Origin of the sequence: Leucobacter edaphi (assembly GCF_016522535.1) — a bacterium.
Lineage (GTDB): Bacteria > Actinomycetota > Actinomycetes > Actinomycetales > Microbacteriaceae > Leucobacter > Leucobacter edaphi.
Map to the genome: position 1 here is coordinate 230,687 of NZ_JAEHOI010000001.1, position 54,426 is coordinate 285,112.

65 protein-coding genes and 1 riboswitch (2 of these 66 only partly in view) are annotated in these 54,426 nt (G+C 67.9%); of the genes, 56 read left to right on the top strand and 9 right to left on the bottom strand.

Annotation, left to right across the window (positions count from 1 at the left end):
• From JD292_RS01035 to rplQ, 30 genes are all read left to right on the top strand, one after another.
• Nucleotides 1-84: the 3' end of an MraY family glycosyltransferase gene (locus tag JD292_RS01035; RefSeq protein WP_200130874.1), read on the top strand. Its footprint begins 1,020 nt before the window's first position; only the last 84 of its 1,104 coding nucleotides appear in the window; its start codon lies beyond the left edge, outside the window; the stop codon is at nt 82-84.
• 369 nt (nt 85-453) lie between these two features.
• Nucleotides 454-762 (top strand): 30S ribosomal protein S10, encoded by a 309-nt coding sequence (gene rpsJ, locus JD292_RS01040; protein ID WP_010156393.1) that lies wholly within the window; start codon nt 454-456, stop codon nt 760-762.
• A 14-nt stretch (nt 763-776) separates the two neighbouring features.
• Nucleotides 777-1,430 (top strand): 50S ribosomal protein L3, encoded by a 654-nt coding sequence (gene rplC / locus JD292_RS01045; protein ID WP_200130875.1) that lies wholly within the window; start codon nt 777-779, stop codon nt 1,428-1,430.
• Between the two features lie 3 nt (nt 1,431-1,433).
• On the top strand, nt 1,434-2,087 hold the full coding sequence (gene rplD / locus JD292_RS01050) for a 50S ribosomal protein L4 (protein ID WP_200130876.1): 654 nt from the start codon (nt 1,434-1,436) through the stop codon (nt 2,085-2,087).
• Nucleotides 2,084-2,383 carry a 50S ribosomal protein L23 gene (gene rplW / locus JD292_RS01055; RefSeq protein ID WP_200130877.1) on the top strand — a complete coding sequence of 100 codons (300 nt, stop codon included), beginning with the start codon at nt 2,084-2,086 and terminating at the stop codon, nt 2,381-2,383. Before rplD ends, rplW begins: the two co-directional genes overlap by 4 nt.
• A 22-nt stretch (nt 2,384-2,405) precedes the next feature.
• Nucleotides 2,406-3,242 carry a 50S ribosomal protein L2 gene (gene rplB / locus JD292_RS01060; RefSeq protein ID WP_200130878.1) on the top strand — a complete coding sequence of 279 codons (837 nt, stop codon included), beginning with the start codon at nt 2,406-2,408 and terminating at the stop codon, nt 3,240-3,242.
• Nucleotides 3,243-3,266: 24 nt separating this feature from the next.
• Nucleotides 3,267-3,548 carry a 30S ribosomal protein S19 gene (gene rpsS / locus JD292_RS01065; RefSeq protein WP_200130879.1) on the top strand — a complete coding sequence of 94 codons (282 nt, stop codon included), beginning with the start codon at nt 3,267-3,269 and terminating at the stop codon, nt 3,546-3,548.
• A gap of 26 nt (nt 3,549-3,574) precedes the next feature.
• On the top strand, nt 3,575-3,955 hold the full coding sequence (rplV, locus tag JD292_RS01070) for a 50S ribosomal protein L22 (protein ID WP_200130880.1): 381 nt from the start codon (nt 3,575-3,577) through the stop codon (nt 3,953-3,955).
• Nucleotides 3,956-3,957: 2 nt separating this feature from the next.
• The gene (gene rpsC, locus JD292_RS01075) at nt 3,958-4,716 is read left to right on the top strand and encodes a 30S ribosomal protein S3 (RefSeq protein ID WP_200130881.1); all 759 of its coding nucleotides are present in this window, start codon (nt 3,958-3,960) and stop codon (nt 4,714-4,716) included.
• Nucleotides 4,717-4,718: 2 nt separating this feature from the next.
• Nucleotides 4,719-5,138: a 50S ribosomal protein L16 gene (gene rplP, locus JD292_RS01080; protein ID WP_200115681.1), complete on the top strand. Its 420-nt coding sequence runs from the start codon at nt 4,719-4,721 to the stop codon at nt 5,136-5,138.
• Nucleotides 5,138-5,446 (top strand): 50S ribosomal protein L29, encoded by a 309-nt coding sequence (gene rpmC, locus JD292_RS01085; protein WP_200130882.1) that lies wholly within the window; start codon nt 5,138-5,140, stop codon nt 5,444-5,446. The genes rplP and rpmC overlap by 1 nt, the downstream gene beginning before the upstream one ends.
• 2 nt (nt 5,447-5,448) lie before the next feature.
• Nucleotides 5,449-5,721, top strand: a complete 273-nt coding sequence (gene rpsQ, locus JD292_RS01090; protein WP_200130883.1) for a 30S ribosomal protein S17 — start codon at nt 5,449-5,451, stop codon at nt 5,719-5,721.
• Nucleotides 5,722-5,752: 31 nt separating this feature from the next.
• The gene (gene rplN / locus JD292_RS01095; RefSeq protein WP_053382360.1) at nt 5,753-6,121 is read left to right on the top strand and encodes a 50S ribosomal protein L14; all 369 of its coding nucleotides are present in this window, start codon (nt 5,753-5,755) and stop codon (nt 6,119-6,121) included.
• Between the two features lie 4 nt (nt 6,122-6,125).
• Nucleotides 6,126-6,488, top strand: a complete 363-nt coding sequence (rplX, locus tag JD292_RS01100; RefSeq protein WP_200130884.1) for a 50S ribosomal protein L24 — start codon at nt 6,126-6,128, stop codon at nt 6,486-6,488.
• Nucleotides 6,488-7,063, top strand: a complete 576-nt coding sequence (gene rplE / locus JD292_RS01105; protein WP_200130885.1) for a 50S ribosomal protein L5 — start codon at nt 6,488-6,490, stop codon at nt 7,061-7,063. Before rplX ends, rplE begins: the two co-directional genes overlap by 1 nt.
• Nucleotides 7,064-7,188: 125 nt before the next feature.
• Nucleotides 7,189-7,587 (top strand): 30S ribosomal protein S8, encoded by a 399-nt coding sequence (gene rpsH / locus JD292_RS01110; RefSeq protein WP_200130886.1) that lies wholly within the window; start codon nt 7,189-7,191, stop codon nt 7,585-7,587.
• Between the two features lie 6 nt (nt 7,588-7,593).
• Entirely contained in the window at nt 7,594-8,130 is a 537-nt protein-coding gene (rplF, locus tag JD292_RS01115) for a 50S ribosomal protein L6 (protein WP_200130887.1), read from the top strand.
• A gap of 3 nt (nt 8,131-8,133) precedes the next feature.
• On the top strand, nt 8,134-8,508 hold the full coding sequence (gene rplR / locus JD292_RS01120; RefSeq protein ID WP_200130888.1) for a 50S ribosomal protein L18: 375 nt from the start codon (nt 8,134-8,136) through the stop codon (nt 8,506-8,508).
• Complete coding sequence (gene rpsE, locus JD292_RS12080; protein ID WP_200130889.1) at nt 8,505-9,212, top strand: 30S ribosomal protein S5; 708 nt, start codon at nt 8,505-8,507, stop codon at nt 9,210-9,212. The genes rplR and rpsE overlap by 4 nt, the downstream gene beginning before the upstream one ends.
• Complete coding sequence (rpmD, locus tag JD292_RS01130) at nt 9,212-9,400, top strand: 50S ribosomal protein L30 (RefSeq protein ID WP_119073211.1); 189 nt, start codon at nt 9,212-9,214, stop codon at nt 9,398-9,400. The genes rpsE and rpmD overlap by 1 nt, the downstream gene beginning before the upstream one ends.
• Nucleotides 9,397-9,858 carry a 50S ribosomal protein L15 gene (gene rplO, locus JD292_RS01135; protein WP_200130890.1) on the top strand — a complete coding sequence of 154 codons (462 nt, stop codon included), beginning with the start codon at nt 9,397-9,399 and terminating at the stop codon, nt 9,856-9,858. Before rpmD ends, rplO begins: the two co-directional genes overlap by 4 nt.
• 210 nt (nt 9,859-10,068) lie before the next feature.
• Nucleotides 10,069-11,391, top strand: coding sequence for a preprotein translocase subunit SecY (gene secY, locus JD292_RS01140; protein ID WP_200130891.1), 1,323 nt, complete (start codon nt 10,069-10,071; stop codon nt 11,389-11,391).
• On the top strand, nt 11,388-11,993 hold the full coding sequence (locus JD292_RS01145) for an adenylate kinase (RefSeq protein WP_200130892.1): 606 nt from the start codon (nt 11,388-11,390) through the stop codon (nt 11,991-11,993). The genes secY and JD292_RS01145 overlap by 4 nt, the downstream gene beginning before the upstream one ends.
• 2 nt (nt 11,994-11,995) lie before the next feature.
• Nucleotides 11,996-12,838, top strand: coding sequence for a type I methionyl aminopeptidase (map, locus tag JD292_RS01150; RefSeq protein ID WP_200130893.1), 843 nt, complete (start codon nt 11,996-11,998; stop codon nt 12,836-12,838).
• 176 nt (nt 12,839-13,014) lie between these two features.
• Entirely contained in the window at nt 13,015-13,236 is a 222-nt protein-coding gene (gene infA, locus JD292_RS01155; RefSeq protein ID WP_017793388.1) for a translation initiation factor IF-1, read from the top strand.
• A 72-nt stretch (nt 13,237-13,308) separates the two neighbouring features.
• Entirely contained in the window at nt 13,309-13,422 is a 114-nt protein-coding gene (gene rpmJ, locus JD292_RS01160; RefSeq protein ID WP_009199219.1) for a 50S ribosomal protein L36, read from the top strand.
• A gap of 157 nt (nt 13,423-13,579) precedes the next feature.
• The gene (gene rpsM / locus JD292_RS01165) at nt 13,580-13,948 is read left to right on the top strand and encodes a 30S ribosomal protein S13 (RefSeq protein WP_200130894.1); all 369 of its coding nucleotides are present in this window, start codon (nt 13,580-13,582) and stop codon (nt 13,946-13,948) included.
• A 48-nt stretch (nt 13,949-13,996) separates the two neighbouring features.
• A complete protein-coding gene (rpsK, locus tag JD292_RS01170) occupies nt 13,997-14,395 on the top strand; it encodes a 30S ribosomal protein S11 (protein ID WP_200130895.1) in 399 nt (132 codons plus the stop codon).
• 144 nt (nt 14,396-14,539) lie between these two features.
• Nucleotides 14,540-15,526: a DNA-directed RNA polymerase subunit alpha gene (locus JD292_RS01175; RefSeq protein ID WP_200130896.1), complete on the top strand. Its 987-nt coding sequence runs from the start codon at nt 14,540-14,542 to the stop codon at nt 15,524-15,526.
• A gap of 43 nt (nt 15,527-15,569) precedes the next feature.
• Nucleotides 15,570-16,070 carry a 50S ribosomal protein L17 gene (gene rplQ, locus JD292_RS01180; protein WP_200130897.1) on the top strand — a complete coding sequence of 167 codons (501 nt, stop codon included), beginning with the start codon at nt 15,570-15,572 and terminating at the stop codon, nt 16,068-16,070.
• An 83-nt stretch (nt 16,071-16,153) separates the two neighbouring features.
• Here the strand turns inward: rplQ and JD292_RS01185 are convergent, their stop codons facing one another.
• On the bottom strand, nt 16,154-16,654 hold the full coding sequence (locus JD292_RS01185) for an HPP family protein (protein WP_200130898.1): 501 nt from the start codon (nt 16,652-16,654) through the stop codon (nt 16,154-16,156).
• A 97-nt stretch (nt 16,655-16,751) separates the two neighbouring features.
• Between JD292_RS01185 and JD292_RS01190 the strand changes: the two genes are divergently transcribed.
• Nucleotides 16,752-17,330 carry a TetR/AcrR family transcriptional regulator gene (locus JD292_RS01190; RefSeq protein WP_200130899.1) on the top strand — a complete coding sequence of 193 codons (579 nt, stop codon included), beginning with the start codon at nt 16,752-16,754 and terminating at the stop codon, nt 17,328-17,330.
• On the opposite strand, the gene JD292_RS01195 is transcribed toward JD292_RS01190, so the two are convergent.
• Entirely contained in the window at nt 17,327-19,420 is a 2,094-nt protein-coding gene (locus JD292_RS01195) for an acyltransferase family protein (protein WP_200130900.1), read from the bottom strand. The two genes, JD292_RS01190 and JD292_RS01195, sit on opposite strands and share 4 nt — an antisense overlap.
• A gap of 161 nt (nt 19,421-19,581) precedes the next feature.
• Between JD292_RS01195 and truA the strand changes: the two genes are divergently transcribed.
• From truA to JD292_RS01240, 9 genes are all read left to right on the top strand, one after another.
• A complete protein-coding gene (truA, locus tag JD292_RS01200) occupies nt 19,582-20,514 on the top strand; it encodes a tRNA pseudouridine(38-40) synthase TruA (protein ID WP_369411099.1) in 933 nt (310 codons plus the stop codon).
• 158 nt (nt 20,515-20,672) lie between these two features.
• Complete coding sequence (rplM, locus tag JD292_RS01205; RefSeq protein WP_200130902.1) at nt 20,673-21,119, top strand: 50S ribosomal protein L13; 447 nt, start codon at nt 20,673-20,675, stop codon at nt 21,117-21,119.
• Nucleotides 21,120-21,158: 39 nt separating this feature from the next.
• A complete protein-coding gene (gene rpsI / locus JD292_RS01210; RefSeq protein ID WP_200130903.1) occupies nt 21,159-21,638 on the top strand; it encodes a 30S ribosomal protein S9 in 480 nt (159 codons plus the stop codon).
• A 17-nt stretch (nt 21,639-21,655) separates the two neighbouring features.
• On the top strand, nt 21,656-23,005 hold the full coding sequence (glmM, locus tag JD292_RS01215; protein WP_200130904.1) for a phosphoglucosamine mutase: 1,350 nt from the start codon (nt 21,656-21,658) through the stop codon (nt 23,003-23,005).
• 326 nt (nt 23,006-23,331) lie between these two features.
• Nucleotides 23,332-24,900, top strand: a complete 1,569-nt coding sequence (locus tag JD292_RS01220; RefSeq protein ID WP_200130905.1) for a class I SAM-dependent DNA methyltransferase — start codon at nt 23,332-23,334, stop codon at nt 24,898-24,900.
• On the top strand, nt 24,897-26,027 hold the full coding sequence (locus JD292_RS01225) for a restriction endonuclease subunit S (RefSeq protein ID WP_200130906.1): 1,131 nt from the start codon (nt 24,897-24,899) through the stop codon (nt 26,025-26,027). The genes JD292_RS01220 and JD292_RS01225 overlap by 4 nt, the downstream gene beginning before the upstream one ends.
• Entirely contained in the window at nt 26,024-29,152 is a 3,129-nt protein-coding gene (locus tag JD292_RS01230) for a type I restriction endonuclease subunit R (protein WP_200130907.1), read from the top strand. The genes JD292_RS01225 and JD292_RS01230 overlap by 4 nt, the downstream gene beginning before the upstream one ends.
• A 37-nt stretch (nt 29,153-29,189) precedes the next feature.
• Nucleotides 29,190-29,912 carry a hypothetical protein gene (locus JD292_RS01235; RefSeq protein WP_200130908.1) on the top strand — a complete coding sequence of 241 codons (723 nt, stop codon included), beginning with the start codon at nt 29,190-29,192 and terminating at the stop codon, nt 29,910-29,912.
• 48 nt (nt 29,913-29,960) lie between these two features.
• A riboswitch (SAM riboswitch) is annotated at nt 29,961-30,078 on the top strand.
• Between the two features lie 29 nt (nt 30,079-30,107).
• Entirely contained in the window at nt 30,108-30,689 is a 582-nt protein-coding gene (locus JD292_RS01240) for a hypothetical protein (protein ID WP_200130909.1), read from the top strand.
• Between the two features lie 152 nt (nt 30,690-30,841).
• Here JD292_RS01240 and JD292_RS01245 read toward each other — a convergent pair whose 3' ends face one another.
• From JD292_RS01245 to coaA, 3 genes are all read right to left on the bottom strand, one after another.
• Nucleotides 30,842-31,837, bottom strand: a complete 996-nt coding sequence (locus tag JD292_RS01245) for a hypothetical protein (protein WP_200130910.1) — start codon at nt 31,835-31,837, stop codon at nt 30,842-30,844.
• Between the two features lie 58 nt (nt 31,838-31,895).
• Complete coding sequence (locus JD292_RS01250) at nt 31,896-33,080, bottom strand: coiled-coil domain-containing protein (protein WP_200130911.1); 1,185 nt, start codon at nt 33,078-33,080, stop codon at nt 31,896-31,898.
• Between the two features lie 635 nt (nt 33,081-33,715).
• Nucleotides 33,716-34,699: a type I pantothenate kinase gene (gene coaA, locus JD292_RS01255; protein WP_200130912.1), complete on the bottom strand. Its 984-nt coding sequence runs from the start codon at nt 34,697-34,699 to the stop codon at nt 33,716-33,718.
• A 32-nt stretch (nt 34,700-34,731) separates the two neighbouring features.
• Here coaA and glmS point away from each other — a divergent pair, with 32 nt between their 5' ends.
• The 8 genes from glmS (at nt 34,732) to JD292_RS01295 (ending at nt 41,614) form a co-directional block, all read left to right on the top strand.
• Nucleotides 34,732-36,582, top strand: a complete 1,851-nt coding sequence (glmS, locus tag JD292_RS01260) for a glutamine--fructose-6-phosphate transaminase (isomerizing) (RefSeq protein ID WP_200130913.1) — start codon at nt 34,732-34,734, stop codon at nt 36,580-36,582.
• A gap of 28 nt (nt 36,583-36,610) precedes the next feature.
• Nucleotides 36,611-37,030 carry a holo-ACP synthase gene (locus JD292_RS01265; protein WP_200130914.1) on the top strand — a complete coding sequence of 140 codons (420 nt, stop codon included), beginning with the start codon at nt 36,611-36,613 and terminating at the stop codon, nt 37,028-37,030.
• Entirely contained in the window at nt 37,027-38,175 is a 1,149-nt protein-coding gene (gene alr / locus JD292_RS01270; RefSeq protein WP_233613121.1) for an alanine racemase, read from the top strand. Before JD292_RS01265 ends, alr begins: the two co-directional genes overlap by 4 nt.
• A gap of 170 nt (nt 38,176-38,345) precedes the next feature.
• On the top strand, nt 38,346-38,798 hold the full coding sequence (gene tsaE, locus JD292_RS01275) for a tRNA (adenosine(37)-N6)-threonylcarbamoyltransferase complex ATPase subunit type 1 TsaE (protein ID WP_200130943.1): 453 nt from the start codon (nt 38,346-38,348) through the stop codon (nt 38,796-38,798).
• The gene (tsaB, locus tag JD292_RS01280) at nt 38,795-39,523 is read left to right on the top strand and encodes a tRNA (adenosine(37)-N6)-threonylcarbamoyltransferase complex dimerization subunit type 1 TsaB (RefSeq protein WP_200130915.1); all 729 of its coding nucleotides are present in this window, start codon (nt 38,795-38,797) and stop codon (nt 39,521-39,523) included. Before tsaE ends, tsaB begins: the two co-directional genes overlap by 4 nt.
• Entirely contained in the window at nt 39,520-40,032 is a 513-nt protein-coding gene (gene rimI, locus JD292_RS01285; protein ID WP_200130916.1) for a ribosomal protein S18-alanine N-acetyltransferase, read from the top strand. The genes tsaB and rimI overlap by 4 nt, the downstream gene beginning before the upstream one ends.
• Complete coding sequence (tsaD, locus tag JD292_RS01290; protein WP_200130917.1) at nt 40,029-41,120, top strand: tRNA (adenosine(37)-N6)-threonylcarbamoyltransferase complex transferase subunit TsaD; 1,092 nt, start codon at nt 40,029-40,031, stop codon at nt 41,118-41,120. Before rimI ends, tsaD begins: the two co-directional genes overlap by 4 nt.
• Nucleotides 41,121-41,233: 113 nt before the next feature.
• On the top strand, nt 41,234-41,614 hold the full coding sequence (locus tag JD292_RS01295) for a DUF4190 domain-containing protein (protein WP_200130918.1): 381 nt from the start codon (nt 41,234-41,236) through the stop codon (nt 41,612-41,614).
• 74 nt (nt 41,615-41,688) lie between these two features.
• Here JD292_RS01295 and JD292_RS01300 read toward each other — a convergent pair whose 3' ends face one another.
• Nucleotides 41,689-42,903, bottom strand: coding sequence for a THUMP-like domain-containing protein (locus JD292_RS01300; protein WP_200130919.1), 1,215 nt, complete (start codon nt 42,901-42,903; stop codon nt 41,689-41,691).
• 34 nt (nt 42,904-42,937) lie between these two features.
• Nucleotides 42,938-43,579: a DUF4190 domain-containing protein gene (locus JD292_RS01305; protein ID WP_233613122.1), complete on the bottom strand. Its 642-nt coding sequence runs from the start codon at nt 43,577-43,579 to the stop codon at nt 42,938-42,940.
• A 262-nt stretch (nt 43,580-43,841) separates the two neighbouring features.
• Here JD292_RS01305 and groES point away from each other — a divergent pair, with 262 nt between their 5' ends.
• The 7 genes from groES to guaA all read left to right on the top strand — a co-directional run bounded on the left by groES (nt 43,842) and on the right by guaA (nt 51,134).
• Nucleotides 43,842-44,138: a co-chaperone GroES gene (gene groES, locus JD292_RS01310; protein ID WP_200130920.1), complete on the top strand. Its 297-nt coding sequence runs from the start codon at nt 43,842-43,844 to the stop codon at nt 44,136-44,138.
• Between the two features lie 89 nt (nt 44,139-44,227).
• A complete protein-coding gene (gene rarD, locus JD292_RS01315; protein ID WP_200130921.1) occupies nt 44,228-45,151 on the top strand; it encodes an EamA family transporter RarD in 924 nt (307 codons plus the stop codon).
• A 126-nt stretch (nt 45,152-45,277) separates the two neighbouring features.
• Entirely contained in the window at nt 45,278-46,780 is a 1,503-nt protein-coding gene (gene guaB, locus JD292_RS01320) for an IMP dehydrogenase (RefSeq protein ID WP_200130922.1), read from the top strand.
• Between the two features lie 112 nt (nt 46,781-46,892).
• Nucleotides 46,893-48,014 carry a GuaB3 family IMP dehydrogenase-related protein gene (locus JD292_RS01325; RefSeq protein WP_200130923.1) on the top strand — a complete coding sequence of 374 codons (1,122 nt, stop codon included), beginning with the start codon at nt 46,893-46,895 and terminating at the stop codon, nt 48,012-48,014.
• Between the two features lie 9 nt (nt 48,015-48,023).
• Nucleotides 48,024-49,004 (top strand): SURF1 family cytochrome oxidase biogenesis protein, encoded by a 981-nt coding sequence (locus JD292_RS01330; protein ID WP_233613124.1) that lies wholly within the window; start codon nt 48,024-48,026, stop codon nt 49,002-49,004.
• A 10-nt stretch (nt 49,005-49,014) separates the two neighbouring features.
• Nucleotides 49,015-49,497, top strand: a complete 483-nt coding sequence (locus tag JD292_RS01335) for a DUF3817 domain-containing protein (RefSeq protein WP_200130924.1) — start codon at nt 49,015-49,017, stop codon at nt 49,495-49,497.
• Nucleotides 49,498-49,550: 53 nt separating this feature from the next.
• Complete coding sequence (guaA, locus tag JD292_RS01340; RefSeq protein WP_200130925.1) at nt 49,551-51,134, top strand: glutamine-hydrolyzing GMP synthase; 1,584 nt, start codon at nt 49,551-49,553, stop codon at nt 51,132-51,134.
• 139 nt (nt 51,135-51,273) lie between these two features.
• On the opposite strand, the gene JD292_RS01345 is transcribed toward guaA, so the two are convergent.
• Together JD292_RS01345 and JD292_RS01350 are read right to left on the bottom strand one after the other, a co-directional pair.
• Nucleotides 51,274-51,930, bottom strand: coding sequence for a GntR family transcriptional regulator (locus JD292_RS01345; RefSeq protein WP_200130926.1), 657 nt, complete (start codon nt 51,928-51,930; stop codon nt 51,274-51,276).
• Nucleotides 51,927-52,955: a phosphotransferase gene (locus JD292_RS01350; protein WP_200130927.1), complete on the bottom strand. Its 1,029-nt coding sequence runs from the start codon at nt 52,953-52,955 to the stop codon at nt 51,927-51,929. The genes JD292_RS01345 and JD292_RS01350 overlap by 4 nt, the downstream gene beginning before the upstream one ends.
• Nucleotides 52,956-53,057: 102 nt before the next feature.
• Between JD292_RS01350 and JD292_RS01355 the strand changes: the two genes are divergently transcribed.
• Nucleotides 53,058-54,426: the 5' portion of an aspartate aminotransferase family protein gene (locus JD292_RS01355; RefSeq protein WP_233613126.1), read on the top strand. Its footprint extends 35 nt past the window's final position; 1,369 of the gene's 1,404 nt are visible here — the first part of the coding sequence; it begins with the start codon at nt 53,058-53,060; its stop codon lies beyond the right edge, outside the window.

A 54,426-nucleotide genomic window follows, 5' to 3' on the forward strand; every position in this document is an offset into this window, starting at 1 on the left:
GGAACGCTCGCGCTGCTCGCCGGTGGACTCGTGATCCTCGGCGTCTATCTGGCCCTGCCCCGCCTGCTGCCGCGCCGCGCGTAACTCGCCCGCGACACGCGACACGCCCGGGTTGCACCATCCGGGATCGGCGTGCGAGAATAGACAGGTTCAGTACTCCGCGCGTCTGCGTGGATCACTGCCAGGCAGTGCATAACCGCCCCGCACGGGGTTCTGGTTAGGCCGCGGGCAGCGAACGCATCCGCACGAATCGTGGCGGCCAGACGAGAGTCCGGCCGTTTTCGTGTGTGCGGGCCGCGCTCCGTATTCGAGTGCGCGGAATTGACAGGTGAACAGAGACCCAGCACGTTGCGGCTTCGCGGCCGCGTTTGCCAGGGCGCTGATACGCAAGACGTCCAATGCCGCGGGACCACAAGCCCCGCGGTACGACGCAAGTAGAAAGTAGAGAGTCACATGGCGGGACAGAAGATCCGCATCCGACTGAAGTCGTATGACCACGAGGTCATCGACAGCTCCGCGCGCAAGATCGTTGACACGGTCACCCGCGCCGGCGCCACGGTGATCGGCCCCGTGCCGCTCCCCACCGAGAAGAACGTGATCGCCGTTATCCGTTCACCCCACAAGTACAAGGACAGCCGCGAGCACTTCGAGAAGCGCACGCACAAGCGCCTCATCGACATCGTGGATCCCACTCCGAAGGCCGTCGATTCGCTCATGCGTCTCGACCTCCCGGCCGACGTCAACATCGAGATCAAGCTCTAAGGGGGGATCCGGAAATGTCTGCAGCACGCAATGTGAAGGGTCTCCTGGGCACCAAGCTCGGTATGACTCAGGTCTGGGACGCGGACGGCAAGGTCGTCCCCGTTACCGTCATCGAGGTGGCTCCCAACGTGGTCACCCAGATCCGCACCCCCGAGGTCGACGGCTACAGCGCCGTGCAGATCGCCGCGGGTCAGATCGATCCCCGTAAGGTCAACAAGCCGACCGCCGGTCACTTCGAGAAGGCGGGCGTCACGCCTCGCCGTCACCTGACCGAGGTCCGCACCTCCGACGCCGCCGAGTATGCACTCGGCCAGGAGCTCACCGTTGATGGCACCTTCGAAGCCGGTCAGAAGATCGACGTCGTCGGCACCTCCAAGGGCAAGGGCTTCGCCGGCGCCATGAAGCGTCACAACTTCAAGGGCGTCTCGGCATCGCACGGTGCGCACCGCAACCACCGCAAGCCGGGCTCCATCGGCGGCGCCGCGACCCCCGGTCGCGTCTTCAAGGGCCAGCGTATGCCCGGCCGCATGGGTGGGGACCGCGTGACGGTGCAGAACCTTACCGTTCAGGCGATCGACGCCGAGAAGGGTCTCATCCTGGTCAAGGGTGCGGTTCCCGGCGCTCGCGGTCGTCTCGTTTTCGTTCGCAACGCAGTGAAGGGGGCGTAGTTCATGGCTACCGCTACCAAGCTCGACGTGCTCGACGCCAAGGGGAAGAAGGCCGGGTCGGTTGACCTGCCGGAGAACCTCTTCGCCGTCGAGACCAACGTTCCGCTGATCCACCAGGTGGTCACCGCTCAGCTCGCCGCTGCGCGTCAGGGCACCCACAAGACGAAGAACCGTGGCGAGGTCTCCGGTTCGGGCGTCAAGCCGTTCAAGCAGAAGGGCACCGGCCGCGCTCGTCAGGGTTCGGTCCGCGCTCCTGAGCACCGCGGCGGCGGCGTCGTCCACGGTCCCGTGCCGCGCGACTACGCGCAGCGCACGCCCAAGAAGATGATTGCTGCAGCGCTTCGCGGCCTGCTCTCGGATCGCGCCCGCGCGAACCGCGTGCACGTCGTCGAGTCGTTCGGCATCGACGCCAAGCCCAGCACGAAGGCCGCACGCGAGTTCCTCGCGCAGGTTGCTCCGGGCAACCGCGTCCTCGTCGTCGTGACCCGCGAGGATGAGCTCACCGCGCTCAGCGTTCGCAACCTGCAGCACGTTCACGTGCTGTTCCAGGATCAGCTCAACGCCTACGACGTGGTCGTCAGCGACGATCTCGTCTTCACCAAGGCCGCCTTCGACGCCTTCGTCGCCGGCCGTGCCGCTCAGGAGGACACGAAGTGAGCCTGAACAAGTCCGCACACGACGTCATCATCCGCCCCATCGTTTCCGAGAAGAGCTACGGTCTCATCGACGCGAACGGCCAGTACACCTTCGAGGTGCAGCCGAGCGCGAACAAGACCGAGATCAAGCTCGCGATCGAGCAGGTCTTCAACGTTCGGGTCGATAAGGTCCGCACGCTGAACCGCAAGGGCAAGACCCGCCGCACGAAGTTTGGCATGGGCAAGCGCAAGGACACCAAGCGCGCCATTGTCACGCTGAAGTCGGGTTCCATCGACATCTTCACGGCTGCGCTGTAGAAGGGGCGAAAAGGAATACAACATGGCTATTCGCAAGTACAAGCCGACGACCCCGGGTCGTCGCGGCTCGAGCGTTGCTGATTTCGCTGAGATCACGCGCTCCACGCCCGAGAAGTCGCTGCTCCGTCCGCTCCCCAAGACCGGCGGCCGCAACAACCAGGGCCGGATCACCACCCGTCACATCGGTGGTGGCCACAAGCGTCAGTACCGCGTCATCGACTTCCGTCGCAATGACAAGGACGGCGTGAACGCCCGCGTCGCGCACATCGAGTACGACCCGAACCGCACGGCGCGCATCGCGCTCCTGCACTTCGAGGACGGCACGAAGCGCTACATCATCGCCCCGAACAAGCTGAAGCAGGGCGACGTCGTCGAGTCGGGTCCCTCGGCCGATATCAAGCCGGGCAACAACCTGCCCCTCCGCAACATCCCCACCGGTACGGTCATTCACGCCATCGAGCTGAAGCCGGGTGGAGGCGCCAAGCTCGCCCGCTCCGCGGGTGCGTCGGTGCGTCTCGTCGCGAAGGACGGCCCCTACGCTCAGCTGCGTCTCCCCTCGGGTGAGATCCGCAACGTCGACGCGCGCTGCCGCGCGACCGTCGGCGAGGTCGGCAACGCCGAGCAGTCGAACATCAACTGGGGCAAGGCCGGCCGTATGCGCTGGAAGGGCGTCCGCCCGACCGTCCGCGGTGTCGTCATGAACCCGGTCGATCACCCGCACGGTGGTGGCGAAGGCCGCACCTCGGGTGGCCGTCACCCGGTCAGCCCCTGGGGTCAGAAGGAAGGCCGCACGCGGCACCCGAACAAGGAAAGCGACAAGCTCATCGTGCGTCGCCGCCCCACCGGTAAGAAGCGTTAGTCGGCAGGTAGGAGAGAGTAGAAGATGCCTCGTAGTCTCAAGAAGGGCCCCTTCGTCGATAACCACCTGCTGAACAAGGTGGTTGTCCAGAACGAAGCTGGCACCAAGAACGTGATCAAGACCTGGTCGCGCCGCTCGATGATCGTTCCGGCCATGCTCGGCCACACGATCGCGGTGCACGACGGTCGCAAGCACATCCCCGTGTTCGTTACGGAGACCATGGTCGGTCACAAGCTGGGCGAGTTCGCGCCCACTCGCACCTTCCGCGGTCACGTGAAGGACGACAAGAAGGGCCGTCGCCGCTAACGCGGTGACGTGAAGGAGGAAGAGAAATGGTGGAGTCGATCGCACGCGTGCGTCATATCCGCATCACCCCCCAGAAGGCCCGCCGCGTTGTCGACCTGGTTCGCGGGAAGAACGCAGAAGAGGCCCTGGCCATTCTGAAGTTCGCCCCCCAGGCTGCCGCGGAGCCCGTGTTCAAGCTTGTCGCCTCGGCGATGGCGAACGCGCGCGTCAAGGCCGACAAGGAAAACCTGCGTCTCAATGAGGACGAGCTCGTCGTGGCTCGCGCCTTCGTGGACGAGGGCGCAACGCTCAAGCGTTTCCGCCCCCGTGCTCAGGGCCGCGCGTTCCGTATCAACAAGCGGACCAGCCACATCACCGTCGTCCTGCAGACGGCGGACGAGCTCGCCGCTGCGAAGAAGGGAGCCTAGGTATGGGCCAGAAGATTCATCCCTACGGCTTCCGCCTCGGGGTCACGACCGACCACGTCTCGCGCTGGTTCTCGGACTCGACCAAGAAGGGTCAGCGCTACGCTGACTACCTGGCCGAGGACATCAAGATCCGCCAGCACCTGACGAAGCAGCTCGATCGCGCCGGCGTCTCGCGCGTCGAGATCGAGCGCACCCGCGACCGCGTCCGCGTGGACATCCACTCGGCGCGTCCCGGCATCGTGATCGGCCGCCGCGGCGCCGAGGCCGAGCGCATCCGCGCCGACCTCGAGAAGCTCACCGGCAAGCAGATCCAGCTGAACATCCTCGAGGTCAAGAACCCCGAGGCTGACGCTCAGCTCGTCGCACAGGGCATCGCCGAGCAGCTCGCTGCGCGCGTGGCATTCCGCCGCGCGATGCGCAAGGGCCTGCAGGGTGCTCAGCGCGCCGGTGCCAAGGGCATCCGTATCCAGGTCTCCGGCCGCCTCGGCGGCGCCGAGATGAGCCGCTCGGAGTTCTACCGCGAGGGTCGCGTGCCGCTGCACACGCTCCGCGCGAACATCGACTACGGCTTCTACGAGGCGAAGACCACCTTCGGCCGCATCGGCGTGAAGGTCTGGATCTACAAGGGTGACCTCACCAACAAGGAACTCGCACGCGAGCAGGCGGCCCAGAAGCCGTCCCGTGAGCGCGGCGACCGCCGCCGTGCGCCCCGTGGCGCACAGGCCGAGGCTGCACCCGCTGCAGCAGGAGCGGAGAAGTAAGCATGCTGATTCCCCGTCGAGTCAAGTACCGCAAGCAGCACCACCCCAGCCGCAGCGGCCAGTCGAAGGGCGGCAACAAGGTCGCCTTCGGTGAGTTCGGTATCCAGGCCCTCACGCCCGCATACGTGACGAACCGTCAGATCGAGTCCGCTCGTATCGCCATGACGCGTCACATCAAGCGTGGCGGCAAGGTGTGGATCAACATCTACCCGGACCGTCCCCTCACCAAGAAGCCCGCGGAAACCCGCATGGGCTCCGGTAAGGGCTCGCCCGAGTGGTGGGTTGCAAACGTCAAGCCGGGCCGCGTCCTCTTCGAGGTCGCCGGCGTCGATGAGGAGCTCGCACGTGAGGCGCTGACCCGCGCCATCCACAAGCTGCCCCTCAAGGCCCGCATTATCAAGCGCGAGGAGGGCGACGCGTAATGGCGATCGGTACCAAGGAACTGGCTATCACCGAGCTCGACTCGTTCGAGAACGAGCGTCTGGCTGAGGAGCTCAAGAAGGCCAAGGCCGAGCTCTTCAACCTGCGTTTCCAGTCGGCCACCGGCCAGCTGGAGAGCCACGGCCGCGTCCGTCAGGTGAAGCGCGACATCGCGCGCATCTACACGGTGCTCCACGAGCGCGAGCTCGGCATCCGGGCCACCCCGGCCGCCGCTCCCGCTCCGGCCAAGAAGAAGAGCACCAAGAAGACCGAGCAGGCGGACGCCGCCGCTGAGACGAAGGAGGCCTAATGATGGCTGAGGTCGAGAAGGAACAGCGCGGCTACCGCAAGGCGCGCCGCGGCTACGTCGTCAGCGACAAGATGGACAAGACCATCGTCGTCGAGGTTGAGGACCGCGTGAAGCACCCGCTCTACGGCAAGGTCATGCGTCGTTCGTCGAAGGTCAAGGCCCACGACGAGCAGAACACCGCAGGCATCGGCGATCTCGTGCTCATCCACGAGACCCGTCCGCAGAGCGCGACCAAGCGCTGGCGTCTGGTCGAGATCCTCGAGAAGGCGAAGTAAGCCTCGGGCTTACTGAGTAAGGAGTTAGCAAGTGATTCAGCAGGAATCCCGACTCAAGGTTGCCGATAACACCGGCGCCAAGGAGTTGCTTACCATTCGTGTTCTCGGCGGCTCGAAGCGTCGCTACGCCGGTCTCGGCGACACGATCGTCGCGACCGTCAAGGACGCGATCCCCGGCGGCAACGTGAAGAAGGGCGACGTCGTCAAGGCGGTCGTCGTTCGCACGCGCAAGTCGACCCGTCGCGCGGATGGCTCGTACATCGCGTTCGACGAGAACGCTGCCGTCATCCTCAAGGCCGACGGGGAGCCCCGCGGCACCCGTATCTTCGGGCCGGTCGGACGTGAGCTGCGCGACAAGCGGTTCATGAAGATCGTCTCGCTCGCACCGGAGGTGATCTAGTCCTATGGGCGCAAAGATCAAGAAGGGTGACCTCGTCGAGGTCATCTCGGGCCCGTCGCAGGAGCGCGGCGGCTACAAGGGCAAGCAGGGTCGCGTCATCGAGGTGATCGCCGAGAGCGATCGCATCGTCGTCGAGGGCGTCAACTACATCACCAAGCACGTCCGCGTCGGCCAGTCCGACCGCGGCACGCGCGAGGGTGGTATCGAGACCGTTGAGGCGCCGATCCACGTGTCCAACGTCGCGGTCGTCGATCCCGAGACGAAGAAGCCGACCCGTGTCGGCTTCCGCGTCGAAGAGGTCGAGCGCGATGGCAAGAAGAAGACCGTGCGCGTGCGGTACGCCAAGACGTCTGGGAAGGACCTCTAATGACTGAGACTGCCGCAGCGACTGGCAAAATCCAGCCGCGCCTGAAGCAGAAGTACCGGAGCGACATCGTTCCGCAGCTCCGCGAGGAGTTCGACTACGCCAACATCATGCAGGTTCCGGGGATCGTCAAGGTCGTCGTGAACACCGGTGTCGGCGAGGCGGCTCGCGACAGCAAGGTGATCGAGGGCGCGATCGCGGACCTCACCAAGATCACCGGTCAGAAGCCCATGGTCACCAAGGCCCGCAAGTCCATCGCGCAGTTCAAGCTGCGCGAGGGGCAGGCGATCGGCGCGCACGTCACGCTGCGCGGCGACCGTGCCTGGGAATTCCTTGATCGTCTGATCGGCCTGGCACTCCCGCGAATCCGCGATTTCCGCGGCCTTTCGCCCCGCCAGTTCGACGGAAACGGCAACTACACCTTCGGTTTGACCGAACAGAGTGTGTTCCACGAGATCGATCAGGATAAGATTGATCGGGTGCGCGGTTTCGACATCACCATCGTGACCACCGCCAAGACCGACGACGAGGGTCGTGCGCTGCTTCGCGCGCTCGGCTTCCCGTTCAAGTCGGAATAACTTACAACTGAATAGTCCAAGCGGTGAAGGGTGCCCGGGATTTCCCGGGCACCCCATCCGTGTGTCACCCAGGTCACGCACCGTGTAACGGTGCGTGAAACCAGGCGAGAAAGAAAGAGTCACTCATGACGATGACTGATCCGGTCGCAGATATGCTGACCCGGCTGCGCAACGCAAACTCTGCGCATCATGACGACGTTTCCCTCCCCGGCTCGAAGCTGAAGGAGCGGATCGCCGAGATCCTCAAGCGCGAGGGTTACATCAAGGACTGGAAGGTCGAGCCGGCACGCGTCGGGACGACCATCACCATGTCCCTCAAGTACGGCCCCAACCGCGAGCGCTCCATCGAGGGCATCAAGCGCGTGTCGAAGCCCGGTCTCCGGGTGTACGCGGGCTCCACCGAGATCCCGAGCGTGCTCGGTGGCCTCGGCATCGCGATCCTGTCCACCTCCTCCGGTCTTCTCACGGACCGTGAGGCCGAGCAGAAGGGCGTCGGCGGGGAAGTCCTCGCCTACGTGTGGTAAGCCGTCATGTCACGAATTGGTAAGCTTCCCATCGCCGTTCCCGGCGGTGTCGACGTCAAGATCGACGGCCAGAAGGTCACGGTCAAGGGCTCGAAGGGCGAGCTGTCGCTCGTCGTCGCCGAGCCGATCCGCGTCGCTCTCGAGGACGGTCAGGTCGTTGTGACCCGTCCCGACGAGGAGCGGAACTCCCGAGCGCTGCACGGTCTCACGCGCACGCTCATCAACAACAACATCATCGGGGTCACCGAGGGCTACGCCAAGCAGCTCGAGGTCGTCGGCACGGGGTACCGCGTGCAGCAGAAGGGCACGGGCCTCGAGCTCGCCCTCGGCTTCTCGCACCCGGTCAACGTTGACGCCCCCGAGGGCATCACGCTCTCGGTCGAGGGCAACACCAAGATCACGGTGAGCGGCATCTCGAAGCAGGCGGTCGGTGAGACCGCTGCGAACATCCGCAAGCTGAAGAAGCCGGAGCCCTACAAGGGCAAGGGCATTCGCTACGCGGGCGAGAACGTCCGTCGCAAGGCAGGAAAGGCTGGTAAGTAACCCATGGCCGCTTCAGTGTCCCGGGCAAAGGGCCGTTCGGCTGCGCGCGTGCGCCGCCACACCCGCCTGCGTAAGAAGATTGTCGGTACGGAGGCGCGTCCCCGTCTCGTCGTGACCCGCTCTGCGCGTCACGTGTTCGTCCAGGTCGTCGACGATTCGAAGGGCATCACCGTCGCTTCGGCGTCGACGATGGAGTCGGATCTTCGCTCGTTCGAGGGCGATAAGACCGCGAAGGCGCGCAAGGTCGGCGAGCTCGTCGCCGAGCGTGCCAAGGGCGCCGGTGTCGAGGCGGTCGTGTTCGACCGCGGCGGCAGCAAGTACGCCGGTCGCGTCGCAGCGATCGCCGACGGCGCTCGCGAAGGGGGGCTGACCCTGTGAGCAACGAAACGAAGGAGCAGGAAGTGTCTGCAGAGGCCCAGGCTGAGACGCAGGCCGCGCAGGCCCCGGCTCAGGATCACCGTAACGAGCCCCGTGAGCAGCGTCGCGGAAGCCGCGACCGCGGCACCCGTGGCGAGCGCGGTGGCCGCGATCGCAACGAGAGCCAGTTCCTCGAGCGCGTCGTCACGATCAACCGCGTGTCGAAGGTCGTCAAGGGCGGCCGTCGCTTCAGCTTCACCGCGCTCGTCGTGGTGGGCGATGGCAACGGCACCGTCGGTGTCGGCTACGGCAAGGCGAAGGAGGTGCCCCTCGCCATCTCCAAGGGTGTCGAGGAGGCCAAGAAGAACTTCTTCCGCGTGCCCCGCGTCGGCAGCACGATCCCTCACCCGGTCCAGGGCGAGGCAGCCGCGGGCGTTGTCCTGCTGCGTCCGGCCGCTGCCGGTACCGGTGTTATCGCCGGTGGCCCGGTTCGCGCCGTCCTCGAGTGCGCCGGCATCCACGACGTCCTGAGCAAGTCGCTCGGTTCGTCGAACACCCTGAACATCGTGCACGCGACCGTTGAGGCGCTGCAGCAGCTCGAGGAGCCCCGCTCCGTCGCAGCTCGCCGCGGCCTCGACTTCGACCGCGTCGCCCCGGCCCGCATCGTGCGCGCCGAGGCGAAGGCTGCGGCCGACGCTGCCGCGAAGGCAAAGGCAGGTGCGTAATGGCGAAGAGCCTGAAGATTACGCAGACGAAGTCCGTTATCAGTGAGAAGCAGAACCAGCGCGACACGCTCCGCAGCCTGGGCCTCAGGAAGATCGGCCAGACGGTCGTTCGCGAGGACACCAAGGCGAACCGCGGATACGTGCGTGCGGTTGCTCACCTGGTAGAGGTTGAGGAGATCGACGCATGAGCGAGAAGAACGAGGAGCGCCAGCAGGTGCTGAAGGCGCACCACCTGCGCCCCGCGCCCGGCTCGAAGACCGCCAAGACCCGCGTGGGTCGCGGTGAGGCTTCGAAGGGCAAGACCGCCGGCCGCGGTACCAAGGGCACCAAGGCCCGGTACCAGGTCAAGGCCGGCTTCGAGGGTGGGCAGATGCCGCTGCACATGCGCACCCCGAAGCTCCGCGGGTTCAAGAACCCGTTCCGCACGGAGTACCAGGTCGTCAACGTTGCCAAGCTCGCAGAGCTCTACCCCAAGGGTGGCGACGTGACGGTCGAGGATCTCGTGGCCAAGGGTGCCGTCCGCAAGAACCAGCCCGTCAAGGTGCTGGGCGACGGCGACCTCCAGGTCAAGCTCGTCGTCTCGGTGGACAAGGTCTCCGGCTCGGCTGAGCAGAAGATCGTCGCCGCTGGCGGAGAGATCAAGTAAGGGCTCCTCGGAGCTCATACGAACTCGAGGATGACTCGAGCGACGGGGGAGAGGTCGGACGGCGAATAGCCGTCCGGTCTCGACCCCGTTTTTCGTCGCGGGCCACCAATCGGGTGGGCCCGTGGCAGCACATTCCCGCTGGCGTGTAGGCTAGTGCAATGGCTTCCCGTCCACAGACGGTGGCCCCATGACGTCCCCAGGAGGCAGATTTTGTTCAGCGCTATCGGACGGATCTTCAGAACCCCCGATCTCAGGCGGAAGCTCGTATTCACCCTGGGCATCGTGTCGCTGTTCCGGCTCGGATCCTTCATCCCGGCGCCCTTCGTGGACTTCAATAACGTCCAGGCGTGTCTGGCGGCCAACAAGACCGGCACCTCGGGCCTGTACGACATGATCAACCTCTTCAGCGGCGGCGCGCTGCTGCAGCTGTCGATCTTCGCGCTCGGCATCATGCCCTACATCACGGCGTCGATCATCACGCAGCTGCTCCGCGTCGTCATCCCGCACTTCGAGACGCTCCACAAGGAGGGTCAGGCGGGCCAGGCGAAGCTGACGCAGTACACGCGCTATCTCACGATCGCGCTCGCGATCCTGCAGTCGACCACGCTCATCACGGTCGCGCGCTCGGGCCAGCTCTTCGGTGCCGCCGCGAACCAGGCCTGCCAGAACCTCGTGTCGCAGGAGTGGTGGTCGATCCTCATCATGATCCTCACGATGACCGCCGGCACCGGCCTCATCATGTGGTTCGGCGAGCTCATCACCGAGCACGGCATCGGCAACGGCATGTCGCTCCTGATCTTCACCTCGATCGCCGCGAGCTTCCCCGGCGCCATGTGGACCATCAAGGAGTCGCGCGGCTGGGAGGTCTTCTTCCTGGTGCTCGCGGTCGGTCTCGTGGTCGTCGCCGCGGTCGTCTTCGTCGAGCAGTCGCAGCGCCGGATCCCCGTGCAGTACGCGAAGCGCGTCGTCGGGCGTCGCACCTACGGTGGTTCGAGCACGTACATCCCGATCAAGGTCAACATGGCCGGCGTTATCCCGGTCATCTTCGCCTCGGCGATCCTGTACCTGCCGATGCTCATCACCCAGTTCAACCAGCCCAAGATCGGCGAGGAGCCGAAGGCCTGGGTGGTCTGGATCCAGAACAACCTCGTGCTCGGCGATCAGCCGCTCTACATGGTCGTGTTCTTCCTGCTCGTGATCGGCTTCACGTTCTTCTACGTGCAGATCACCTTCAACCCGGAGGAGGTCGCGGACAACATGAAGCAGTACGGCGGCTTCATCCCGGGCATCCGCGCCGGCCGACCCACGGCCGAGTACCTCAACTACGTGCTCACGCGCATCACGAGCGCCGGCTCGCTGTACCTCGGCGTGATCGCGCTCATCCCGCTTGTCGCGCTGGCATTCTTCGGCGCGAACCAGAACTTCCCGTTCGGCGGCTCCTCGATCCTGATTATCGTGGGCGTCGGCCTCGAAACGGTGAAGCAGATTGACGCGCAGCTCCAGCAGCGCCACTACGAAGGGCTCCTCAAGTGACCGAGACCACTCACGCACGACTGCTCATCATCGGCCCTCCCGGGGCAGGCAAGGGCACCCAGGCGTCGCGGATCGCGGAGCGCTTCCAGGTTCCCGCGATCTCGACGGGCGATATCTTCCGCGCCAACATCAAGGGCGGCACGCCGCTCGGCCAGCAGGTGCAGGCGATCATCGCCGAGGGTGAGCTCGTTCCCGACTCGCTGACGAACGAGATCGTCGCGGACCGTCTCGAGCAGGCCGACGCCGCAGCCGGCTTCCTGCTCGACGGGTACCCGCGCACGGTGGATCAGGTGCACGCGCTCGACGCCATGCTCGCTCCGAAGAACGCCGCGCTCGACGCGGTGATCCTGCTCGAGGCCGATGTCGACGCTGTCGTCGCACGCCTCCTGAAGCGCGCTGAGCTCGAGGGCCGCGCGGACGATACCGAAGAGGTCATTCGTCACCGTCAGGAGATCTACGCGGATCAGACCGCGCCGCTCATCGAGCTGTTCTCCGAGCGCGGGATCCTCGTCTCGGTCGACGGCCTGGGCACGGTCGAGGAGGTTGCGGCGCGCATCGCCGAGGGACTCGACGCGAAGCTCAGCTCGCGGGTCGGCAGCTAGCGTTGGGTCGGCGGGGGATTCTGCGGAGGTCGATCTACAAGTCGCCTGCGCAGCTCAGGCTCATGATCGAGCCCGGCCTGGCGACCGCGGCGGCGCTTGCCGCGATGCGTGACGCCGTGCGCCCCGGAATTACCCCGCTCGAGCTCGATGCGCTCGCCGAGGAGGCGATTCGCGCCCGCGGCGGCGCGCCGAACTTCATGCTCGAGCCCGGCTACAAGCACACGATCTGCGCGAACGTCAACGAGCACGTGGTCCACGGCATCCCGAGCGAGCGTCCGCTCGTTCCCGGCGACATCGTCGCGCTGGACGCCGGCGCCGTGATCGGCGGCTGGCACGGCGATGCGGCGATCACGGCGGTCCTTCCCGACCACGCCGATCCGGAGCGCACGGCCGCGAACGAGAAGCTCAGCCGCGTCACCGAGCAGGCGATGTGGCGCGGCATCGCGCGCCTCGCCACGGGAACGCACCTCAACGAGGTGGGGGAGGCCGTTGCCGGTTATGTGCGCGCGAACAGCGATTTCGGCGTGCTCGAGGACTATATCGGGCACGGCATCGGTCGCAGCATGCACGAGGATCCGCCCGTGTTCAACGTTCCGGTGCGCCGTCGCGGACCGGAGATCAAGCCCGGCCTCGTCGTGGCGATCGAACCGATCATCTCCGCCGGCGGGATCGACACGGTGGTCGAGGACGACGACTGGACCGTCACGATCGCGGACGGTTCGATGAGCGCCCAGTGGGAGCACTCGGTCGCCGTGCACGAGAAGGGCATCTGGGTGCTGACCGCCGAGGACGGCGGGGCGTCCGGCTTGGAACCGCTCGGCGTGACGCCGGTTCCCATCCCCTGATCCGGCCCGTCCGGCGCGGCTCGCGCCCGCCGCGCCGATCTCGCGGCGCTCCGCTTTACAAACGCGGCTTCGCGGTCTATCCTTGATCTTTGGTGCTTTGCGCCTGTTTTTGTGTTCGCAAAATCGGGCGCCGAGCATTCGCATGACCAGTGAAACTACGAAGCGATAGTGAGGCTATGGCGAAGAAAGACGGCGTCATCGAGATCGAGGGACACGTTGTCGAGGCTCTGCCGAACGCGATGTTCCGCGTCGAGCTGACCAATGGACACAAGGTGCTCGCTCATATCTCGGGCAAGATGCGTCAGCACTACATCCGCATCCTCCCCGAGGACCGCGTGATCGTGGAGCTGACTCCGTACGATCTGACCCGCGGCCGCATCGTCTACCGCTACAAGTAGGCAGTCACCGGAAAGTAACGGCTCCCGGCACCCCGGGAGTACGAGGACAGCGAACCCGCTAAAGGAAACATCATGAAGGTCAAGCCCAGCGTCAAGAAGATCTGCGACAAGTGCAAGGTCATCCGTCGTCACGGCCGTGTCATGGTGATCTGCGAGAACCCGCGCCACAAGCAGCGCCAGGGCTAGTCCCGGCTGCTGCGGCCCCGCAGCGCACCACTTCACAACTCAATAACTGATCCAGCGCGTCGAAGAACCCGATCCATCGCGATCGGGGGACACCTTGGGGCGGAGGCCCAAACCCCCGACGCGCGCCAAACCTCCACTATCCGCAAGGAGAGCCACCATGGCACGTCTCGCAGGAGTAGACATCCCACGCGACAAGCGCGTTGAGATTGCACTCACTTACATCTATGGCGTTGGCCGCACCAGCGCGCTGAAGACGCTCGAGGAAACCGGCATCGACGGCAACATCCGCGTCAAGGACCTCACCGACGACCAGCTCGTCGCACTCCGTGACTACATTGAGGGCAACTTCAAGGTCGAGGGCGATCTTCGCCGCGAGGTTGCCGCTGACATCCGCCGCAAGGTGGAGATCGGCAGCTACCAGGGCATCCGCCACCGCAAGGGCCTGCCTGTGCACGGTCAGCGCACCAAGACGAACGCTCGCACCCGCAAGGGCCCGAAGCGCACCGTCGCCGGTAAGAAGAAGTAACCACCGGCTCACTCGACCGTCACACAGAGCTTTTCAGGAGAACACTCAATGGCTGCACCAAAGTCGGCGGCGCGCAAGCCGCGCCGCAAGGATAAGAAGAACGTCGTCGTGGGCCAGGCCCACATCAAGTCGACGTTCAACAACACGATCGTCTCGATCACGGACACCACCGGTGCCGTGATCAGCTGGGCCTCCTCGGGTGGCGTCGGCTTCAAGGGTTCGCGCAAGTCGACCCCGTTCGCCGCGCAGCTCGCGGCAGAGTCCGCTGCCCGCAAGGCGCAGGAGCACGGCATGAAGAAGGTCGACGTCTTCGTCAAGGGCCCGGGCTCGGGTCGCGAGACCGCGATCCGCTCGCTGCAGGCCGCTGGCCTCGAGGTGGGGTCGATCAACGACGTCACCCCGCAGACCCACAACGGCTGCCGCCCGCCCAAGCGTCGTCGCGTCTAACGAGCACGCTCTGCGGGTGCGGGGGATCCTTTCCGCCGCACCCGCGGGCCGCGCCTCGCGTTCGAGGCGTCCGGCCCGCACGGACCCCATCCTCCCTCAACCGCATGAGTCATATAGCGGACTCCAGCGAAAGGACACCACACCGTGCTCATCGCACAGCGACCCACTCTGACTGAAGAACCGATCTCCGAGTTCCGTTCGCGCTTCGCCATCGAGCCGCTCGAGCCCGGCTTCGGCTACACGCTCGGCAACTCCCTGCGCCGCACGCTCCTCTCCTCGATCCCCGGCGCCGCGGTTACCAGCGTCCGCTTCGAGGGCGTGGCCCACGAGTTCACGACCATCCCGGGCGTGACCGAGGACGTCACCGAGATCATCCTCAACATCAAGGACCTCGTCGTCTCCAGCGAGCATGACGAGCCCATCACCGCCTACCTGCGCAAGACCGGCGCCGGCGAGGTCACCGCTGCCGACATCTCCGCTCCCGCGGGTGTCGAGGTGCACAACCCGGAGCTCGTCATCGCGACGCTCAGCGACTCGGCTCAGTTCGAGCTCGAGCTCACGATCGAGCGTGGCCGCGGCTACGTCTCGGCCGCGCAGAACCGCAACGACGACGCAGAGGTCGGCCGCATCCCGGTCGACTCGATCTACTCGCCGGTGCTCAAGGTCACCTACCGCGTGGAGGCCACGCGTGCCGGTGAGCGCACCGACTTCGATCGTCTCGTCGTTGATGTCGAGACCAAGCCCGCCATCAGCCCGCGCGACGCGATCGCGTCGGCCGGTTCGACCCTGGTCGAGCTGTTCGGTCTGGCCCGCGAGCTCAACACGGCCGCCGAGGGCGTCGAGATCGGCCCCGCGCCGGTCGAGGTCGTCACGGAGGGCGAGCTCTCGATCCCGATCGAGGACCTGGATCTCTCGGTGCGCAGCTACAACTGCCTCAAGCGCGAGGGCATCAACACGGTGAGCGAGCTCGTTGCGCTCTCCGAGGCCCAGCTGATGAACATCCGCAATTTCGGCCAGAAGTCGGTCTTCGAGGTGCGCGACAAGCTCACCGAGATGGGCCTCTCGCTGAAGGACGCCGTGCCTGGTTTCGATGGCGCGCAGTTCTACAGCTACGAAGACGACAACAACTAAGGTCCCGACCGCCGGTCGGATCCCTCACTTACTGGAGTAAAGAATGCCCAAGCCCAACAAGGGCCCCCGCCTCGGAGGCGGCCCCGCACACGAGCGCCTGATGCTGAACCAGATGGCTGCGCAGCTCTTCGAGCACAAGCGCATCCAGACGACCGAGACGAAGGCGAAGCGCCTGCAGCCCGTCGCCGAGCGTCTCGTCACGTTCGCGAAGCGTGGCGACCTGCACGCTCGCCGTCGCGTGATGCGTCAGATCCTCGACAAGGACGTGGTGCACGAGCTCTTCACCGAGATCGCGCCGCTCGTCGAGAACCGCGAGGGTGGTTACACCCGCGTCATCAAGACCGGCTTCCGGAAGGGCGACAACGCCCCGATGGCGATCATCGAGCTCGTTCTCGAGCCCGTGACCCCGAAGCCCAAGGCGAAGAAGGCCGCCAAGGCCGAGGAGCCCAAGGCTGAGGAGCCCAAGGCCGAGGAGACCGAGGTCGCCGAGACCGAGGCTCCCGCCGAGGAGGCGGCTGAGGCTGCCGAGGAGAAGGCCGAGTAAGGCTTCCTCACCTCATTCGACTGCGCCCCGCTGGATTCGTCCGGCGGGGCGCAGTCGTGTCTGCGGGGCCGTGGGTGCTGGCCTCACCACCAGTAGCTGGGGTACGGAATGCGGGTGAGGATGCTCTGCACGCGCCCGAAGATGACGAGCACGATCGAGGCGGCGACGACGCAGCCGATGAAGCCGAGCTGCCCGTTGCCGATCGTGGCTCCGATGACCGCCGTTGCCGCTGCCGGCGAGTGGGAGGTTCTGGTGAGCAGCATCGCCCCGATGGAGACGCCGCCGGCGACCGCTGCGGCCCAGGGAGAGTTGCTGATGAGCCCAACGGAAACGCCGATGATCGCCGAGATCACTTGCCCTCCGATGACGTGGCGCGGTTGGGAGAGGGGTAGCGCGGGTGCGCCGGCGATGAGCGCCATGCTCGCGGCCATCGGCGGGATGAGGAGTGCGGTGCCCGAGAGGAGTCCGATCCCGACGAGGCTGAGGAGCGCCGCTGTGGCGGTGAGCGTGGCGAGGGCGAGTATGCGGGCGGGGAGCCGTGCCGGCGCGCGGCTCGCAAGACTGGTGCGGAGTGACTGCAGCACGGGAGCTCCTCTCGGTCGCGAGAACGATCGTTCTCGACCTGCTTGCTATGCTAGAGAATGATCGTTCTCGAAGCAAAGCTGAAGGGGTGAACGGCGCATGAACGCAATGGATGCCGAGCGGGAGCAGCTCCTCGACGCCGCGGAACGGCTGTTCTACGACCGGGGATTCCAGGCGGTCGGGATGGACGCACTCCGCACGGCCGCTGCCCTCCCGCTCAAGCGCGTGTATGCGCTGTTCCCGGGGAAGGAGGCGATCGTGGTGGCCATGCTCGACCGGCGCGACGATCGCTGGCAGGGATCGCTCGCGAGGCGAATCGCGCAGGAGCCACCCGGCCCCGAACGGGTGCGCGCGCTCTTCGACTGGCTCCATCGGTGGCTCGCTGACGAGGGATACCGGGGGTGCGCGTGGGTGAACGCCTCCGGCGAACTCGGTGCGACGTCCCCCGGGGTGGCGGAGGCTGCGCGCCGGCATCAGCATCGGCTGCGGGAGCAGATCGATCGGGTGGCTCATGAGTCCGGGATCGGGGACGCCGCGGCCGCGCTCTTCTACCTCTTCGAGGGCGCCCTGGTCACCGCGGGAATCTCCGGGAACCGCGATGCCGCGTTGGAGGCTCGGGCCGCCGCCGATCGGCTGCTCGGCGCCTCGGGCGCGTTGCCTGGCACGCCCGCGGGTTAGCGGCGGGGGAGCGCGAAGCCGATCGACTCGGCGGGGGTGTCGAGCTCGGCGATCGCCCGCTCCACGCTCTTCGCGTAGATCTCGCCGCCGGGCGGATTCGGATGGATCCCGTCGCCTGCGAGCGCGTCCTCGTGCGGGGCGACGCTCGCATCCCAGCGGGCGACGACCACGCCGCGACGGGCGTCCGCGAACGCCGCGAGCTCCCTGTTGACGCCGGGAATCCAGTCGCGCTCGGCGTGCGCGTCGACGAGCACGAGCGGTCGGTTGCCGACCCGCTTGGCGAGCGCGTCGAGCTCTTCCGGGCTCACGGGGCCGTTCGTGCCGAGTCCCACGACGACGATCCGGCGCAGCGCTTGCGTCTCGGCCTGCTCCGAAACGACGTCGACGCCGGCGCCCATTCCCCGGGAAACGGCCGCGTCGACCGCGATTCCGGGGAAGGCGTCCTGGAGTTCGGGGAGGCTCGCGAGCATCACCGAGTCGCCGATGGCCGAGATCTCCGGTCCCTCGGCGCGCGGGGAGAGCGCGCCGGGCCGTTTCTCGGTGTCACCGGCGGGTTTCGACCGGTCCCGATCCTGCAGCTGCGGCCGCTCGCCCGGCCCCGCGCCCGCCTCGCCGGCCGTGGCGTCGCCGCCCCGGGGCTCCGGAGGGGCGGAGGGCTCCAGGCTCTCGAGCGCGTTCAGGGGGCCGGCGAAGAACGATTGCGGATCCGCGGCCGGCTCGTTCTGCTGAGCGGTGCGGCCGCCCGGATCGGCGCCGTGATCCGCGCCGCTCTCCGCTGCGTCCCCGTCCGCCGCCGTCTCGGCTTCGGCTTCGGCATCGGCGACCGCCTGGCCGCGCGCGATCGCGGAGGCGGCGGTCGACTGCTCGGGCGCGGTGACCACGGCGTAGACGGTCCCGGGCACCGTGAGCGCGAGGACCCCGGCGAGGCCGAGTGACACGGCGAGGTTCCGTGTGGTGCGCGGGCCCCCGCGCAGGAGGCGCCGCGCCGCGCCGCGCAGACCGAGGCGCCTGACGGGCTGCTCGAGGAAGCGGTAGGAGGCCGCCGCGGCGAGGATCGTCGCCACGAAGGTGGCGGCAACGGTGAGCGGCGATCCCGGGCCGAATGCCTCGCCGAAGATCACGAGGAGCGGCCAGTGCCAGAGATAGATGCCGTAGGAGCGCTCGCCGACCCAGCGGAGCGGGTCGGCATCGAGCCAACGGCCAACGATCGCCCCCTCGCGGGTGATCGCCCAGATCGTCGCAAGCGCGGCTCCGGTGGCGAGCTGGAATCCTCCCTCGAAGCTCTCAGCGCTCCCCTCCCTGAGCGTGAGCGCCTGCCAGCCGAGCACGCCGAGCCCTGCGGCAGCGACCAGGCCCAGGCCGAGCTCGCGCAGCGCGGGCGCGAGGCGCGAGGCAGCGAGACCGGAGGCGGTCACGGGCTGCGCGTCGCCCCCGCCGGCGCGCCCGCTCAGGATCACGGCGAGCGCGGCGCCGAGGAAGAGCCCGAAGACGTGGGTGTCGGAGCCGAAGTAGATCCGCGTCGCAGCGTCGCCGCCTGCGGAGGCGTCGATCATCATGGCCGCCGACAGCGTTCCCAGGAGCAGGAACGGCAGCGCGCGGGTGACCCGGCCGGAGGCCCGGAACAGGACGAGCACGAGGAGCGGCAGCACCAGGTAGAACTGCTCCTCGATCGCGAGCGACCACGTGTTCCGGAAGATCTCCGGATTGTCGCGCGTGAAGTAGTCGGATCCGATCGCGATGTAGACCCAGTTGCTCACGAAGAACACGGCCCCGGCGATCTGCTTCCCGATCCCCACGAGCAGGTCGCCGCGCACCAGCGCTGCGAGCGACGAGCTCACGAGGAGGACGAGCGCGAGGGCGGGCAGCAGGCGCCTGGCCCGCCTCCGCCAGAAGTGCAGCAGATTGATCGTCCCGCTCCGCCGATGCTCCCTCAGGAGCAGTGAGGTGATCAGAAAACCGCTGATCGCAAAGAAAATATCCACGCCGAGGAAGCCCCCGGGCAGCGCCGAGGGGAAGAGGTGGTAGCCGAGGACCAGCGCGACCGCGATCGCGCGCAGTCCGTCGAGGCCGCCGAAGCGGCGTGAACGCATGTGGACCTTCTCGGGGTGTGGTGCGGTCCGCCGGGTGCGGCGGAATTCCACTTTCCAGGATGCCACACACCCGTGGCGGAGATTCTGTGACCGGGGCGTCTGGCAAGATCGAGTCCGTGGAGCACGACATCGAGACGAGCGCGCCGGCGGCCGACGACCCCGTGGCCGAGCGCGCCGGAGGCGAGCCATCGGGGGAGAGCGCGGCCCCCGTGCGCCTGCGCCTCGATCTCTCCTACGACGGAACGGACTTCTCGGGCTGGGCGGCGCAGCCCGGCCTGCGCACCGTGCAGGGCGAACTCGAACACGCGCTCGAGACGCTGCTCCGCGGCGGTCCCCAGCGGCTGACGGTCGGCGGGCGCACCGACGCCGGTGTGCACGCACGGGGGCAGGTCGCGCACCTCACGATCGACGCGGCCGCACTCGGGAAGTGGGATGGTCGAGCCGGGGCCGAGGGCGCCGAGGGGATCGAAGTGATCCGCGCGCGCCGGCTGAACGGCGTGCTGAAGCGTTCGGCGCCCGACGTCGTGGTGCACTCCGTTCGGGTCGTGCCGCCGGCGTTCGACGCGCGATTCTCCGCGATCCGGCGCCGCTATGAGTACCGCCTCCGCGACGAGAGCTCGCGGAAGGACCCGCTCACGGCGCGGTTCACCGCGGATGTGCCGCGGCTGCTCGACCTCGAGGCGATGCAGGCGGCTGCCGATGAACTGCTCGGGCTGAATGACTTCACCGCGTTCTGCAAGGCGCGCGAGGGGGCGACCGCGATCCGTGAGCTGCTCGCCTTCGAGTGGCGCCGCACCGAAGATGGGGCGTACGCCGCGAGGATCGAGGCCGATGCGTTCTGCCACTCGATGGTGCGGTCCCTGATCGGGGCGATGGTCGCCGTCGGTTCGGGGCGCCTGAGCCACGAGGGGCTCGTCGCCCTGCGCGGCGCGAGCGCGCGCTCGAACGCGTTCACCGTCATGCCGCCGCACGGGCTCTCCCTGGAAGAGATCGCCTACCCCGCGGACGAGGAACTGGCCGCGCGCGCGGAACTCACCCGCGCCCGTCGCGGCGCGCACGAGGTCGAATCCGGTCAGGATCGGGCAGGGGAGTAGCCGTTCCCGCGGGAACCCGCGGCGATCCTGTGCTAATCTTGATCCTTGGTGCGCAAGCACCCGATTTGTTGAGCCCTCCAAAGCCCGTGCACCCTCTGGGACCGGACGCGGAGCGGGATTCACGAAACACCTCCAATTCGACAGAAAGCAGCACACCAGTGACTCGCACGTATTCACCGAAGGCCGCTGAGCAGAAGCACGACTGGCTCGTCATCGACGCCACCGACGTGGTGCTCGGCCGCCTCGCCTCGCACGCCGCAGCTCTGCTCCGCGGCAAGCACAAGACCACCTTCGCCCCCCACATGGACATGGGCGATTACGTCGTCATCATCAACGCCGACAAGGTCGTCCTGACCGCCAACAAGGCGGCCCAGAAGAAGGCCTACCGTCACTCGGGCTACCCGGGCGGCCTCCGCTCGGTCAGCTACACCGAGCTGCTCGAGAAGAACCCCGAGCGCGCCGTCGAGAAGGCGATCCGCGGCATGCTGCCGAAGAACTCGCTCGGCCGCGACCAGTTCCGCAAGCTGAAGGTCTACGCGGGCGCAGAGCACCCGCACGCGGCCCAGCAGCCCACCGCATACACCTTCGGCCAGGTCGCGCAGTAACCGCGGCGCCTTACAGAGACGTCAGAGAGAGAATTCACAGTGACTGAAGAGCAGACCGTGGCCACCGAGAGCTACACCACCGAGACGCCGGCCGCGCAGGCCGCCACCTCGACCCCGCGCCCCGCGCTCACCGTTCCCGGTGCAGCCGTCGGCCGTCGCAAGCAGGCCATCGCCCGCGTGCGCCTCATCCCCGGTTCGGGCACCATGACCGTCAACGGTCGCGAGCTCGCCGAGTACTTCCCGAACAAGCTCCACCAGCAGCTCATCACGGATCCGTTCACGGTCCTCGAGCTCGGCGGCGCGTACGACGTGATCGCCCGCATCGTCGGCGGCGGCCCCTCGGGCCAGGCCGGTGCGCTGCGCCTCGCGATCGCCCGTGCCCTCAACGAGATCGACGCGGAGCACAACCGCCCGACGCTCAAGAAGGCCGGCTTCCTGAGCCGCGACGCCCGCATCAAGGAGCGCAAGAAGGCCGGCCTCAAGAAGGCCCGCAAGGCGCCCCAGTACTCGAAGCGCTAAGCAGGAGCTCCCCTCGTATGGGACGCCTGTTTGGCACCGATGGGGTTCGGGGCCTGGCCGGGGTCGATGTGACCGCCGACCTGGCCCTGAACCTCGCACACGCAGCGGCTCTCGTGCTCGGGCGTTCCGCCCGGGGCGAGAGCCGTCGTGCTGTCGCCGTCCTCGCCAGAGACCCGCGCGTCTCCGGTGAGTTCATCTCGGCGGCAGTCTCGGCGGGCCTCGCCTCCGCCGGCGTCGACGTGCTCGACGCCGGGGTGATCCCGACCCCCGCCGCCGCGTATCTCGTCGCCGACACCGAGGCCGACTTCGGCGTCATGGTGTCCGCCTCGCACAACCCCGCAGCCGACAACGGCATCAAGTTCTTCGCCGAGGGCGGCCGCAAGCTCGCCGACGACATCGAGGACGAGATCCAGGCGGCGATGGATCGGCCCGCGATCGCGGTGACCGGCCGCGAGGTCGGCCGGATCCGCCGCTTCGCGGACGCCGAGGACCGCTACCTCGTGCACCTGCTCGGCACGCTGGAGGGCCTCCGCCTCGACGGCATCCACGTCGTCCTCGACTGCGCGCACGGCGCCGCCGCCGGCATCTCGCCCGACGTGTTCAGCGACGCGGGCGCGAGGGTCACGGTGATCGGCAACGATCCCGACGGCTTCAACATCAACGACGGGGTCGGTTCCACGCATCTCGAGCCGCTCATCGCGGCCGTTCGCGAGCACGGCGCCGATCTCGGCATCGCCCACGACGGCGACGCGGATCGCTGCCTCGCGGTCGACGCGACGGGCGAGGTGATCGATGGCGACAAGATCATGGCGATCCTCGCGCTGTCGATGGAGAGCCGCGGCAAGCTCGAGAAGAACACCCTGGTCGCCACGGTGATGTCGAATCTCGGGCTGACGCTCGCGATGGCCGACAACGGGATCGACGTGATCCAGACGGCGGTCGGCGACCGCTACGTCCTCGAGGCGATCAACGAGCACGGCTATTCGCTTGGCGGCGAGCAGTCGGGGCACGTGATCATGAGCGAGCACGCCACCACGGGCGACGGGATCCTCACGGGCCTGCACCTCGCGGCGGAGGTCGTGCGCAGCGGGAAAACGCTCGCCGAGCTCGCGACCTGCATGACCGTGTACCCGCAGGTGCTCGTGAACGTCCGAGGTGTGGATCGCGCCGGCGTGAAGAGCGACGAGGTGCTGCAGCAGGCGATCCGCCAGGCCGAGGTCGCGCTGGGCGGTCAGGGGCGCGTGCTGCTCCGTCCGTCGGGCACCGAGCCGGTCGTGCGCGTCATGGTCGAGGCGGCCGAGGAGGCGCAGGCGCACCAGCTCGCCGACGACCTCGCGGCGATCGTCAAGACCCGGCTCGCGGTGTAGCGCGGTTCGCGGCGCGCGGCGCAGAACGACGAAGGGCCGTCCCCGATTGGGGGCGGCCCTTCGTCGTCAGCGGAATTCATTCAGTTCGGATCGCTGTGGGGCGGACGTGCGTGACGATGTTCGGTGGGGTCGAACGGCGGAAAGGGAGATGCTGCCCATCGAGCACGACCAAATCGAGGAAGCAGCGTGATTCCCGGAAGGTTAGGAGGGCTGCGTTGAGGAGGCTGAGCGGGGCGCAGCGTCGATTCCGCCAGCCGGCGATAGGATCGAATCAACACCTGATCACGCGCCCGCGAGCGCCGCTGCACGTAGGAGAAAAGCGCAGAATGGCGAGAAAGTCGGCCACGGCCAAGCCTCAGAGAACCCTTGAGCAGACCCTGTGGGACGCCGCGGACAAGCTTCGCGGGAACCAGGAGCCGAGCGAGTACAAGCACGTCGTACTCGGCCTCGTGTTCCTCAAGTACATCTCTGACCGCTTCGAGGAGCGCCGCGCACAGCTCAAGGACGAGCTCGCTGCGGAGGGCATCAAGCCTGAGCGCATCGAGGGCTTCCTGGAGGACCGTGACGAGTACGCGAGCCAGAACGTCTTCTGGGTGCCCGCTGCGGCACGCTGGGGCGCGATCCAGGACTCGGCGAAGCAACCGGAGATCGGCGAGACCATCGACAATGCTATGGATCTCATCGAGAAGGAGAACCCGACGCTCAAGGGCGTGCTGCCGCGCAACTACGGCCGCGACGGCCTCGACAAGAAGCGCCTCGGAGAACTCGTCGACCTCATCGGCTCGATCGGCTTCACGGCGACTGACGACCACGGTGCCGACGATGTTCTCGGCCGCGTGTACGAGTACTTCCTTGGCCAGTTCGCGGGCAAGGAGACCGGCAAGGACGCCGGCGCTTTCTACACGCCGCGATCGGTCGTCAAGACACTTGTCGAGATGCTGGAACCATACAAGGGTCGTGTGTACGACCCGGCAGCGGGGTCCGGCGGCATGTTCGCGCAGTCGGCGAAGTTCGTGAAGGCCCACGGCGGCAAGCCCACGGACATCTCCGTGTACGGGCAGGAGTTCACCGACGCGACGTGGAAGCTCGCGAAGATGAACCTCGCGCTGCGGGGCATCGAGGCTGACATGGGGTCGCACTCGGCCGACTCGTTCACCGAGGACCTTCACCCCGACCTGCGTGCGGACTTCGTGATCGCGAACCCGCCGTTCAACGTCTCGGACTGGTGGGACGCGACGCTCGCGGACGACCCCCGCTGGAAGTACGGCACCCCTCCGCAGAGCAACGCGAACTTCGCGTGGGTGCAGCACTTCCTGCACCACCTCGCACCGCACGGCACGGCCGGTTTCGTGCTCGCCAATGGCTCACTGTCGTCCAAGAGCGGCGGAGAGGGCGAGATCCGCCAGAGACTCGTCGAGGCGGGCCTCGTGGACTGCATCGTGGCGATGCCGGACAAGCTGTTCTTCAACACGGGCATCCCGGTGTCGCTGTGGTTCGTGTCCAAGGGCCGCGACGGCAACGGCCACCGCGCCCGGGCTGGCGAGGTGCTGTTCATCGACGCCCGCAAGCTCGGCCACATGGAGTCGCGCAGGCTCCGCGTGTTGTCGGACAAGGACATCGCAAAGATCGCGGACATCTACCACGAGTGGCGCAACCACGACGGCAATTACGAGAATGACCCCGGCTTCGCCAGATCAGCGACGATCGAGGAGATCGCGGAGCACGGCTTCGTACTCACTCCTGGTCGCTACGTCGGCGCCGCGGAGGCCGAGGTCGATGACGAGCCGATCGACGAGAAGATCGAACGTCTGACGAGCGAGCTCTTCGCAGAGTTCGAGCGCGGGCGCGAGCTTGAGGACGAGGTCCGACGTCGGCTTGGAGCGATCGAACGATGACTCCCTTTCCAAAACGTCCAATCGGTGAGCTGGTGCTGAATCTGGACAGGAAGCGCATTCCGGTGAAGGCCGCGGACCGACGAGTCGGCCCCTTTCCCTATTACGGGGCGAGCGGCGTAGTGGACTATGTAGATGATTACCTTTTCGAGGGTCTTCACCTTCTGGTGGCGGAAGATGGCGAGAACCTCCGCAGCAGAAGTACCGCCGTGGCTTTCCTTGCCAGTGGGCGCTTTTGGGTGAATAACCATGCACATGTTCTTCAAGGGAATAACGAGAACGACACCAGGTACCTGTCCTATGCCCTTGAGGCCACTGACATTTCGGGGTATATCACCGGCTCGGCACAACCCAAGCTCAACCAAGCATCGCTTGCCGCAATCCAAGTTCCGGCACCCAGCTTGAGAGAGCAGCGCGCGATCGCGGCGACGCTCGGCGCGCTCGACGACAAGATCGAGTCGAACCGGCGGCAGCGCGCACTGCTCAGAGAGCTTGGGCAATGCAAGTATCAGGCCGCGATCAACGGTGACCATCGGCTGGCTCTGTTATCCGAGGTCTCTGTCTCGATCGCCCGTGGCGTGGCTCCGAAGTATGCAGATGCCGATCCCGAAGCACCGCGGGTGATCAATCAGAAGTGCATCAGAGACGGCTGGGTCTCGCTCCAACCGTCGCGACGAATGGTGGATCGCGTCGTAAAGGTCGAAAAGCGAGCGAGCAGCGGTGACATCCTCGTCAACTCAACTGGAACAGGCACGCTGGGACGTGTTGCCCGTTGGCACATCGGTGATGTCTTCGTCGATGGCCACGTCTCGGTCGTCAAACCCGACCCGAAGATCATTCCGCCCACGGTGCTCGCCTACTCGCTTCTCGGCCGCGAGTCGGATATCGAAGATCTCGCGACTGGGAGCACAGGTCAGACCGAGTTGAGTCCGTCGCGTCTAGCGGAACTTGCGGTGGTGATCCCGACTGCCGGTGATCTGTCAGATCTTGAAGAGACACTTCTCTCGATCGAAAACCGTTGTGATCAGCTCGCGGAGGAGATGCAGCGACTCGCAGCTCTTCGCGACGCGCTCCTCCCCGAGCTTCTCTCAGGCCGTATGCGCGCTGCAGAGATCGAGACAGCCCAGTGATATCCTTCAACGAGAACATCGTCGAACAGGCCGCGCTGGAGTACTTCGCTGAGCTCGGCTACGACGTGCTGCACGGACCGCACATTGCGCCCGGCGAGCTGGCCTCGGAGCGTGAGTCGTTCGAGGACGTGATCCTGTGGGGGCGGCTGCGGGAAGCGATGCGTCGCATCAACTCCCATGCCAGCCCCGCGTTGATCGCGGAGGCGATCAAGGCCCTCAAGCGCGCCGAGTCGCAGAGCGCGATCGACGAGAACGCCCGCGTGCACAGGCTTATCGTCGAGGGCGTCGCCGTCGAGCACCGCGACGCCGACGGCATGATCCGCACGACGCGGCTGCAGCTGGTCGACTTCGACGCCCCCTTGAGTAACGACTGGGTCGCCATCAACCAGTTCACGATCGTGGAGAATGGCAAGAAGCGCCGCCCCGATGTGCTCGTGATGCTGAACGGCATGCCGGTGTCGCTGCTGGAGCTGAAGAACCCCGCCGCCGAGAACGCGACCCTCAAGTCGGCGTGGAACCAGGTGCAGACATACCGGCAAGACATCCCCTCGGTGTTCGTGCCGAACGCGGTCACGGTGATCTCTGACGGCGTGTCTTCCGCGATGAGCAGCTACTCGGGCGCGTTCGAGCACTACGCGCCATGGAAGACGATCGAGGGCCGCAAGGTCGTGACCGACCGCCCCGCACTGGAGGTGCTCGTCAAGGGCGTGTTCGAGCCTGTGCGCTTCCTCGACATCTTGAAGAACTTCGTCGTGTTCAGCGACGAGACCGTGACGGACAAGAGCACCGGCCAGCCGACGCGCACGCTCGTGAAGCGAGTGGCGAAGTACCACCAGTACTGGGCGGTCAACGCCGCGGTCGAGTCGACCGTTGCTGCTTCCCGCCCTGACGGCGACCGACGCGGTGGCGTGGTGTGGCACACGCAGGGCTCGGGCAAGAGCTTCGAGATGGTGTTCTACGCGGCGAAGATCATGCGGGACCCGCGCATGGCGAACCCGACGCTCGTGTTCATCACCGACCGCAACGACCTCGACGACCAGCTGTTCGGCGAGACCTTCGCGCCGGCGCGCATCCTGCCGGAGACGCCGGTGCAGGCGTCGACGCGCACAGACCTCCGTGACAAGCTCAGGCGGGCCTCTGGCGGGATCGTGTTCACGACGCTGCAGAAGTTCGCCCCTGGCGAGGACGGCGACGTCAATCCGGTACTGACGGATCGCAGGAACGTGGTCGTAATCGCCGACGAGGCGCACCGTTCTCAGTACGGCTTCGGCGAGACGCTCGACCGCCACGGCAGGCTGAAGGCAGGCCTCGCGAAGCACATGCGCGACGCGCTACCGGGTGCGACGTACCTCGGCTTCACCGGCACGCCGATCGAGTCGAACGACAAGTCGACCCGTGCAGTGTTCGGTGACTACATCGACGTCTACGACCTCACGCGCGCAGTGGACGACGGCGCGACTGTCAAGATCTTCTACGAGTCCAGGCTGGCCCGCGTCGAGCTCTCGGACGCCGACCTCTCAGCGCTCGACGAGCTCGCCGACGAGATCACGGAGACAGTGGAAGAGGACACTGCGACGGCGGCGAAGTCGCGCTGGTCGCGGCTGGAGGCGATCGTCGGCGCGGAGTCGCGACTCGATCTCGTGGCGCAGGACATCGTCGACCACTGGGAGAAACGCCGAGAGGCGATGCTCGGCAAGGGCATGATCGTCGCGATGAGCCGCAGGATCGCCGTGCGCCTCTACGAGAAGCTCGTCGAGCTCAGGCCCGACTGGCACTCGGACGATCCCGAGAAGGGGAGGCTCAAGGTCGTCATGACCGGATCCGCTGCTGATCCCGCGGAGTTCCAGCCGCACATCCACTCGAAGGACGTGCGCAAGGATCTGAAGCTCCGGGCGAAGAACGCCGACGATCCGCTGGAGCTCGTGATCGTGCGCGACATGTGGCTCACCGGCTTCGACGCGCCGTCGATGCACACGATGTACGTCGACAAGACGATGCAGGGCGCTGGCCTCATGCAGGCGATCGCCCGCGTGAACCGCACGTTCCGCGACAAGCCCGGCGGGCTGATCGTGGACTACATCGGGCTCTTCGCCAACCTCCAGGACGCCCTGCAGGAGTACTCGCCATCGGACCGCGACCAGGCGGGCGTGCCGATCGAGGAGATCGTGAGCGCGATGCTGGAGAAGCACGACGTCGTGCGCGGCATCCTGCACAGCGTCCCCTACGACGCCTCGCCAGGGCTGTCGTCGTCTCAGCGCCTCGCGGAGTACGCGAAGGTGCTCGACTTCGTGATGGCGGACCCCGACCGAACGAAGCGTTTCAACGACGAGGTGCTCGCGCTGGCGAAGGCGTTCGCGCTGGCTGGCGCGCGTGACGAGGCCGCGGCGATCCGCGACGACGTGCGTCTGTTCACGGACGTGCGCGCGGCGATCCTGAAGATCCTGAACCCCGACTCGGGCCGCGGAGGCTCCGGCGCGGTGGAGATCGATACCGCGCTCGGGCAGCTGCTCAACGAGGCTGTTGCAGCCGAGGACGTCGTTGACGTCTACAAGCTGGCGGGCGTCGAGACGCCGGAGATCTCGATCCTGAGCGACGAGTTCCTGGACTCTCTCGCCGGCAAGGACAAGCCGAACCTCCAGATGGGGCTGCTCCGAAAGATCCTGAACGACCAGATCCGCACGGTGCAGCGCAAGAACATCGTGCAGGGGCGGAAGTTCTCGGAGATGCTCGACGAGGCCGTGAAGCGCTACACGAACAGGTCTCTGTCGACTGCGGAGATCATCGCTGAGCTCGTAAAGCTCGCGAAGCAGGTGCGCGACGACCAGGCCCGGCACAACGCTCTCGGGCTCCGCGAGGACGAGGTCGCGTTTTACGACGCCGTCGTACAAAACGACGCAGCCGTGCTGGAGCTCGGCGATGAGACGCTGAAGGCGATCGCACGGGACCTCGTGAAGTCCGTGCAACAGTCGGCGACGATCGACTGGAACCTCAAGGAGTCGGTGCTGGCGGCGATGCGCTCGAAGGTGCGCAGGATCCTGGCGCGCTACGACTATCCGCCGGACGCGGAGGAAGCTGCGGTCGAGCTCGTGCTGAAGCAGGCGGAGGTGTTCGCTGCGGCGGCATAATGCCATCAAGCAGTCCCGACCTGAGGAGTGAAGAGCAGTGAACGACCCACAGCTGTCCAATGCGGCACGCTTCATCGACGCCTACAACCGAGTAGACCGCCAGCTCGAAGGGAAGCAGTCTGACACCGACTACGTCTCTTTCTCGAAGCGGGTCCGAGCCAGTAAGCTGCTGGTCGCTCCGACGCGAGACGTGCTCCTCGACTACGCGGAGCTGCGCAATGTGATCCTTCACACGAGGGGTTCTCACACAGGCGATCCGATCGCGGAACCGAGGGACAGAGTCGTCGAGGAGTTCGAGCGGATCGCGGATCAGCTCGAGAACCCTCCCCGAGTTGCTTCCGTGATGCCGAACCAGCAAGTGGGTGTGCTCGACGAGACGAGCGACTCCGGCGAGTTCCTCGATCTTGTGAGGGAGCACAACTTCTCACAGGCTCCTGTCCGCATGGGCGATGGGAGCCTGGAGCTGATCACCACGAACGCTGTGGCACGATGGCTCGCTTCCGAATATTTAGCGTTCTCGGGTGCTGCTATCGAGCACGCTTCGCTGGGCGAGGTCCTCAAGTTCTCAGAGGCGGAGGACAAGGTCCTCGTGCGATCACGCGAGATGACTGTAGTCCAGGCCTGGCGCGTCTTCGCAGGCTTGGAGAACAACACCCCGCCCCAGGCCCTCGCGATCACCCATTCAGGGAAGGTCAGTGAGAAGCCGCTGGCTCTCGTCGTCCGCTCGGACCTTCCCGCGCTCCTGAAGGTGCTCCTATAGCTTTACGGTGAGCGCCGCTCTCGACGTCTGTGGTATGGTTCCTCCTACGTTCAAGAGTCGTGACCGTAGGTACCTGGCCGGTCGCGCGACAACCCGAATCCATCGATTCCCGGGTGTCCCAGGGGAAGAACGGGCGGCATGGGATCTCATGCCGCAAGATTCGATGGGGCGATGCCCCGGAGAGGGGCTGTTCTCATGTCCTCTGTAACAAAGCGCCGACTGCCGGACGATGATGGGTGGTGGAGCGTACTCGGGCTGCGAGCCATGCCCGGGAGCGCCACGGGCGGGCAGGCAGAGCGAGTGCTCCGTGAGCACCCGCCAATCGGGTTCACGTCCAAGGGCGATGGCGGACCACTCAGCCTGGAGCAGGTCGCGGCCTTGATCGAAGCAGCGGCGCAGGAGCGCGAGCAGCAGCGCGAACTCGCTGCGATCGAGCGCCGCGAAGCCGACCTAGCCGAGTTCGAGGCGGCGTTCGAGCAACCGAACGCCGCCGACGTCGTAGAACGGGGCCGCTGGTCCGGCATCACTCGGGGAGAAGCGACGGCCTGGTGCTGGAACCTTTTCCAGTACGAGCCGCACGGCTTCGTGCACCCTGGTTCGCAGGTGCGCGCAGAAGCCCTGGCGACGCTTCGCTCAGGCGTCTTGCCGGAAGTCTTCGGTTACCCCGAACGGGCGCGAGAGCTCATCGAGAAGGGCATGACGGCTCGAGGCTACCGCCAGCTCCGCGAGGAGCTGGGTTCGCCGATGTTCGATCCATCCAAGGTTCGGCGCAGCTGAGCGCGGTGCGTCCTGGAGTGGCCTTCCGAAGTTTTGAGTCGGGGGCCACTCATCATCCTCTCATGCAGCGAAGCAGCGACTTTGGAGCACTTGGTCAAGTGGACTTCGCAGGCGTGTGAGAGGCTCGAGGTAGTACGTCCAGGCTTCATGTCCTAACGAGAACCCGGTGACCCGCCGTTATAAGCGAAGACGCTATTCACAGTTCTGTCGGCATAGTTGGGTCGGATTTTGTGTTTCGGCGCAGTGACTGCTGGAATTGATTCTTCAGGGTGCCTCTTGCGCAGGTGTACTTTGACCTCCTTGTGGCGTGGTTCGAGATAATCGTTGACCCATGGGCAGGAGGCGTCTGGGGAGCCTGGGATCGGATGAGAATAGATCATCCCGGTCATCGCATTCATCCCAGTTACTCCAGAGCAGCCCGGGCATACTGCCTCGACTGTCCTTGGGCTTGAGGGGATCACTGCGAAGCTGCCGCTGGTAGGGCAGTCGACCTGCCCGTCACCAGGATGAGGTTGGATCACGAAGTCAGCGAGCTCGATTCTGGCCTCGCACTCCGGGCACACTGGCAAGGCCCAGTCCTTCAGAGGCTGGGGTGTCCTCATTCCAGGAGGCGGAAGTGCTTTGTCAGGAAGTCGCTCTTGTGATTCCGTGCGATCCAGCTCAGGCTCAGGCGACAATGGCTTCGGGCTGGGTGCGGGTGCGGACACTCGCGGGACGGGTCCGGCGGTGTCGGCGCTAACCGTGACGCTGAGCGAGGCCTGAATACCCGTCAAGGAGATTCCCGGCACCGATTTCAACCAGCGACCGAGTCTGGGACATTCCCATGGGGTCTCTGCGAGGAGATGGACCCCCTCGTACTCCGAGAAGGCGTCTTCGAGCAGTTGCAGAATGTCGATGAGTTCAGATAGTGCAGCTTCCTCTGATTCAGGCCACAGAACCTTCACTCCCACTATCTTGCGGTCTCGTGGGTGCAGGAAGACACGAGGGAAGTCGGCAAAGTCGGTTCTTGAGTCGCCAAGGAGCATGGACAGCTCCTCATTGTCAGGCGGAAAGTATCCCTGGAGGCGATTGTTCTGCAGGAGCTCAACGGCGAGCTGCTGCTCCTGATCTTGCAGCAGCCTCTTCACCACATCAGAAGGCACAGTCATGGGATTCAACCTTCTTCATGGGAAATCAGTAGCGATAGTCCACAGTAGTCATTGATCATCAGGCTGAGTCCATCTGCCTGGCTTTGCCGAGCGCCTGGGCCGCGTCGTCCACTAACTTCGGGAGGTCAGCCGTACTGGCCTCGCCAGCGTGTTTCGCCGCATCGCGATGGGCGAACCTCGAGAGTACGTTCCGCACGAGCACCGCGTTGCCGACCTGGACGCGTGCAGCGAGGCGGACATCGTCATCGGAGCTGGCATAGAATGGCGCCAGCGCTCTGAGGGAGAGAGCGACGTCTTCGGCGGTGTCGGCTTCACGGAAGTGGCGACCCGACTCGCGGAGCAGGAGGGCGCCGAATGCGCCGATCACCGCTGCGACGCTCGCGCGCAGCAGGCCGTCCCCGACCGTCAGGTCGAAGTTGTTCTTTACTGCCTCGCTGACGATGAACCAGCCGACAGCGCCAGCGAAGACGAACGAAGCCGCTGCCCCGAAGCGCATCCACTGCGCTGCTCGACGCTCACGCTTGGCGCGCCCGTTCCAGTCCGCGGCGCTCAGGCTGCCTGCTGCGTGCTCGGCCAGCGCCTCGCCGGCGCGCGCCGTAGCGGCAAGCGAGGCAGCATGCGCCAGGATCTTCGCGTTCTGCTCCTCGTCGAACTCGGCTCGCTTCTTCGACCAATCTGCGAGCGATTCACTCCACTCGCTCTCGATCTGCTCCGTCGCCGCTTCGCTCACGGACTTGATCGTCTCGCGCTCGGCTTCGACCTCGGCACTGATCGCAGCGGACTTCTTCTCAAGGGTGGCGAGCGTTGCTTGTCGATCCGCCAGCGCTTTCTCGATCTCGGCAACCCGTCCTTCGAGACGGTCGAGTCGTTCGGTTCTGGCTTCGATCTCATTGTCGAGAAGCGCGACGTAGGAGTCCTTGAGGTCTTTGGGCGGCGGCAGCGGCAGCGCGCGGAGGGAGGCAAGCAGTTGCTGCGAGTACCCATTCGAGAGGAAACGCTGGAACTCGTTCTCCGTGACCGGGAGTTGATTCAGAGCATTGCCTAGATCGTCGAGGACCCCGAGGTACAGTGCAGGTTGCCGCGCAGCCTTGGTCTTCTCTGCCTCGAGGAGCCACTCGACCACATCGGTACGCCAGCGCTCGAGATCTTTACTGCCGAACCTTGCCGCGTTTAGTGACTCGCGCTTGATCGCCAGCGTCTCCCACACCGCGTGGCGCCTGTACCGCTCGCTCGACGTTGCCATTTGTGTCCTCCTGCTTGCGTCTCCTGGTGATCGCCGGCGATCCGGCACCCGGTCGCATCATTGTTTCGTGAACCTCCGACATCGGCAGGTGCATCGCTGATGACTCGTCCGCGCCCGTACAACAAACGGTACTTGCTGCCCGATAATAAAGACGACCTGCGAAGAAGTGATGCCTCGAAAGAATCGTTCTTTAAGTTGTTTAGTAATCGTCGCTGCTTGACGGGTCGTGGTTTACAGGTTTGCTGAAGGCGTGGGCGGCCCTTGCATCGGCCGTGTCGTTGGTCCCGAGCAGCAGTCGCATTATGCAGCGGGACCAGGTCGCGGTAACGTGCCTCCCAGACCCTCGGGTCCGAGCGTCCAACGTTCCACCAGGCGTCCTCGGCGTGCCTCCGAGCCTTCGGGTTTGCAGTCATGACTGCACTTCCTCGCCGAATCCACGCGGTGCATCCGCATCGTCACCTGCGCCGTTTGGTTGTATTGACCCCGAGGGTTGTTAGCATAGGCCGTCGACAGCCGAAACAATGAAAGGACCGCCCCCCTGGGGACGGTCCTTCATCTCGCGGCGGGACGGTCCTCCATCTCGCGGCGGGAGCAGATGCGGGCGTCGAGCCGTGGGGCGACCGGCCCGGCGCTCACTACAGCTTCCTGAGCAGGACTTTCTGCACCCGGTGGTCGGATTCCTTGCGCAGCACGAGCGTCGCCCGCGCCCGGGTCGGCCGGATGTTTGCCACGAGGTTCGGCTCGTTGATGTTCGTCCAGAACTCGTCGGCGATCGCGAGGGCAGCGTCGTCGTCGACGGAGGCGAAGCGCCGGAAGTGCGAGTCGGGATCGGAGAACGCGCTCTCGCGGAGCTTCAGGAAGCGGTTGCGGTACCACTGCTGGATATCGGCGGTGCGCGCGTCGACGTAGACGGAGAAGTCGAACAGGTCGCTCACGGCGAGCGGGTGCTCCATCGTCGCGGGCTGCAGCACGTTGAGGCCCTCGACGATCAGGATGTCGGGCTGCTTCACGACCGTGTACTCGCCGGGGACGATGTCGTAGATGAGGTGGCTGTAGTGCGGGGCGTACACCTCGGGGACTCCGGCCTTCACCTGCGACACGAAGCGCAGGAGAGCGCGGCGATCGTAGGACTCCGGGAAGCCCTTGCGCGCCGCGATCCCGCGCCGCTCGAGCTCGTGATTCGGGTAGAGGAAGCCGTCGGTCGTGATGAGCTGCACGTTCGGCGTCTCGGGCCAGCGGGCCAGCAGATCCCGCAGGATGCGCGCGACGGTCGACTTGCCGACCGCGACGGATCCGGCGATCCCGATCACGAACGGGGTGGGCCGCTCCTCGTCGCGGTGGATGAAGCCGCGCGTGCGGCGGTGCATCTCTTTCGCGGCGATCGCGTACTGGTTGATGAGGCGGCTGAGCGGCCGGTAGACCTCGGAGACCTCCGCGAGGTCGAGCGGCTCGCCGAGGCCACGGAACGCGGCAATTTCGCCCTCGGTGAGCGGCATGGGCGTTTCGCCGGCGAGTCGGGCCCACTCGTCGCGATCGATCTCGAGGAACGGGGAGGTGAACTCCGGCCGCACGAGCGTCTGGGTGTCGGTGGATACTGGGGGTCGCTTGCTCTCGGCCATGATTCAACAATGGTGCCACTAAACTGATCCTCATGTGTGGAATCGTCGGATACGTCGGCCCGAATGATACGGTCGAGGCCCTGCTCAACGGGCTGCGTCGCTTGGAATACCGTGGCTACGACTCGGCCGGAATCGCGGTCGTCGATGAGACCGGAGGCATCTCCGTGCGCAAGCGCTCGGGGAAGCTGGCCCGTCTCGAGGAACTGCTCGCCGAGAACCCGGTCTCCGCGACCGGAACCGGGATCGGGCACACGCGCTGGGCCACCCACGGCGGCCCCACCGATGTGAACGCGCACCCGCATCTCGGCGACGACGGCAAGCTCGCCCTCATTCACAACGGCATCGTTGAGAACTTCGCGGAGCTGCGCGCCGAGCTCGAGGCGGACGGCGTCGAGCTCGTGAGCGAGACCGACACCGAGGTCGTCGCGAAGCTCGTGGGCCGGGAGGTCGCGGAGACGGGCGACCTGGAGACCGCGTTCCGCAACGTGGTCAAGCGCCTGCACGGCACCTTCACCCTGCTCGCCATGCACCGGGACGAGCCGGGCAAGGTCGTCTCCGCCCGCCACCACTCGCCGCTCGTCGTCGGTCTCGGCGACGGCGAGAACTTCCTCGGATCCGACGTCGCGGCGTTCGTTTCCGCGACGCGCCGCGCGGTCGCGGTCGACGAGGACAACATCGCGGTCATCACCCCGGAGGAGGTCCGGATCACGGACTTCGACGGCAACCCGGTCGAGTACTCCGAGTTCGAGGTCGAGTGGGACGCGGACGCCGCCGACAAGGGCGGCTGGTCGTCGTTCATGGCGAAGGAGATCAACGAGCAGCCCGAGGCCGTTGAGAACACGGTCCGCGGTCGCGTGGTCGATGGGCTCGTTGACATCCCCGAGCTGTCCGCGCTCGGCGACGATCGCCTGCGCGAGATCGACCGGATCATCATCATCGCCTGCGGCACCGCATCCTACGCCGGCCAGGTGGGCTCCTACGCGATCGAGCAGTGGGCAAGGATCCCCGTCGAGGTCCAGCTCAGCCACGAGTTCCGCTACCGCGATCCCGTGCTCTCCGATCGCACCATGGTGATCTCCGTGAGCCAGTCCGGCGAGACGATGGACACGCTCATGGCCGTCAAGTACGCGATCGAGCGCGGCGTCACGACCGTCTCCGTGTGCAACACGCAGAGCGCGACGATCCCGCGGGAGTCGGACGCAGCGGTCTACACGCACGCCGGCCCCGAGGTCGCCGTCGCGTCGACGAAGGCGTTCACGGCCCAGATCACGGCGCTGTACCTGATCGGCCTGCACCTCGGCCGCGTGCGCGGCACGCTCTCCGCCGAGGCCTCCGCCGAGGCGGTCCAGCAGTTCGCCGAGCTCCCCGAGAAGATGCGCGAGGCCGTCGCGACGCACGAGCAGATCGCGCAGCTCGCGCACTGGATGGCGGACACCCGCTCGGTCCTGTTCCTCGGCCGCCACGTCGGGTACCCGATCGCGCTCGAGGGCGCGCTGAAGCTCAAGGAGATCGCGTACATCCACGCCGAGGGCTTCGCGGCTGGCGAGCTGAAGCACGGGCCGATCGCGCTTATCGACCACGGCCAGCCCGTGTTCGTGCTCGTGCCGAGCCCGCGGACCGCGCCGCTCATGCACTCCAAGGTCGTCTCGAACATCCAGGAGATCCGCGCGCGCGGCGCCCGCGTGATCGCGATCGTCGAGGTGGGGGACACCGCGGTGCTGCCCTACGCCGACGATGTGATCCGGCTCCCGCTCGCCGACGCGCTGTTCGAGCCGCTGCTCGAGGTCGTCCCGCTGCAGTGGTTCGCCCTCGAGCTGTCGACGGCGAAGGGCCTCGACGTGGATCAGCCGCGCAACCTGGCCAAGTCCGTCACGGTGGAGTAGGCGTGCGACGCGACGCGGGGGCCGCGGCGTGATCGCGGGGATCGGGGTCGACACGGTCGACGTGGGGCGCTTCGAGCGTCAGATCGCCCGCACCCCGCGGCTGCTCGAGCGGCTCTTCGCCCCGTCGGAGCGCGCGCTCGCGCTGAGCTCGCTCGCGGCGCGCTTCGCCGCCAAGGAGGCGCTCGTGAAGGCGCTCGGCGGGTCCGGCGAGCTCGGATACCAGGACCTGATCGTGGAGCGGGATCGCGAGCGCGCTCCCGGGTTCGTGCGCACGCCGGCCCTCGTGGCCGAGCTCGCGCGGCGCGGCGCCGATCGGGCGCATTTGTCGCTCACGCACGACGGGGGCCTCGCCACCGCGTTCGTGATCATCGAGACTGTCAGCGGTCCGGTGCAGGATGGGGGCGTCACCAGCGGGATCGCCCGCGCGGAAGATTCGGAGTCGACATGACCGTGGGAAGCACGCATCCGATGCGCGTCGCAGAGATCTCGCTGCCCGCGATCAGGCACAATCTGCGCCGGATCCGGGAGGTGACGAACGGCGCGAACGTGATCGCCGTCGTGAAGGCCGGTGGCTACGGGCACGGCGCGCGGATCGCGGCCGAGGCCGCGCTCGCCGGCGGCGCCACGATGATCGCGACGGCGGATCTGGACGAGGCGCTCGCGCTGCGCGATGCGGGCATCGAAGGCCCGATCCTGTGCTGGCTGTTCGGGGTGGGCACCGATTTCGGGGCGGCGGTGGACGCCGGGATCGAGATCGGGGTGAGCCACGCGCAGCAGCTCGAAGCCGTTGCCGCCGCCGCTCGGAAGCGCGGGGCGACGGCGACGGTGCAGTTCAAGATCGACACGGGGCTGAGCCGCAACGGGGCCGCGCCCGAGGAGTGGGAAGCCCTGTTCGCGCGGGGCGCCGAACTCCAAGCTGAGGGGGTGCTGCGCGTCCGCGGCATCTTCAGCCACCTCGCGAACGCCGGGGACGAGCAGGATCGCGCCCAGGCCGCCCAGCTCGACCGCGCGGTCGGGATGCTGCGCGCGGCGGGCATCGATCCGGAGCTGATCCACCTCGCGGCGTCCGCCGCGACGTTCCGTTCGCCCCACCTGCACTACAACACGGTCCGCGTGGGGGTCACCGTGTACGGGCTCAGCCCGTATGCCGACCGCACCTCGGCGCAGCTCGGCCTCGTCCCCGCCATGACCCTGCGCTCGGAGATCGTCGCGCTGCGGGGCGTGCCGGCCGGCACGGGGGTGTCCTACGGCTTCAACCACGTGTGCGAGGTTGCCACCACGCTCGCGCTCGTCCCCATGGGCTACGCCGACGGGCTGCCGCGCGCGCTCAACGGCTCCGGTGCCTGGGTCACGGTCGCGGGGGAGCCCCGCCCGATCGTCGGCCGCATCGGCATGGACCAGTTCATCGTGGACGTCGGCCCGCTCGCCGGCCGCATCGAACTCGGCACCCCGGTGATCCTGTTCGGCGACCCGGAGCTCGGCCATCCGGCGGTGGAGATCTGGTCGGGGCTCATGCGCACCATCAACTACGAGATCGTCGCGGGGATCGGCCCGCGCGTGCACCGGCTCGCTTCCGAGGGCGGGGAGCTGTGAGCGGTCGAGCAGGCGCAACGGGAGGCCTCGGTCACGCTGGCGATGCCGCTGGCGATGCCGCGGCCGGTGCCGAGGTCGGTCGCGCGGCCGATAGCGCGGTCGTTGGCGCGGCCGGTGCCGCGGCCGGTACTCCGGTCGTCTCGCGGCGCGTGATCAGCGATCCCGACGCGATGCACGCCCTCGGCGTCGCGCTCGGCGAAGCGCTGCGCGCGGGCGACCTCGTACTGCTGACCGGCCCGCTCGGCGCGGGCAAGACCACGCTCACCCGCGGGCTCGGCGAGGGCCTCGGCGTTCGCGGGCCCGTGCAGAGCCCCACCTTCGTGATCGCTCGCACGCACCCCTCGCTCGTGGGCGGGGCGCCGCTCGTGCACGTCGACGCGTATCGGCTCGCCGGGGCGGACGAGCTCGACGACCTCGACCTCGACTTCGAGAACTCCGTCGTCGTCGCGGAGTGGGGAGCGGGGGTCGTCGAGACGCCCGAGTCCTGGCTCGAGATCGTGATCGAGCGCCCGGTCGGCGACGCGGCCCTGGAAGATCTGGACCCCGCGGAGGCTCCCGTCGAGTCGCGCACGGTCACCATTAGCGGTTTCGGCCCTCGCTGGGCGGAAGGAGTCCCGGCATGAACGCCGTCACCCGGAGTGAGATCCCCGAGCTCGGCGGGCAGGTGCTGCTCGCGATCGACACGGCGATCGGCACGAGCGTGGCGCTCGCCGCGGACGGCGCGGTCGTCGAGCTCGCGAGCGAGGACCCGCGCGGGCACGCCGAGGTGATCGGCGGCCTGCTCGCCGGGGTGTTCGCGGAGGCCGGCGTCGATCCCTCGCGAGTCACCGGCGTCGTCGCGGGCATCGGCCCCGGCCCCTTCACGGGTCTGCGTGTCGGGATCGCCGCCGCGCACGCGTTCACGGTCGGCCGCGGCGTGCCCCTGCTGCCCGTGCAGGGCCACGAAGCGGTCGCGCTCGCCGTGCTCGAGTCCGGTGCCCTGGCGGGGGCGCGCGTGCTGCAGGACGCGCGCCGCCGCGAGCTCTTCGTCACCGACTACGCGGGGCTCGACTGGGCGGGGGTGCCCGTGCGCGTCGCCGGCCCCGGCCTCATCGCGCGCGCGGATCACGTCGAGACGCCCAACGACGTGTGGCCGGAGCGGATCCCGGCGTCCGGCCTGGCACGCCTCGCCGCGCGCCGGCTGCAGGCCGGAATCCCCTTCGACGACGACCGCGCGCTCTACCTGCGCGCGCCCGACGTGAAGCAGCCAGGCGCGCCGAAGCGCGTCGTCGCTCCTGCCACCCCGGCCGCGGCGCCCGCCCGCGCGTCCGCGGCGGCGCGGCCCGCCCCCGGAACGGAACCGGCGTGAACGCGCAGGGCGATCCGTCGATCCGGCCGGCCGGAGCCAGCGACCTCGACGCCATCTGGGCCATCGAGAGCGCGGAGTTCGGCTCCGATGCCTGGAGCCGCGAGATGATGCGCGATGAGCTCACGGCGCCGCACCGCAGCTATTTCGCGCTCGTCGACGGCGCCGGGGCGGTCCAGGGATACGCTGGGCTGCTCGTCGTCGGAGACGAGGGCGATGTCCAGACCATCGCCGTCGCGCCGGCAGCGCGGGGCGCCGGCCACGGGCGGCTGCTCATGGGCGCACTGCTCGACGTCGCCCGCGAACGATCGGTCCATCAGGTGTTTCTTGAGGTCCGCGCCGATAATCCGGTTGCCAGGGGACTCTACGAGAGCCTCGGTTTCGCGGAGATCGGGGTCCGCCCCCGCTACTACCAGCCCGACGGCGTCGATGCGATCGTGATGCGGCTCCCCATGGCACCGGCCCGCGCGGCGGATGCCTCGGAGCCCGAGCAGGAAGGAACCCCAGCATGAGCGCGACCCCGATCCAGGAGCCACTCGTCCTCGGAATCGAGACGAGCTGCGACGAGACGGGCGTCGGCATCGTGCGGGGGCGCACCCTGCTCGCCAACGCGATCGCCTCGTCCATGGACGAGCACGCCCGCTTCGGTGGCGTGGTGCCCGAGGTCGCCGCCCGCGCGCATCTCGAGGCGATGACCCCGACCATCGAGCGCGCGCTCGCCGACGCCGGGGTGGAGCTCGCCGAGCTCGACGCGATCGCCGTCACGAGCGGTCCTGGCCTCGCCGGGGCGCTCATGGTCGGCGTCGCCGCCGCGAAGTCGCTCTCCGTTGCCCTCGGGAAGCCGCTGTACGCCGTCAACCACCTCGTCGGGCATGTGGGAGCGGACCTGCTGCAGGCCGACGGTCTGCGTCCCGCGATCGGCGCGGTCGGCGAGCTGGAGCTTCCCACGATTGCCCTCCTCGTCTCCGGCGGCCACACCTCGCTGCTCCTCGTCCGGGACCTCACGGGTGATGTCGAGATGCTCGGCGAGACCATCGACGACGCCGCGGGGGAGGCGTTCGACAAGGTCGCCCGTCTCCTCGGCCTGCCGTATCCCGGCGGCCCTCAGATCGACCGCGTCGCGGCGGACGGCGACCCGCAGGCGATCCGCTTCCCGCGCGGACTCACGCACCCGAAGGATCTCGAGCGCCACCGCTACGACTTCTCCTTCTCGGGCCTCAAGACCTCGGTCGCGCGGTGGGTCGAGCGCCGGGCGGACGCCGGGGAGGAGATCCCGGTCGCCGATGTCGCCGCGAGCTTCCGCGAGGCGGTCGCCGACGTGCTGCTCACGAAGGCGCTCGCCGCGTGCGCCGACCTGGGAGTGCCGCGCCTGCTGCTCGGCGGCGGCGTCGTCGCGAACGCGCGTGTCCGCGAGCTGGCGGCGGAGCGCTGCGCCGCCGCGGGGGTGGAGCTGCGGGTGCCGCCGCTCTCCCTGTGCACCGACAACGGGGCCATGATCGCGTCGCTCGGAGCGCAGCTGGTCGCCGCGGGGCACGCCCCGTCGAGCCTCGACTTCGGGGCAGATTCGACGCTTCCCGTCACTGAAGTGCAGGTGCGCTGAAACGCGCTCGGAGAAAAATCCGCCGAATGGTGCGGCAAACCGCCTATCTGTGCGTTATCTTTGAATAGCTGATGGGAGGGGACCCCCTCCAGCACAACCCCTAAAGGAGTGACATGTCTGAGAACCTGCCCGGGAACGACCCGGCTTCGAACGCCCCCGCCCCGCAGGCTCCGCCCGCAATGCCCGACTACAGTGCGGCCCCGGCCTACCCCGCTGCCACGGAGCAGAAGGGCCTCGCGATCTCCTCGCTCGTGCTCGGCATCGTCGGCGTGGTCTTCTCGTTCCTGGTCTCCTTCGTCGGCCTCGTCGCCGGTGTTGTCGGCCTCGTGCTCGGTATTCTGGCTCGCAAGAAGGGCCAGCCGAAGGGCATGAGCCTCACCGGCATCATCCTGAGCGCGGCCGCGATCGTGCTCGCGATCATCTCGATGATCATCGTCGCGATGTTCATCGGCGCGGCACTCAACGACCCCAACCTCCAGAACCTCAACAACTAGGTTCCGGGAGACGAAACGGGGCCGGGACGCATCGCGCGTCCCGGCCCCGTTTCTCGTTTTCTGGGGGCGCCGGATCAGACGCGCTCGGCGAGCAGCGCCACGTGGCGCCCGCCGGCGCGCGTGAGGAACAGCACCCCGCGATGCGGCCCGCTCAGTCTGAGACGCTTGCGCAGCAGGGCCGGATCGACGTCGGCTCCGCGCTTCTTGATCTCCAGGGAGCCGATCCCTCGTTCCGCGAGCGCCTTCCGGAGCTCCTTCTCGCGGACCGGCAGCTCCTCGACGATGCGGAACCCTCGTGCGAACGGGGAGTGCGGTTCCGTGTCCGCGGTGAGATAGGCGATCCCCTCGCTCAGCATGCCGGCGCCGAGCTCTTCCGCGAGGGCCCCGATGAGACGCGCCCGGATCACGGCGCCGTCCGGTTCGATGAGGAACTCGCCGAGGGGGCGCGACTCGGCGTCCGGTGCCGGCCCCGGCGCGCGGAGTTCGGCGCGCTTATCGCCCGAGAGCACGAGCGCCGAGCGGCGCACGCCCGGTCGCGCGAGCGGGCCGAACCAGACGCCCGTCTCGACGAGCTGCCCGTCGACCGACACCCATTGCGCCTCGGCGTTATCGGGGAGGAGCTCGTGCTCCAGCCCCGGACCGAGCTTCACGCCCGTGGGAACCTCGGCAGCGAGCCCGAAGGCGAAGCCGAGCGAGGGGGAGTAGTCGTCGGGGGAGGCGAGACGCCGCGTGTCCGAGTGCCCGGCGGTCCTGCGCGCGGGGTCCAGGAAGGCCGCGTCGGCGCCGTCGCGGCCGAGGCGTTCGGCGTCCCCGACGCGCACGGCCGGCGGGACCATCCCGCCGCGTCGGGCCGCGACCCCGAGGTTGTGCTCCGCGAGCCGGGCCGTGAACGGATCGAGCTCGACCGGCCGCGCCTCGATCCCCGAGGCGATCAGCGCGATTGATTCGGCGCCGAGCCCGCATCCGAGATCCGCGACGCTGCTGAGGCCCGCGGCGGCGAAGCGCTCGGCGTGGAGCGCGGCGACGGGTGCGCGGCTCGCCTGCTCGAGGCCGGCCCGCGTGAACAGGAGGTGCTGGGCGAGCGCGCCGAACTTCGCGGCGGCGGCGCGGCGCAGCTCGGCCTGCGTGAGGAGCGCGGCGACTTCCGGCGGCTCGATCCCGTCGCGGCGGAGTCCGGCGTTCAGCCGCGCAGCATCGGCGCCGGCGGCGAGCTCGGTGCCGATCCGCTCGAGCAGCTCCGATCCGCGATCGGTGAAGAGCAGATCCCAGCCCTCGGGGGCGGCGTTCATCGGCCGCGCCCGAGGGCGAGGGCGCACCGCACTCCTAGAAGCCCGGGGTCGAGCTCGAGTAGTCGTCGAAGCCTTCGAGCCCCTGCATCGACGACCCGATCGTGCCGATCATCATGAAGATGAAACCGACGTAGACGAAGATGAAGATGATGAGGAACGCGAAGTAGGCGTAGCTCAGGATCAGGCCGGTGAGCGCGAGGCCGCGACCCTGATCGCCGGTGCGCTTGATCTGGCTCAGGCCGAGGTGGCCGAAGATGATGCCGGCGATGGGGGAGAGGAACGCGAAGATGATCGCGAGCAGGGCGTACGTGTTCGTGTAGGCGAGCGTGGTCAGAGAGGGGCCGCTCGCTGGGGCGACCGGGTGCTGCGGGGCTGCCTGGGCATAGGGGGCCTGCTGCGCCTGCGGGGCCTGCGCGCGCGCCGCGGCCTGCTGCTGGGCGAACTGCTGCTGCGAGGGCGCCTGCGGCTGCTGCTGTGCCTGCGTCGGCTGCTGCGCCTGTGCCTGCGACGGCTGTGCCGGCGGCTGCTGCGCCTGCGCGGGCTGCTGCGCGTCCGGCAGCGGAACCGTGGGCTGCGTCATCGACGGCTGCGGCACGGTCGGCTGCTGGCCCGGACCGTGCGGGGGCTGCGGTCCCGATGGCTGCTGCGGCTGTTGGGGGACGTTGGGGTTCGACATGGCTCCTCCTGGGTTCCCCTGGCGCGACCTTCACACCGGGAGCCGACGCGCCTGCGCCGGTGACTCGATTCTACGCGGGAGCGGCGAATCCGCATCGGGTCTCGGGGATCCGCCAGGGAGCGCCGCGTTCGCTGACCGCGATACCCGGCCGACGCGTTGGCACTCCCCTTGCACGAGTGCCAACGAGGCCCGTAGACTCGTTCCCGGACGCGCTCGCATCGGGCGGGCGCGTGTGAACTTCCGTCGAAGAAAGAGGTCAACCGTGTCGGTCGCCATTAAGCCGCTCGAGGATCGGATCGTTATCAAGCAGGTCGAGGCGGAGCAGACCACCGCCTCCGGTCTCGTCATCCCGGACAGCGCGAAGGAGAAGCCCCAGGAGGGCGAGGTCGTCGCTGTGGGCCCCGGCCGCGTCTCGGATAACGGCACCCGCATCCCGCTCGATGTCGCCGTCGGCGACATCGTGATCTACTCGAAGTTCGGTGGCACCGAGGTCAAGGTCGGCGGCGCCGACTACCTCGTGCTCTCGGCCCGCGACATTCTCGCGGTCGTCACGCGCTAATCTGACGCGCTGGAAACGGCCCCGCGATCTTCGGATCTCGGGGCCGTTTTCGCTTCCCTGGGAGCGCTCTCAGGATGTAGCCTGATCTGATGCGCGAAACACGAGCCGGACTGGGATACGGGCTCGCAGCGTACCTGCTGTGGGGCGCCTTCCCGTTCTACTTTGGTCTGATCACGATGGTGGGCCCGCTCGAGGTCGTGCCCTGGCGCGTCGGCGCCACGCTGCTGTTCAGCGCGGTCCTCGTGTCGCTCACCCGGCGGTGGGGCCGTGTCGGCGCGATCCTGCGGAATCGGAGGCAGCTCGGCTGGTTCGCGCTCTCCGCGCTGCTGCTGTACGCGAACTGGCAGATCTTCATCATCGGAGTCATGACGGGCCACGTGCTCGAAACCTCGCTCGGCTACTTCATCAACCCCCTGTTCACGATCCTGATCGGGGTGATCTTCCGGCGGGAGAAGCTGAGCCGGCTGCAGTGGCTCGCGGTCGGGATCGCGGGTGTCGGCGTGCTCGTGTCCGCGATCGCGTACGGCCAGTTCCCGTGGATCGCGATCGGGATTTCGCTCTCCTTCGGCCTCTACGGCGCCGTGCACAAGTACGCGGGGGAGGACGTCGACGGCATCACCGGGCTCACGATCGAGACCATGGTCACGGTCCCCGTCGGCATCGTGCAGGGCGTGATCGTGGCGCTCACCGTGGGGCTCAACGCGTTCAGCTTCGGCCCGGGAATCGCCGCACTCGTGCTCGCGAGCGGCTTGGTGACCGCGATTCCGCTCATCCTGTTCGGGGAGTCCGCGCGGCGCCTGCCGCTCGCCTACATCGGGTTCCTGCAGTTCCTCACCCCGATCCTGAGCTTCCTCTACGGCTACTTCGTCGCCGGAGAGTCGATGTCGGTGGGCCGCTGGATCGGGTTCCTCGCGGTCTGGATCGCGATCACGATCCTGATCATCGACATGGTGATCCAGCTCCGCCGCAGCCCGCAGGTGACCCTGAACACGGCCCCGATCCCGCTCGATTGATCCGATCGATCCGACCGGGGCGAGCCACCGGGCATATTTCGACCGGCTTCGACGTTTACGATGGAGTATCGGCCCCACCCGGCACGACGACGACATCTCCCGACTTCGAACCCCGAAAGAGGACAAATGGAACAGCGTGACCCGTTCGCGTTCACCGGACTCACCTACGACGACGTGCTCCTGCTGCCGGCGCACACCGACGTCATCCCGAGCGAGGCCGACACCTCGACTCAGCTGACGAAGCGCATTCGCCTGAATATTCCCCTGATCTCGGCCGCAATGGACACCGTGACCGAGACCCGCATGGCCGTGGCGATGGCTCGGAACGGCGGCCTCGGCATCCTGCATCGCAATCTGTCGATCCAGGATCAGGCCGAGATGGTCGACCGCGTGAAGCGGAGCGAGGCCGGGATGATCACGAACCCGGTCACGACCACGGTCGACGCGACGGTCGCGGAGGTCGACGCGATCTGCGGCGAGTACCGCGTCTCCGGTCTCCCCGTCGTGGACTCGAACGGGATCCTGCTCGGCATCATCACGAACCGCGACATGCGCTTCATCGATCCGAAGGATCGCACCCAGGTGCGCGTCGAGGACGCGATGACGAAGATGCCGCTCATCACGGCCCCCGCCGGCATTTCGCGCGAGGCCGCGTCGGACATCTTCCGCACGCACAAGATCGAGAAGCTTCCCCTCGTCGACGCCGATGGTCGCCTCACGGGCCTGATCACGGTCAAGGACTTCGACAAGGAGGAGCAGTACCCGCTCGCCACGAAGGACGATTCCGGCCGGCTCCGCGTCGGTGCCGCCGTCGGCTTCTTCGGCGACGCCTGGAAGCGTGCCGGCGCGCTCGTCGATGCCGGTGTCGACGTGCTCGTCGTCGACACGGCGAACGGCGACAGCCGCGGCGTGCTCGACATCATCGCGAAGATCAAGGGCGACCCGGCCTTCGCCGGCGTCGACGTGATCGGCGGCAACGTGGCGACGTACGCTGGCGCGAAGGCGATCGTCGAGGCGGGCGCCGACGCGGTGAAGGTGGGCGTCGGGCCCGGCTCCATCTGCACCACCCGCATCATCGCCGGTGTTGGCGTTCCCCAGGTCACGGCCGTGTTCGAGGCCGCGAAGGCCGCGACGCCCGCCGGTGTCCCCGTGATCGCGGACGGCGGCCTGCAGCACTCGGGCGATATCGCGAAGGCGCTCGTCGCCGGCGCGTCCTCGGTCATGATGGGCTCGCTCCTCGCCGGCACCGACGAGAGCCCCGGCGACCTCGTGTTCGTGGGCGGCAAGCAGTTCAAGGCGTACCGCGGCATGGGCTCGCTGGGCGCGCTGCAGACGCGCGGAGAGCGCACCTCCTACTCGAAGGACCGCTACTTCCAGGCGGACGTCCCGAGCGACGAGAAGCTGATCCCCGAGGGCATCGAGGGCCAGGTGCCCTACCGCGGCCCGATCGGCGCGGTCGCGCACCAGATGATCGGCGGGCTCCGCCAGTCGATGTTCTACGTCGGTGCGCGCTCCGTCGAGGAGCTGAAGGCGCGCGGCGAGTTCGTGCGCATCACGCCGGCGGGCCTCAAGGAGAGCCACCCGCACGACGTGCAGATGATCGTCGAGGCGCCGAACTACAAGCGCTAGACGCCGGATCGCGTTCCGGATCGGCGGGCGCCGCACCCTCTCGGGGGAGCGGCGCCCGCTTCCGCTTTCCGGGCCGACTGGGAATGTCAGGCGTCCCCGGTAGACTGGTCGGGTGAGCAATGAGATCGAGATCGGCCGCGGAAAACGCGCACGGCGCGTCTACACCTTCGATGAGATCGGGATCGTGCCGACGCGGCGCACCCGTGACCCGGAGCTCGTCTCCACGGCCTGGTCGATCGACGCCTTCCAGTTCGAGATCCCGGTGCTCGGCGCGCCGATGGACTCGGTCATGTCGCCCGAGCAGGCCATTCAGCTGGGCCGCCTCGGCGGACTCGGCGTCCTCAACCTCGAGGGCCTCTGGACCAGGCACGAGAACCCCGAGCCGCTGCTCGCGGAACTCGCGACGATCACCGACGAGGTCACCGCGGTGAAGCGCATGCGCGAGCTGTACGCTGCGCCCATCAAGCCCGAGCTGATCCGCGATCGCCTCGGTCAGATCCGCGACGCCGGCGTCACCGTTGCTGGCGCCCTGTCGCCGCACCGCACCGCCGAGTTCACCGACACCGTCGTGAAGGCGGGCGTCGACCTCTTCGTGATCCGCGGCAACACGGTTTCGGCCGAGCACGTCGCGGAGGAGGGGCGCACGCCGCTCAACCTCAAGCAGTTCATCTATGAGCTCGATGTGCCCGTGATCGTGGGCGGCGCGGCCACCTACCAGTCGGCGCTGCACCTCATGCGCACGGGGGCGGCTGGCGTGCTCGTCGGCTTCGGCGGCGGTGCGTCCTCCTCCACCCGGGTCACGCTCGGGATCCGCGCCCCCATGGCGAGCGCGATCGCGGACGTCGCGGGCGCCCGCTCCGACTACCTCGACGAGTCGGGCGGCCGTTACGTGCACGTCATCGCGGACGGCGGCCTCGGCACCTCGGGCGACCTGATCAAGGCCGTCGCGTGCGGCGCGGACGCGGTCATGCTGGGCGGCGCGCTCGCGAAGGCCTCCGACGCGCCCGGCCTTGGCTGGCACTGGGGCCAGGAGGCGCACCACGAGGATCTCCCGCGCGGCCGCCGCGTCCAGGTCGGATCGGTCGCCCCGCTCGCGGAGATCGTCAACGGCCCGTCGCACATCGCGGACGGCAGCTCCAACCTCGTCGGCGCGCTGCGCCGCGCCATGGCGACCACCGGCTACTCGGAGCTCAAGGAGTTCCAGCGCGTCGGTATCGTCTACGCCGAGCGCTAGGCCACCGGCTTGGCCAATCCACGGAAGCCGGAGTACCTGGGCGAGCCGACGCTCGGCCAGGTCATGCGGCGACCCGTCTGGATCCTGTCGCTGCTGCTCGCGCTCGCCGTCGCCTCGGCGTTCGCCTGGCTCGGGCAGTGGCAGATGGGCTCGGCGATCCGCACGGACAACACCGAGACCATCAACACCGAGGAGATGCGGCCCATCGACGAGGTCGACACCCTCGGCAAGGGCGTCACCGACGAGGCGGCCGGCGTGCTCGTCTCGACGAGCGGCCGCTTCGTCGCCGGAGATTCCCGGATCATCGCCCCGCGCACCAATGACGGCAGAGCGGGAGCCTGGGTGGTCGGCCACCTCGTGAGCGGGGAGGGCGCCGGCGAGACGTCGAGCCTCGCCGTCGCGATCGGCTGGGCGCCGAGCGTCGAGGACGCGGAGCGGGCGCTCGCGGCGGTCGAGGCCGATCCCGGCTTCGCGAAGGAGCGCAGGCTCGAGGGCCGCTACATGCCTCCGGACGGGCCCGAAGTGCCGAAGCCGGACGAGGATCCGCAGACGATGCACACGATGCTCGCCCCGGCGCTCGCGAACTCCTGGTCAGACACCTTCGGACCCGTGCGCTCCGGCTACCTCGTGCTGCACCCCGAGGGTGCGGCGAACGCCTCACTGCTCGAGTCCGCTGCGCTCGACGCGATCGACTCGGTGCCGCCCTTGCCGCCCGAGAAGGTCAACTGGCTCAATGTTTTCTACGCGATCGAGTGGATCGTGTTCGCCGGCTTCGCGATCTTCTTCTGGTTCCGCCTGACGCGGGACGCCTGGGAGAAGGAGCACGAGCTGCAGCTCCTCGAAGCTGAGGAGGCGGCACGAGCCGCGGCCGGCCCGGATCCGGATCGGAGCGTCGACGCAGACGCGGATCCCGCAGCCGCGGCGCAGGCCGCCGATCAGGACCACTCCGTGCCGCCGTCCCCGGACGGCGCACTCCGCTCGAAGCCGTAGAATGGAAGCCATGCAACTGAAGCCGAAGCCCGCAGACTACCCGCGGATCCGCCGCGCGGTGAGCGTGTACAAGGTCACCTCCGTGATCACCGGCGTCATGCTCCTCCTGCTGTGCGCCGTGATGGTCATGAAGTACGCCTTCAACGTGCAGCTCTTCCTCTTCACGCCGGAGGGGTTCGCCAAGTTCGAGCCGCTCGCGGCCGAGGGCGTCGAGTCCGACTACACGCCGCAGGGCTTCGACCTGTTCAAGGCGATCCTGATCGCCCACGGCTGGTTCTACGTGGTCTACCTCGTCTCCGACTTCATGCTGTGGAGCCCGATGCGCTGGGGATTCGGCAAGTTCCTCCTCATCGCGCTCGGCGGCGTCGTGCCGTTCATGTCGTTCTTCCTCGAGGCCCGCGTGGTGCGCGAGGTGAACGCCTTCCTCGATGAGCACGACGTGCCCGAGAACCGGCCGGCAGGCCAAGACGCCGCTACTTCGGCTTCCTCCTAAGACCTTCCCCTCCCGCGGCGCCGCCGCGGCGGACACCCTCGAAAGGCCGATACATGGCAGAACAGACTGAATCCGGGCACCGCCCGGTCCTCGTGGTCGACTTCGGCGCGCAGTACGCGCAGCTGATCGCCCGCCGCGTGCGCGAGGCGGGGGTGTACTCCGAGCTCGTGCCGCACACCATCACGGCGGCTGAGATCGCCGCGAAGGAGCCGCTCGGCATCGTGCTCTCCGGCGGGCCGTCGTCGGTCTACGCCGAGGGCGCGCCGACGTTCGACGACACCATCTTCGAGCTCGGGATCCCGGTCCTCGGGATCTGCTACGGCTTCCAGGTCATGGCCCGCGCGCTCGGCGGCACCGTCGGCAACACGGGCGACCGCGAGTACGGCGCCACCGCTGCGACCGTCGTCGGCGAGGGCGGCGCGATCCTCGGCGGTCAGCCCACCGAGCAGAACGTGTGGATGAGCCACGGCGACGCCGTGCAGGAGGCCCCCGCGGGCTTCGACGTGCTCGCCACCACGGCCGTCACCCCGGTTGCGGCGTTCGGCTCGCCCGCGAAGCGCCTCTACGGCGTCCAGTGGCACCCCGAGGTCAAGCACTCCGATCACGGCCAGCAGATCCTCGTCAACTTCCTGCACCACGTCGCCGGCATCGAGCCCGACTGGAACGCTGGCAACGTGATCGCCGAGCAGATCGAGAAGATCCGCGCCCAGGTGGGCGATGCCCGCGTCATTTCCGCGCTCTCGGGCGGCGTCGACTCCGCCGTCTCGACCGCGCTCGTGCACGAGGCGATCGGCGACCAGCTCACCGCGGTGTTCGTCGACCACGGCCTCCTCCGCAAGGGCGAGCGCGAGCAGGTCGAGCGCGACTACGTCGAGTCCACGGGCGTCCGCCTCATCACGGTCGACGCCGCCGACACCTTCCTGGGCCACCTCGCGGGCGTCACCGACCCCGAAGAGAAGCGCAAGATCATCGGCCGCGAGTTCATCCGCTCCTTCGAGCAGGTGCAGCGCGACCTCGTCGCCGAGGCGAAGGCCGAGGGTGCGCCCATTAAGTTCCTCGTGCAGGGCACGCTCTACCCCGACGTGGTGGAGTCCGGCGGCGGATCCGGCACCGCGAACATCAAGTCGCATCACAACGTGGGTGGTCTGCCCGACGACCTCGACTTCGAGCTCATCGAGCCGCTCCGCGCCCTGTTCAAGGACGAGGTCCGCGCGATCGGCCGCGAGCTCGGCATCCCCGAGGCGATCGTCGGCCGCCAGCCGTTCCCCGGCCCCGGCCTCGGCATCCGCATCGTCGGCGAGGTCACCCGCGAGCGCCTCGACGTGCTCCGCGAGGCCGACGCGATCGCGCGCGCCGAGCTCACCGCGGCGGGCCTCGACGGCGAGATCTGGCAGTGCCCCGTCGTGCTGCTCGCCGATGTGCGCTCGGTTGGCGTGCAGGGCGACGGCCGCACCTACGGCCACCCGATCGTGCTGCGCCCCGTGTCCTCCGAGGACGCGATGACGGCCGACTGGACGCGCGTGCCCTACGACGTGCTCGCCCGCATCTCTAATAAGATCACGAACCAGGTTCCCGAGGTCAACCGCGTCGTGCTCGACGTCACCTCGAAGCCGCCGGGGACCATCGAGTGGGAGTAACCCTCCCGTGAGCGGAACGGCCGTCCCATCAGGGGCGGCCGTTCGCAGTTTCGGCAGAAACTGCCCCCGGACCGGGCCGAACGCAGATCGGAGCTGGATCCGGACCAGGACCTTCAGCCTGAACGTGCCCTTGCGCCCCTCAACCCCGGGCCGAACGCCCCGCGAGCCGGATCAGGATCGCGCGGTTCTCCTCAATGTGCGCCCGGACCGCGGCCACTGCGGCCTCCGGATCCCGCGCCTGCACGGCGCCGTGAATGCGCTCGTGATCGGCGAGCACTTCCTGGTACACGATCCGCTCGTCGACCTCGTTGCGCTGCAGCAGCCGGATCGCGAACGCCATCTCCCCGCCGGCGAGGGCGAAGACCTGGTCGAGCCGGGGGCTTCCGAGGAGCGCGATCACCGAGCCGTGGAAACGCATGTCGGCGATGGCGTGGCGCACCGAGTCCTGTGCCGTTCGGGCGGCCTCTCGCAGTTCGCCGAGCGCGTCGGTGACCGCTGCGATGCGCTCAGCAGGCGCGTCGGCGCACGCCGCGGCACCCGCCTCCTCCAGCATCTGCCGCACGAGGTACAGGTCCCGGATGTCGTCGGGGCCGAATGAGCGCACCCGGGCGCCGCGGTTGCGCTCGTGGGCGACGAGCCCCTCGCGTCCCAGCGTGAGCAGCGCCTCCCGGACCGTGCGGCGCGAGCATCCCAGCTCCTCGGCGAGCGCGATCTCGCGGAGCGGCGTGCCGGAGGGGAGTTCGAGACGGAGAATGCGGTCGCGCAGGGTCCGCGCGACGTCGGCGGGGGAGGTCATGCCGGCCGGAGTTCGTCGGCCGCGGCGGCCGCGGCGCCGCCCTCGGCCTCCGCCGCCGTGGCGAGGGTTGCGAAGGTGCCCGCGGATCCGCGCGAGCGCATTGCGGCGTACGCCCCACGATCGCTCTCGGCGCGCGCGGCCCACACGACCGTGTTGAGCGCGAGGCGGATCGCGACGAGCGGAAGGAACGCTTCGCGCTCCGCCATCGTCACGGGCACCTCCTCGGACCAGCCGGCGAGCACGGATGTCGCGGCGAGTACGGGATCGGCGGCGTGCCGCGCGAGATAGGCCGCGGCAACGGCGGGCTCGGCGATGCGCCAGCCGAGCACCATGTCGTCGAAGTCGATGATCGCTCGGATCAGGCCGTTGGGGCCAACGAGCACGTTGGAGTCGTGGAGGTCCTGGTGCACGAGTGCCCGGGGGAGGAAGCCCTTGTGCGGGGCGATGAAGCGCTCGTGGATCCTGAGGGCTCGCTCTCCGGCGAGCCGGGCCTCGGCGGGGAGGCGCGGGTGCGGAGGGGCGAGGTGCGCGGCGATCGTGCGCGCCACGTCGTGCATCGCCCAGGTGTGGTCGATCTCGTGGGGTGGCGCGGGAGCCGCGGCGAGTTCGGCCTGCATGCGGGCGGCCACCCGACCGAGCTCGCCGCCGAGTTGCGACACGAGGTGGGGACCGAGTTCCGCGTCGGCGTAGGGGAGCGCGTCCACCCAGTCGATCGCGAGGACGGCGACGGGGGTACCGTCGACCGAGGTCGCCCCGAGCGTGCTGCCGTCCCGCGCTGGGACCACGGCGGGGACCGGGAGGCCCGCTGCGTGGAGGCGGGCGGCGATGTCGGCCCTCCAGCGCTGCACTTCGATCTCGATCGGGTCGCTGAGCTGGAACTTCACGGCGAGTTCGCCGCGGTCGGTCGCGGCACGGAAGGTACTGGCGAGCTCGCTGCCCAGCGGCGTGAGCCGGGTGGCGGTGACGCCGTGGGTTTCGGCGAGCGCCCGTGCTGCGCGGTCGGCCTCGAGTGTGAGCGTCTCCATCGGCGTCCTCCTGGTCCTCCTCGGGCTGGCGATTTCACCGATCCTAGCGGACTTCCCGTATATTGGTGACCAATCCACAATGCGACTCGACACGGAGGTCAGATGCGGCAGGAACGAGCGAGCAGCCCGAGCGTCATGGTGAACGCCTACGCGCCCGGATCCGGATCGGCCCTCGACCCGGCCGACGAGGCCCTGATCGCCCGCCGCACCGCGGTCCTCGGATCCCCGTACCGGCTCTTCTACCGGGACCCCGTGCACGTGGTGCGGGGGAGCGGCGCCCACCTGTTTGGCCCGAACGGCGAGGACTACCTGGACGCCTACAACAACGTTCCCTCGGTGGGGCACGCGAACCCGGCGGTGCAGGCGGCGGTCGCCGCGCAGCTCGGCGAGCTCAATACCCACACCCGCTACCTCACGGACGGCGTCGTCGAGTATGCCGAACGCCTCACGGCGAAGTTCCCGTCCCCGCTCGACCAGGTGGTTTTCGCCTGCACGGGCAGCGAGGCCGTCGACCTGGCGCTGCGGATCGCCCGGCGCCACACGGGTCGCGAGGGCATCATCGTGACCCGCAACGCCTACCACGGCACCACGGCGGCCGCGGCGGAGATCTCTCCCTCGCTCGGGCCGGGGAATCCGATCCCGGATCGCGTCGTGCTCGTCGACGCCCCCGACCCGCTCCGCGGCGAGACGGATCCCGCCGCCGCCGAGGACTTCGCTGCCCGCGTGCGCGACGCGATCGCGGAGCTCGAGCGCCGCGGCGTCGGCCTCGCGGGCATGATCGTCGACTCCGCGCTCACGAGCGACGGCCTCTGGCTCGAACCGGCCGGCTTCCTCGCCCGCGCCGCAGCCGAGGTGCGCGCCGCTGGCGGCCTGTACATCGCCGACGAGGTGCAGCCCGGCTTCGGACGTCTCGGCGACTGGTGGGGGTTCACCCGCCACGGCTTCGCCGATCAGGAATTCGTGCCCGACCTCGTGGTGCTCGGCAAACCCATGGGCAACGGGATCCCGATCTCCGCCGTCGTCGGCTCCGCAGACCTGTTCGACGAGTTCGGCGGCGACGTGCGCTACTTCAACACCTTCGGCGGCAACCCGGTGAGCATCGCAGCCGCTTCAGCGGTGCTCGACGAGATCGAGGGTCGCGGGCTGATCGCCCACGCGTCGGCGGTGGGGGACCGGCTCCGTGCGGGCCTCAGGGAGATTCAGGCCGACGCCGAGCGGGCGGGCAGCGGCGCCGGGCTCGCCGCGGTGCGCGGGGCTGGCCTGTTTGTGGCGGCTGATCTGGTCGCGCCGGGCGCGGACCACACTGGCGCGCCGGCGTCCGCACCCGCCCCCGACGGCGATGCCGCCCTCGCCGTCGTGAATGGTCTGCGGGAGCGCAGGATCCTCGTGAGCGCCTCGGGTCGTGCCGGGAGCACCCTGAAGATCCGCCCGCCGCTCGTCTTCGACGACCGCGACGCGGATCGCTTCCTCG

What these genes read in the sequence shown, in the direction of transcription:
- rpsJ (WP_010156393.1), top strand. Translation starts at nt 454, where the DNA reads ATGGCGGGACAGAAGATCCGCATCCGACTGAAGTCGTATGACCACGAG.
- rplC (WP_200130875.1), top strand. Translation starts at nt 777, where the DNA reads ATGTCTGCAGCACGCAATGTGAAGGGTCTCCTGGGCACCAAGCTCGGT.
- rplD (WP_200130876.1), top strand. Translation starts at nt 1,434, where the DNA reads ATGGCTACCGCTACCAAGCTCGACGTGCTCGACGCCAAGGGGAAGAAG.
- rplB (WP_200130878.1), top strand. Translation starts at nt 2,406, where the DNA reads ATGGCTATTCGCAAGTACAAGCCGACGACCCCGGGTCGTCGCGGCTCG.
- rpsS (WP_200130879.1), top strand. Translation starts at nt 3,267, where the DNA reads ATGCCTCGTAGTCTCAAGAAGGGCCCCTTCGTCGATAACCACCTGCTG.
- rplV (WP_200130880.1), top strand. Translation starts at nt 3,575, where the DNA reads ATGGTGGAGTCGATCGCACGCGTGCGTCATATCCGCATCACCCCCCAG.
- rpsC (WP_200130881.1), top strand. Translation starts at nt 3,958, where the DNA reads ATGGGCCAGAAGATTCATCCCTACGGCTTCCGCCTCGGGGTCACGACC.
- rplP (WP_200115681.1), top strand. Translation starts at nt 4,719, where the DNA reads ATGCTGATTCCCCGTCGAGTCAAGTACCGCAAGCAGCACCACCCCAGC.
- rpmC (WP_200130882.1), top strand. Translation starts at nt 5,138, where the DNA reads ATGGCGATCGGTACCAAGGAACTGGCTATCACCGAGCTCGACTCGTTC.
- rpsQ (WP_200130883.1), top strand. Translation starts at nt 5,449, where the DNA reads ATGGCTGAGGTCGAGAAGGAACAGCGCGGCTACCGCAAGGCGCGCCGC.
- rplX (WP_200130884.1), top strand. Translation starts at nt 6,126, where the DNA reads ATGGGCGCAAAGATCAAGAAGGGTGACCTCGTCGAGGTCATCTCGGGC.
- rplE (WP_200130885.1), top strand. Translation starts at nt 6,488, where the DNA reads ATGACTGAGACTGCCGCAGCGACTGGCAAAATCCAGCCGCGCCTGAAG.
- rpsH (WP_200130886.1), top strand. Translation starts at nt 7,189, where the DNA reads ATGACGATGACTGATCCGGTCGCAGATATGCTGACCCGGCTGCGCAAC.
- rplF (WP_200130887.1), top strand. Translation starts at nt 7,594, where the DNA reads ATGTCACGAATTGGTAAGCTTCCCATCGCCGTTCCCGGCGGTGTCGAC.
- rplR (WP_200130888.1), top strand. Translation starts at nt 8,134, where the DNA reads ATGGCCGCTTCAGTGTCCCGGGCAAAGGGCCGTTCGGCTGCGCGCGTG.
- rpmD (WP_119073211.1), top strand. Translation starts at nt 9,212, where the DNA reads ATGGCGAAGAGCCTGAAGATTACGCAGACGAAGTCCGTTATCAGTGAG.
- rplO (WP_200130890.1), top strand. Translation starts at nt 9,397, where the DNA reads ATGAGCGAGAAGAACGAGGAGCGCCAGCAGGTGCTGAAGGCGCACCAC.
- infA (WP_017793388.1), top strand. Translation starts at nt 13,015, where the DNA reads ATGGCGAAGAAAGACGGCGTCATCGAGATCGAGGGACACGTTGTCGAG.
- rpmJ (WP_009199219.1), top strand. Translation starts at nt 13,309, where the DNA reads ATGAAGGTCAAGCCCAGCGTCAAGAAGATCTGCGACAAGTGCAAGGTC.
- rpsM (WP_200130894.1), top strand. Translation starts at nt 13,580, where the DNA reads ATGGCACGTCTCGCAGGAGTAGACATCCCACGCGACAAGCGCGTTGAG.
- rpsK (WP_200130895.1), top strand. Translation starts at nt 13,997, where the DNA reads ATGGCTGCACCAAAGTCGGCGGCGCGCAAGCCGCGCCGCAAGGATAAG.
- rplQ (WP_200130897.1), top strand. Translation starts at nt 15,570, where the DNA reads ATGCCCAAGCCCAACAAGGGCCCCCGCCTCGGAGGCGGCCCCGCACAC.
- JD292_RS01190 (WP_200130899.1), top strand. Translation starts at nt 16,752, where the DNA reads ATGAACGCAATGGATGCCGAGCGGGAGCAGCTCCTCGACGCCGCGGAA.
- JD292_RS01195 (WP_200130900.1), bottom strand. Translation starts at nt 19,420, where the DNA reads ATGCGTTCACGCCGCTTCGGCGGCCTCGACGGACTGCGCGCGATCGCG.
- glmM (WP_200130904.1), top strand. Translation starts at nt 21,656, where the DNA reads ATGGGACGCCTGTTTGGCACCGATGGGGTTCGGGGCCTGGCCGGGGTC.
- JD292_RS01220 (WP_200130905.1), top strand. Translation starts at nt 23,332, where the DNA reads ATGGCGAGAAAGTCGGCCACGGCCAAGCCTCAGAGAACCCTTGAGCAG.
- JD292_RS01225 (WP_200130906.1), top strand. Translation starts at nt 24,897, where the DNA reads ATGACTCCCTTTCCAAAACGTCCAATCGGTGAGCTGGTGCTGAATCTG.
- JD292_RS01240 (WP_200130909.1), top strand. Translation starts at nt 30,108, where the DNA reads ATGTCCTCTGTAACAAAGCGCCGACTGCCGGACGATGATGGGTGGTGG.
- JD292_RS01245 (WP_200130910.1), bottom strand. Translation starts at nt 31,837, where the DNA reads ATGACTGTGCCTTCTGATGTGGTGAAGAGGCTGCTGCAAGATCAGGAG.
- JD292_RS01250 (WP_200130911.1), bottom strand. Translation starts at nt 33,080, where the DNA reads ATGGCAACGTCGAGCGAGCGGTACAGGCGCCACGCGGTGTGGGAGACG.
- coaA (WP_200130912.1), bottom strand. Translation starts at nt 34,699, where the DNA reads ATGGCCGAGAGCAAGCGACCCCCAGTATCCACCGACACCCAGACGCTC.
- glmS (WP_200130913.1), top strand. Translation starts at nt 34,732, where the DNA reads ATGTGTGGAATCGTCGGATACGTCGGCCCGAATGATACGGTCGAGGCC.
- alr (WP_233613121.1), top strand. Translation starts at nt 37,027, where the DNA reads ATGACCGTGGGAAGCACGCATCCGATGCGCGTCGCAGAGATCTCGCTG.
- tsaE (WP_200130943.1), top strand. Translation starts at nt 38,346, where the DNA reads ATGCACGCCCTCGGCGTCGCGCTCGGCGAAGCGCTGCGCGCGGGCGAC.
- tsaB (WP_200130915.1), top strand. Translation starts at nt 38,795, where the DNA reads ATGAACGCCGTCACCCGGAGTGAGATCCCCGAGCTCGGCGGGCAGGTG.
- tsaD (WP_200130917.1), top strand. Translation starts at nt 40,029, where the DNA reads ATGAGCGCGACCCCGATCCAGGAGCCACTCGTCCTCGGAATCGAGACG.
- JD292_RS01295 (WP_200130918.1), top strand. Translation starts at nt 41,234, where the DNA reads ATGTCTGAGAACCTGCCCGGGAACGACCCGGCTTCGAACGCCCCCGCC.
- JD292_RS01300 (WP_200130919.1), bottom strand. Translation starts at nt 42,903, where the DNA reads ATGAACGCCGCCCCCGAGGGCTGGGATCTGCTCTTCACCGATCGCGGA.
- JD292_RS01305 (WP_233613122.1), bottom strand. Translation starts at nt 43,579, where the DNA reads ATGTCGAACCCCAACGTCCCCCAACAGCCGCAGCAGCCATCGGGACCG.
- rarD (WP_200130921.1), top strand. Translation starts at nt 44,228, where the DNA reads ATGCGCGAAACACGAGCCGGACTGGGATACGGGCTCGCAGCGTACCTG.
- guaB (WP_200130922.1), top strand. Translation starts at nt 45,278, where the DNA reads ATGGAACAGCGTGACCCGTTCGCGTTCACCGGACTCACCTACGACGAC.
- JD292_RS01335 (WP_200130924.1), top strand. Translation starts at nt 49,015, where the DNA reads ATGCAACTGAAGCCGAAGCCCGCAGACTACCCGCGGATCCGCCGCGCG.
- guaA (WP_200130925.1), top strand. Translation starts at nt 49,551, where the DNA reads ATGGCAGAACAGACTGAATCCGGGCACCGCCCGGTCCTCGTGGTCGAC.
- JD292_RS01345 (WP_200130926.1), bottom strand. Translation starts at nt 51,930, where the DNA reads ATGACCTCCCCCGCCGACGTCGCGCGGACCCTGCGCGACCGCATTCTC.
- JD292_RS01350 (WP_200130927.1), bottom strand. Translation starts at nt 52,955, where the DNA reads ATGGAGACGCTCACACTCGAGGCCGACCGCGCAGCACGGGCGCTCGCC.